This window comes from Achromobacter sp. 1011791174, assembly GCF_059760925.1.
Genome location: NZ_JCBANH010000037.1, coordinates 1 through 54534, shown reverse-complemented (window position 1 = coordinate 54534; position 54534 = coordinate 1). Strand labels below are relative to the sequence as shown.

The window sequence follows — 54534 nt, the reverse complement described above, 5'->3', positions numbered from 1 at the left end:
ATTTGCTATCGATCGCGGCGCTGGCGGGCTTGCTGTCCTTGTGCGTGCTGGGATCGCTGGCGCGCAGCGGCATGGCCGGCATCGGCGAGAGCATCCGGGCCAACCTGCTGACGCTGGCGGCTTTCGGCGGATATGCGTTGCAGGTTACGGCCGCGCCCTTGTGGTTGTCCGTGCTGCTGCCCAATGCGCTGGTCGCATTGGCGCTGTGCTGCTATTTCACGGGCGTGCGGCGCATGATGGGGCGCACGGTGCCGCGGCGCCTGATGGCGCTGTCGGCGATCGCGGCCTTGCTGGCGGTCGCGGCGTACACCTATGTCGAGCCGCGCGTGGCGCTGCGCATCTCCGCCATGTCGCTGCTGCAGGCGGGTTTCATGCTGGCCACGGCCGCGACGGTGCGCGGCGGCATGCCGCAAAATCGTTCGCGCTACGCCTATTGGTTCGTCTGGACGGTGGCCGCCGCGTCGGCCGCCGTTTGCGGGCTGCGCGCGGTGCTGTACATGACGGGCGTGGCGCATACCTGGGCGCTGCTTGAAGCCACCACCTGGAATGTCGTCTTCCTGACGCTGGGGCTGTTGACGCTGCCCTGCCTGATGCTGGGCACCATCATGATCATCCACGACCGCATGCTGGCCGAGCGCGAACAGGAAGCGAACACGGACTTCCTGACCGGTCTCCTGTCGCGCAAGGCCTGGTGGCTGCAGGCCGAGCGCTACTGCGCCCAGGCCCTGCGCACGCGTCGGCCGCTGACCCTGCTGCTGTTGGACATCGATCATTTCAAGCGCATCAACGACCTGCACGGCCATGCCGTGGGCGACGCCGTGCTGCGGCACTTCGGCCTGCTGGCGATCGCCACGCTGCGTTCCAGCGACCATGCCGGCCGCGTCGGGGGCGAGGAGTTCGCGGTGATGTTTCCCGACTCGCGCGGCGAGGCTGTGATGGAGGTGGCGGGGCGCTTGCTGGAATCGGTGCGGCGCACGCCTTGCGGCCATGGCGGCGGTGCGATCTCGTACACGTTCAGCGCGGGCGTGGCCGAGTGGATCCCGGGCGAGAACCTGCAATCGCTGTTCGAGCGCGCCGACCGCAAGCTGTACGCGTCGAAGGCCGCCGGGCGCAACCGCATCAGCGGGCCGGGCGTCGAAGCCGAGCCGGCCGAGCGCGCGGCGATAACGGCCTGAGCGGGACCGGGCCTGGGGCCGGCAAGCGCTGCTAGTGTGCTGTCCCGCAGATACGCCCGCACGAAATCCACCCCTAGCCGCCATGGCGTCGTTGCAAATCCTCGCGATACCTACGGGTATCACTGCGGTTTGCGCCTAGCCCTGACGTCTATGGATGAATTTCGTCATGCGGACGTACCTACGGGACAGCACACTAGTTGTCCTTGCGGCGCGTGTCGTGCTTCATCAAGCGCTCTTTCTCGCGCTGCCAATCCTTCTCGCGCGAGGTGTCGCGCTTGTCGTAGAGCTTCTTGCCGCGGCCGAGCGCGAAATCCAGCTTGATGCGGCCGTTCTTGTAGTGCAGGTTCAGCGGCACCAGCGTGTAGCCGCGCTGCTCGACCTTGCCGATCAGCTTGCTGATTTCCTCGGCCTTGAGCAGCAGCTTGCGCGTGCGCATGGCATCGGGATGGATGTGGGTCGAGGCCGTGGGCAGGGGGCTGACGTGCATCCCCAGCAGGAACAGCTCGCCGTCGCGCACGATGACATAGCTTTCCTTGAGCTGCACGCGACCGTCACGGATCGCCTTGACTTCCCAGCCCTGCAGGACCAGGCCGGCCTCGTAGCGGTCCTCGATGAAATAGTCGTGCGTGGCCTTGCGGTTGTCGATAATGCTCATAAAGCCTGTTCTGTTCTTCCCCCTGGCAAGCAGGAGTGGGTCTTTGCTCTGGGATTTTTCACCGGGGTTCGCGCCAGCGGGGCTGCAACGGCGTTTGCGTCGACGTCCGCACCGGAGTTTGCGTCAGTGCCCGCGCCACAATTTCGTCCCGGGTTGGGATCGACGAGCGGGACCGGTAAAATCTTGTCATTCTAGCCATTTGCGATAGTCGATGCACAAAGTACAACGATCCGTCCTGGTGCCCTACAGCGCCGCCCAGATGTTCGATCTGGTCGCGGACGTGGAAAAGTACCCGGAATTCATGCCCTGGTGTGGCGGCGCCGAGGTCCAGACCCGCGACGAGCATGGCATGCAGGCCTCCATCCTGATCAGCTTCGCGGGCATGAAGCAGCGCTTCACCACGCGCAACACGCACGTCTATCCCGACCGCATCGACCTGCGGTTGGTGGACGGCCCGTTCTCCAGCCTGGTCGGCCACTGGGAATTCCAGCCGCTGGCGGAAGACGCCTGCAAGGTGCTGTTCACCATGGAATACGCGTTCTCGAACCGGGCGCTGGAAATGGTGGTGGGGCCGGTATTCAACCGCATCGCCACCAGCTTCATCGATTCCTTCACCAAGCGCGCGCAGGCCAAGTATGGCGAATGAGGACATAGGCGTCAGCGTCTGTCACGCATTGCCGGACCAGGTCTGGACGCGGGTGCTGCGCCTGCCGGCCGGCGCGACGGCGGCCGAGGCCATTGCGGCCAGCGGGTTCGCCGCCGATTTTCCCCGCAACGACCCCTGGCAGGCCGGCGTGGGCGTGTTCGGGCGCGCGGTCAGGCCGGATACGGCCCTGAACGACGGCGACCGCCTGGAAATCTACCGTGGCCTGACCTTCGACCCGAAGGAATCGCGCCGCCGCCGGGCCGAGCACCGGCGCGCGCTGACGGCCAGGAACGGACGCGAACGGCCCGCAGGGCTGCTCTAGCGCCTGGGCGCCGCCCGGCGCCTCTGGCGACATTGTCGCTGCCGAGACAAATCCCGCCCGCGCTTCGGGCGTAACATGAACCCCGGTTGGGCGCCTCGCAGCGCCGTCAGGCGTGTTTGCCCTTACGTTTACGTCAACGTCATGTCAAAATCGGCGGGCTGACGTTCACGAGACGGCAGCGATGCCGACAGACAATACTCATACCACCGGGAGACTAGGCTGTGGACTTGGAACTGACCGACGAGCAGCGCGCGTTCGCGCAGGCGGCGCGTGACTACGCGCAAGGCGAGCTGGCGCCCCACGCGGCGCACTGGGACGCCGAGGGCATATTCCCGCGCGAAGCGTTCGCGCGGGCGGGCGAGATGGGCTTTTGCGGCATCTACGCCAGTGAAGAGATCGGCGGCCTGGGCCTGCCGCGCCTGGACGCCACGCTGGTGTTCGAGGAAATGGCGGCGGTGGATCCGTCGACCACGGCCTTCCTGACCATTCACAACATGGCCACCTGGATGGTGGGCCATTGGGGCCAGCCCGCGCTGCGCGAGGAATGGGGCCCGCAACTGGCCAGCGGCGAGAAGCTGGCTTCGTACTGCCTGACCGAACCGGGCGCCGGCTCCGACGCGGCCTCGCTGTCGACCCGCGCGCAGCGCCAGGGTGGCGACTACATCGTCAACGGCGCCAAGGCCTTCATCTCGGGCGGCGGCGATACCAATCTGTTGATCGTGATGGCGCGCACCGGCGGCGAGGGCGCGGCCGGCATCAGCGCCTTTGCCATTCCCGCCGACAGCGCCGGCATCAGCTATGGCCGCAAGGAAGAAAAGATGGGCTGGAACAGCCAGTCCACCCGGCCCATCGTGTTCGAGAACGTGCGCGTGCCGGCCGCCAATCTGCTGGGCAACGAGGGCGACGGCTTCAAGATCGCCATGAAGGGCCTGGACGGCGGTCGCATCAACATCGGCACCTGCTCGGTCGGCGCGGCCCAGGGCGCGCTGGACGCGGCCCGGCGCTACATGGACGAGCGCCGCCAGTTCAACCGCCGCCTGGCGGAATTCCAGGCGCTGCAATTCAAGCTGGCCGACATGGCCACCCATCTCGTGGCCGCGCGCCAGATGGTGCGCCTGGCGGCGTGCAAGCTGGACGGTGGCGCGCCCGACGCGGCCACCTACTGCGCCATGGCCAAGCGCTTCGCGACCGACATGGGCTTCCAGATCTGCCTGGATGCGCAACAGATACACGGCGGCTACGGCTACCTGCGGGACTATCCCTTGGAGCGTCTGGTGCGCGATACTCGCGTACATCAGATTCTGGAGGGGACGAATGAGATCATGCGCGTGATCATCGCCCGCCAGTTGTTGGAAAAAGGAGCCGACATACGATGACTGCACCGGTGCTGTTTGAAGAAAGGGCCGCTGCCAATGGCATGCGTTTCGGGATCGCGACGTTGAATTCGCCGCAGACCCTGAACGGCCTGTCGCTGGAAATGGTGGAACTGCTGGCCGCGCGCCTGGATGCCTGGGCGCGCGATCCCGGCGTGGCCCTGGTGGTGCTGCAAGGCGCGGGCGAGAAGGCGTTCTGCGCCGGCGGCGACCTGCACGGGCTGTACCGCAGCATGACCGAGAACGCCGGCAAGGGGCCCTGGGCCAACGCCTATGCGCGGCGCTTCTTCGAGCTGGAATACCGGCTGGACTACCGCATCCACACCTATCCCAAGCCCGTGCTGTGCTGGGGTCATGGCATCGTCATGGGCGGCGGCATCGGGCTCATGATGGGCGCCAGCCACCGCGTGGTGAGCGAGGCCTCGCGCCTGGCCATGCCCGAGGTGAGCATCGGCCTGTTCCCGGACGTCGGCGGCAGCTGGCTGCTCAACCGCATGCCCGGCCGCATCGGCATGTTCCTGGCGCTGACCGGCGCGCAGCTGAACACGGCGGACGCCTTCTTCGCCGGCCTGGCCGATTTCCGCCTGGACCATGCCGACTGGCCCAAGCTGCTGGAATCGCTGCAAGACCAGCCCTGGGCCGGGCAGGCGCAGGCCGCGCCGGACAGCGATGCGATCCCCCCGCGTTCCATCAATGACGGCCTGCTGCGGCGCGCGTTGACGGCGCTGGAGCCGCAGACGCCGTTGGACCCCGGCCATCTGCGCCAGCATTCCTTCCTGATCAACAATCTGTGCAGCGGCAACCGCCTCGACGAGATCTACGAGGAACTGGCGGCGCTGAAGGACCACGACGATCCCTGGCTGGCGCGCGCCGCGTCCACCATGCTGGCCGGCTCGCCCGGTTCTGTCCGCCTGTCGTTCGCGCTGCAGCAGCGCATGCGGCTGCGCTCGCTCGACGACGTGTTCCGCGCCGAGTACATCGCCGCGCTGGCTTGTGCCGCGCATGGCGATTTCGCCGAGGGCATCCGCGCGCTGCTGATCGACAAGGACAAGCGGCCGCGCTGGAACCCGGCGGTGCTGGACGTGGCCACGGACGCCTGGGTGCAGAAGTTCTTCGACGAACCCTGGCCCGAGGGCCAGCCGCATCCGCTGGACGACCTGGGCAAGGAAGGGCGCTAGGGCCGGCGAGCGGCCGCGTCCCCGGGACGCGGCCAGGCCGGCGGCAAGGCACGAGGCATTGAACGATTTCCCCCTACAAGCATCAGCAATAGCAATAGCAAAAGCAACAGGAGACAGGACATCATGAGCAGCATCGCGTTTATCGGCCTGGGCAATATGGGCGCGCCCATGGCGCTGAATCTGGTCAAGGCCGGCCACAGCCTGACGGTCTACGATCTGGCGCCCGCCGCCGTCAAGACGCTGACCGACGCCGTGCAGGGCGCCGACGTCGTCATCTCGATGCTGCCCGCCAGCAAGCACGTGGAAGGGCTGTACCTGGGCGAGGACCTGCTGGGCAAGATTCCGGCCAGCGCGCTGGTCATCGAGTGCAGCACCATCGCGCCGGATTCGGCCCGCAAGGTGGCGCAGGCCGCCGAGGCGCGCGGCATCGCCATGATCGACGCGCCCGTGTCGGGCGGCACCGGCGGCGCGGCCGCCGGCACGCTGACCTTCATCGTCGGCGGCCTGCCCGCCGCGCTGGAGCGCGCCCGTCCGGTGCTGGAAAAAATGGGCAAGAACATCTTCCACGCCGGCGCGGCGGGCGCGGGCCAGGTCGCCAAGATCTGCAACAACATGCTGCTCGGCATCCTGATGGCCGGCACCTCCGAGGCGCTGGCGCTGGGCGTGGCCAATGGCCTGGACCCCAAGGTGCTGTCGGACATCATCGCCAAGAGCTCGGGCCGCAACTGGGCCACCGAACTCTACAACCCCTGGCCCGGCGTGATGGAACACGCGCCCGCGTCCAAGGGCTACGCCGGCGGCTTCGGCGTGGACCTGATGCTCAAGGACCTGGGCCTGGCGGCCGAGGCCGCGCTGGCGGCGCGCGCCTCGATCCCGCTGGGCGAGCTGGCGCGCAACCTGTATTCGCTGCACAGCGCCGGCGGCTCGGGCAAGCTGGATTTTTCCAGCATCGTCAATCTGCTCAAGCGCGAGGACTGAGGTGAGCGCCGGCATGCATCTGGCGGACCCGCTTGAGCGGGCCCGCGCCAGCTTCGAGCAGCAGGGCATCATGCGCCTGCTGGGCGCCGAGCTAGGCTTGGTCGAGCCGGGCAGGGTGGAGATCACGCTGCCGTATCGCGCCGACCTGTGCCAGCAGAACGGCTATCTGCATGCGGGCATTTCCACCACCATCGCCGACACGGCCGGCGGCTATGCCGCCTTCAGCCTGTTCGAGCCGGGCCAGGATGTGCTGACTTCCGAGTTCAAGATGAACTTCCTGGCCCCGGCCAGGGGCGAGCGCTACACGGCCACAGGCCGCGTGGTCAAGCCGGGCCGGCGCCTGTCGATCTGCCAGGTCGAAGTCCATGCGCACGCGCAAGGCCAGGCCACGCTCTGCGTGATAGGCTTGCTGACCGCTGTGAGAGTAGAGCGGTAGACCCGCTTCGGTGTGTCGGCAGCGCTTCCCTGGAAAGGGGGCGCTGCGGGCCGCCGTCAGGCGCGCCTCTGGCGCGCCATGGGTCTTGTCACGGATCTATGAGCAAACCATGCCTGCAAAAGAGCATCACCGGATTTTCCGCAGCAACTGGCTGCGCGCGGCGGTATTGGGCGCGAACGACGGCATCGTGTCCACCGCCAGCCTGATCACCGGGGTGGCGGCGGCGCAGGCCGCGCATGGCGCCATCCTGACCTCGGGGCTGGCCGGCCTGGTGGCGGGTGCCCTGTCGATGGCTGCCGGTGAATACGTGTCAGTGCGTTCGCAGGCCGATACCGAGGCGGCCGACCTGCGGCTTGAACAGCGCTCGCTCAAGCGCAATTCCGGCGAGGAACTGGCCGAACTGACCGAGATCTATGTGCAGCGCGGGCTGTCGCCGGACCTGGCGGCGCAGGTCGCCAGCCAGCTGACGCATCATGACGCGCTGGACGCGCATGCGCGCGATGAGCTGGGCATCCTGCTGCACAACCGCGCCCGTCCGGTGCAGGCGGCCGTGGCGTCGGCGGCCTGTTTCGCGGGCGGCGCGGCCTTGCCCCTGGCGGTGGCGGCGCTTACGCCGACCGGACCGTTGATCTGGACCGTGACGGGCGCGTCCATCGCCTGTCTGGCCGCGCTGGGGGCGCTGGCCGCTGGCGCCGGCGGCGCGCCGAAGGGGCCGGCCGCCTTGCGCGTCACGATCCTGGGCGCGCTGGCCATGGCGGTCACGGCCGGCGTGGGCGCCTTGTTCGGCGTGGCCGTGTAGCGTTTTCCACGGATCGGGACGCAGGCGCGCGCCAGCAGGCACGCCTGCGCGACGCGCGTCCGGCAAACGCCCGCTTGGAACGCGTGTTTACTCAGGCTGGATGGAGTAGGGCAGCGGCGCGACCGCGATGCGCGGGCCGTCGGCCGCGCCCAGGCGCAGGTCGCCGGGCAGCGCGGCCAGCGCGATCTCGAACAAGGCGCTGACCGAGCCGGCATGGCGCGCCGCGTCGATCACGCGGCCCACGGGTTCGTCCGGCTGCGCGGCGTCATACACATCGACGTTCGCCAGCGCGCCTTCCTGGGCGCCCGCCTCGACGCGGCCGTAGGCCATGCGGCGCTTGACCGTGCCGCGGTAGTGGCTGCGCGCCACCACTTCCTGGCCGGGATAGCAGCCCTTGGTGAAGCTCACGCCCTGGATCAGTTCCAGGTTGACGGTCTGCGGAATGAACAGATCCTGGGTGGCGGCGCCGATCCAGGGGATGCCGGCGGCCAGGTCGGCCGCGCTCCAGGCGTCGGCGTCCGTCCGCGTCAGCGCGCCGGCCAGGGCGGAGGCGCCGGCCAGCTGCGCGTCCGAGGCGATCCACCACCAGCGCCGTTCGCCGGCCGCCGAGGGCGCGGCGATCCAGGTGCCCGACGGCAGCTCGGCGCGTTCCCAGGTCTGGCGCGGCAGCGGGCCGGCGGCGGCTTCGAGCGCGGCCAGCTGGGCGTCGTTGGCGGCGCGCACGCCGCAGGCGTGCAGCGCGGTCGCGGCCAGCTTGGCCTTGGCGCGCAGCACGAACATGGACAGGCGCTTGAGCAAGGCTTGCGACAGATCCTGGCGCAGCAGCGCGTACAGCTGCGGCGCCTCATCGCCGGCGCCCGGGGCGGCGCGCCACATCAGCAGCGTGGCCAGCAGCCGGCCCTTGGCGGTGCAGTAGCCGGCCAGGCGGGCGGCGTCGGCCGGTAGGCCGGTGACGTCCTGGGTCAGCTGGCCGTGCAGGAAAGTCAGCGCATCGGCGCCCGAGGCGGAAATGACCAGGAAATCGTCCAGCGGGGCGCAGGCGGCGCAACCTTCGGCGTTGGACGGAATCGAAGCTAGGAAATCGTGCATGGCGGCGTGTCTTGTGGCGGCCCGCGCAGGATGGGGCCGCATCGCATCTTCAAAGATCCGATGATAGCCGTCTTCGGTGCGGTTCTAGGCCAATTCCTCGCGCCGTCCAGGGGCGTGTCGCCTGCGTGGCGTACCATTCTGTCCCGATTTCCAGCGTCGGACCCGCGCGCGATCCATTAAACTTCCGGAACTTATGAAGAAGCGACTCCGTTCTTATTTCCTGTGGTCCCTGCTGCTCCTGGTGCTGGCCGCCGCGGCGGCCGTTGGCGGCGCCTGGCATTGGATGCATCGGCCCATGCAGCTCAAGGCCGACAGGATCGATTTCGTGGTGGATCCGGGCAGCAGCCCGCGCACGGTCGCACGCGCGCTGAACGCGGCCGGCGTGCCGGTCTGGGAGCCGGGTTTCGTCTGGATGGCGCGCCTGTCCGAGCAGGACAAGCTGATCAAGGCGGGCGGCTACCAGGCCATCAACGGCGATTCGCCGTGGCAGCTGCTGGAACGCATGGCGCGCGGCGATATGACCCAGCGCCAGATCACCTTCCTGGAAGGCTGGACCTTCCGCCAGATCCGTCAGGCGCTGCGCGAGCATCCGGACGTCAAGCAGACCCTGGGCGACATCAGCGACGAGGAACTGATGGCGCGGCTCGGCTCGGACATCAAGCATCCCGAAGGCCTGTTCTTCCCCGATACCTATATCTTCACGCCCGGCAGCACCGACTACGACCTGCTGCGCCGCGCCTACCAGGAAGGCCAGCGCATCCTGGACGACACCTGGGCCAAGCGCCAGGCCGACCTGCCCATGGCCACGCCCTACGAGGCGCTGGTGATGGCGTCCATCATCGAAAAGGAAACCGGCCACGGACCCGACCGCCGGCGCGTCTCGGGCGTGTTCGCCAACCGCCTGAAGATCGGCATGCTGCTGCAGACCGATCCCACCGTGATCTACGGCATGGGCGACGCCTACCAGGGCCGCATCCGCAAGCGCGACCTGCAGACCGACACGCCCTGGAACACCTATACCCGGCCCGGCCTGCCGCCCACGCCGATCGCGGCGGCCGGCCGCGCGGCGCTGCTGGCCGCGGTGCAGCCGGAACAGCACAAGTACCTGTTCTTCGTGTCCAAGGGCAACGGCACCAGCGAATTCTCGGTCAACCTGAACGAGCACAACCGCAACGTGTCGCGCTACATCCTGGGCCAGGGGCAGCAGGCGCAGCCCTCGCGGCCGGCGCAGCCCGCGCGGCCCGCCCAGCCGACGGAGCCGGCGCAGCCGCAGTCGCCGCAACAGGCGGCGCAGCCGCAATCAGCGCCACAGTCGCCGGCCCAACAGCCGGCGCAACCGGAACAACAAGGACAAGACGAATGACCTCGCGCGGACGTTTCATCACGCTGGAAGGCGTCGACGGGGCAGGCAAGAGCACCCACACCGGCTGGATCGCCGATTTCCTGCGCGGGCAGGGCCTGGAAGTGGTTGCCACGCGTGAGCCCGGCGGCACGCCGCTGGGCGAGAAGCTGCGCGCCCTGGTGCTGAACGACCCGATGGGCCTGGATACCGAGACGTTGCTGATGTTCGCCGCGCGCTGCGAACACGCGCGCCAGGTGATCGAGCCGGCGCTGGCGCGCGGCGCCTGGGTGGTCTGCGACCGCTATACCGACGCCAGCTATGCCTACCAGGGCGGCGGTCGCGGCCTGGGCGCCGAGCGCGTGGCCGCGCTGGAAGCCTGGATGCAGGCGGGCCAGCCCGACCGCACCTGGCTGTTCGACGTGCCGCTGGAAGTGGCGCGTCAGCGCCTGGCCGACGCGCGCGAACCAGACCGTTTCGAGCGCGAGGGCGCGGCCTTCTTCGAGCGCACCCGCGCGGCCTACCATGATCGCGCCAAGGCGGATCCGGACCGTATGCGCGTGATCGATTCCACCCGTTCCATCCCCGAGATCCGGGCCGAGCTGGAAGCCGGCCTGCTGGCCTTGATCGAAGGACGCGCATGATGCGCCTCGTCCATCCGCAGGTGCCCGCATGAGAACTGGCATCGGTTCCGTGAACAGGAGGCCAGCCCAGTGAGCGCGCCGCAATTCCTGCCCTGGCAGCTCGAGACCGCCCGCAACTGGCTGGGCAACCGCGAGCGCTTCGCCCACGCGTGGCTGGTGCACGGCCTGGCCGGCATCGGCAAGCTGGACTTCGCCGTGGCCGCCGCCGCCAGCCTGCTTTGCGAGACGCCACAAGACGGCCTGGCCTGCGGCCATTGCGCGGCCTGCGCCTGGTTCGCCAGTGGCAACCATCCCGACCTGCGACGCATCCGTCCCGAAGCCATCGCGGTGGAAGAGGGCGCCGAGGCCGCCGAACAGGCCGAGGACGCCGAGCCCGTGGCCGGCAGCGCATCCAAGCGCGCGCCGTCCAAGGAAATCCGCATCGACCAGATCCGCGCGTTGGAATCCTGGTTCAACACCGCCACCCACCGGGGCGGCTGGCGCGTGGCGCTGCTGTATCCGGCCCATGCGCTGAACGTGGTCTCGGCCAACGCGCTGCTCAAGGTGCTGGAAGAGCCGCCGCCCCACACGGTGTTCCTGCTGGTGGCGGATGCGCCCGACCGGCTGCTGCCGACCCTGGTGTCGCGCTGCCGCCGCCTGCCCCTGCCGGCGCCCGATGCCGACACCGCGCTGCAATGGCTGCGCGAGCAGAACGTCGAACCCGCCCGCGAATGGCTGGCGGCCGGCGGCGGCGCGCCGCTGGCGGCCCTGCGCTTGGCGCAGAGCGGCGAGGCCGCCTGTCCCCCATGGCTGGGCCAGTTGGTCGCGCCGCTGGCGCAGGGCCAGTCGCCCGATGTGGGCACGCTGGCCGAGGCGCTGGAAAAGGTGCCGGCGACCGACTGGATCGACGCGCTGCAACGCTTCTATACCGACCTGATGCTGGCCGCCGCCGGCGCGCCGGTGCGCTACTTCCCCGCGCTGGGCGCGGGCGTGGGGCAAGTGGCCGCGCGCGCCCGGCCGGCCCGCGTGGCCGAAGCCGCGCGCTGGCTGACGCGCCAGCGCGCGCTGGCCACGCACCCCTTGAATGCCAAGCTTTTCGCCCACTCCGCGCTGCAGCGCGTGGTGCTATCCTGCCTGGCGTAGTCCCGCGCCGCCCGTCGCCCGCGGCCCGCACGAGCGCGGCGCCGGCCAGGGCCAGGGGCGGCGCCCGCAACCCGGATTTCCATGTACGTCGATTCCCACTGCCATCTGAATTTCCCCGAACTGGCCGCCGACCTGCCCGCCATCCTGGAGCGCATGGCCGCCAACCAGGTGACGCACGCGCTGGTGGTCAGCGTCAACATGCCCGAATGGCCCGGCTTGATGGCGCTGGTCGAGCCGCACGCCCATCTGTGGGCGTCGGTGGGCGTGCATCCGGACTACGAAGACACGCCGGACCCTTCGGTGGAAGAACTGGTGCGCCTGTCGGCCCATCCCCGCGTGGTCGCCATCGGCGAGACCGGGCTGGACTACTACCGGCTGTCCGAGCCGTTGGACTGGCAGCGCGAGCGCTTCCGCCGTCATATCCGCGCGGCGCGCGAGACCGGCCTGCCGCTGATCGTGCACACGCGCGCCTCGGCCGAGGACACGGTGCGCGTGCTGCGCGAGGAAAACGCTGGTGAAGTCGGCGGCGTGATGCACTGTTTCACCGAGAACTGGGAGGTCGCGCAGGCGGCGCTGGAGCAGAATTTTTATATCTCGCTGTCCGGCATCGTCACCTTCAAGAATGCCCAGATCGTGCACGAGGTCGCTGCCAAGGTGCCGCTGGACCGGCTGCTGATCGAAACGGATTCGCCGTACCTGGCGCCGGTGCCTTACCGTGGCAAGCTGAACGACCCGTCCAAAGTGATCCATGTGGCCGAGAAGATCGCCGATCTGCGCGGCATCACCGTGGCCGAGGTGGCGCGCGCGTCAACCGATAATTTCTTTAATCTTTTCAATAAGATAAAGAAATAAATTAAGAAAATAGTTCAAGTTGAATCGCGAGGTTCCCATGCAGATCGCCCGCTGTCCGTCGCCCGTCCGAGGCTCGTTCCCGTCCGCCCGCAAGGCGCTGGCAGCCATGGCGATGGCGCTGGCGGCCCACGCGGCGCAGGCCGCCAATCCGAACGACTGGTGGGTCTACCTGGCCAACGACTACGCCGACGACATCAAGGACGTGCTGGCGCAAGGCGCCGATCCCAATGTCCGCTTCCAGAATGGCCAGCCGGCGCTGATGCGCGCGGTGGTGGCCGGCGCCTGGAACGTGTTCGACGCCATCGCCGCCGACCGCCGCACGGACGTGAACGCCGAGAATCCGGCCGGCGAGACCCCGCTGATGTACCTGGCGATCGCGGGCCAGACCGAGCGGGCGCGCGCGCTCATCGCGCGCGGCGCCCAGGTCAACCGCCTGGGCTGGACGCCGCTGCACTATGCCGCGTCCAAGGGCCAGCTGGCGATGGCGCAACTGCTGCTGCAGCACAAGGCCATGGTCAACGCGCCCGGGCCTTCGGGCGAGACGCCGCTGATGATGGCCGCGCTATCGGGCAGCAAGCCCATGGTCGAGCTGCTGCTCAAGGCCGGCGCCGACGTCACCACGCGCGATACCAAGGGGCAGAACGCGGCCGACTGGGCCACCACCGGCAAGTCGACCAAGCTGGCCGCCGAGCTGCGCGAGCTGATCGCGCGCCAGGATCGGGACAAGCAGGCGCGGCGCGCGGCCGCGCCGGCGGAGATCGAACCGGAGGGCGAGGCGCAGCAGGGCATGGCGCCCGGCCAAGGCGCGCAGACCGCGCAGCCGGTTCCCGCGACGGATGCGCCGCCGGCGCTGGCGCCGGCCGGGCAGGCGCAGCAGCCGGTCGCGCCCGGTGGCGCGGGCGCACCGGCGGTGCGTGGCGTATCCGGCGTCCAGTTGAACAGCTACGAGTAAAGGGCGCGTCCCGGCCCTGGCGCCGGGCGTGCCGGCGCCAGGCCGTCAGATGACGTAGTTCTTGTAGCGCTCGATATAGTCGCGCGCGCTGGCGTTCAGCTCGCGCACGCAACGCTCGGCCTCGTCGGCGTCGCCGCGCACCATCGCGTCCAGCAGGGCGCGGTATTGCTTGATTCCCATTTCCGAACGGCCGGGCAGCAGGGCCACGCGCCGCATCGACACGCGGGTGCGGTCATAGATGCGCTCGATCATGTCGCTCAGGATGGGATTGCGCGCCAGTTCCTTGATGTGATTGCGGAACTGCTCAATCGTGGCCACATGCGCCTCGATGTCGCCGTTCTTCAGGCTCTGTTCGAACGGCTCGCCCAGCAGGGCCTGCATGGCTTCCCAATCGGCGGGCTCGGCATTGGCGATGGCCAGCCGCACCGCGAGCCCGTCCAGCGCTTCGCGCACCTGGTAGAGACGGTACGTGGTTTCCATGTCAACCAGCGCCACCACGGCGCCCTTGTTCGGCACGCGTTCCACCAGGGCGCGATCTTCCAGCGTGGCCAGCACCTCGCGCGCCTTGGCGCGGGGGATGTCGTAGGCCTGCGCCAGGTCTTCCTCGGGCACGCGCGTGCCGGGCAGCAGGGCCTGCGAGGCGATGCGCTCGCGCAGATCCAGAATGACGTCGCGGGTGGAAGCCGGCTTGCGTTTTTCTTCGGCGGCAACGGGCGTGGCGCGTTTCTCGGGCATGTGGGCACCTGGTTTCAAGTCGCGGGAAAGCATATCACTATTTTGAACTCAAGATTGTGCACAATTTAGAATGCATAATTGTAATCTAGTATTGACACAATAAATAGCACAAGAATATAGTGGGCTCGATCGTCGCTGCATCCACCCTTCCCAGGAGCCCAGGGCAATGACAGACGCCACGCAGTCCCCGCAACTTCCCGGCAGGCAGTGCCAGGCATTCCAGGCGCGGCGAGAGGCCGCCGTGGCCCTGGGGGTGGCCAACGGCCCGCCCGTGTTCGCCGAACGCGCGGCCGGCGCCACGCTGACCGATCTGGACGGCCATGACTTCATCGACTTCGCAGGCGGCATCGGCACGCTCAATGTCGGGCACGCGCACCCCGAGGTGGTGGCCGCCGTGCGCGCGCAGGCCGAGCGCTATCTGCATACCTGCTTCAACATCGTGATGTATCCCGGCTATATCGAGCTGGCCGAGGCGCTGATCGATCTGGTGCCAGGCGACTGGCCCAAGAAGGTCATGCTGCAGACCACCGGCGCGGAAGCCGTGGAAAACGCCATCAAGGTGGCGCGCCGCGCGACCGGCAGGCAGGCTGTGGTGGCGTTCGAGAATGCGTTCCATGGCCGCACCTACATGGCGCTGTCGCTGACCGCCAAGGCGCCGGCCTACAAGAGCGGTTTCGGTCCCTTCGCGAACGAGGTGTACCGGGCGCCGTTTCCCGTGCGCTATCGCTCCGGCCTGACCGACGAAGCCTGCGCGCGGGCCGCTTTTGAGCAGTTCCGTCGCCTGGTCGAGTCCGAGATCACGCCGGGGCAGGTCGCGGCGGTGATCATCGAACCCATCCAGGGAGAGGGCGGTTTCCATGTGGCGCCGCCGGCCTTCCTGCGGTCGCTGCGCGAATACTGCAGCCGGCACGGCATCGTGCTGATCGCCGATGAGATTCAATCGGGCTTTTGCCGCAGCGGCGAATGGTTCGCCACCCAACACGCCGGGGTGCAGGCCGATCTCTATACCTTGGCCAAGTCCATGGGGGCCGGCCTGCCGATCGCGGCGCTGGTCGGGCGCGCGGATCTGATGGACGCGCCCGCGGTGGGCGGACTGGGCGGAACCTATGGCGGCAATCCGCTGGCCTGCGCCGCGGCGCTGGCCGCGATCCAGGTCATGCGGCGGGACGACTACGCGGCGCGGGCGCGGGATGTCGGCGGGCGCGTGCGCGCGCGCTTCGAGGCCTGGTCGCGGCGCTACGGCATCGTCGGCGACGTGCGCGGGCTGGGCGCCATGGTCGCGTTCGAGGTGGTGCGCGATTCGACGGGCCACGAGCCCGCCGGGGACCTGGCCGCGCATATCGTGCAGGCCGCCTACCAGGGCGGCTTGATCCTGGTGAAAGCAGGCTTTCACGGCAATGTGATCCGGTTCCTGGCGCCGCTGTGCATCGGCGCCGACGAGCTTGGGCGCGGCCTGGACATCCTGGAGCGCGCGGTCGCCCAGGCGCAGGACCTGGCCGACGCCCGCGCGGCGCGGGCCGCTTGAGGAGCCTGACATGCATACGCTGCTGAAACTGAAGAATGCCCGCAAGGTGGTGAGCCAGCTGGGGGCCGCGCGTCCGGGCATGGAAGTGCTGGTGCTGTCGGACTTGCACACCCACCACAACGTGGAGCCGCTGGCCATTGCCGTGGACGAGGCGGGTGCGTCGCTGAACCTGATGCAGATCGCGGGCTCGGCGCGCCATGGACGCCAGTTGTCACCGGTGGTGGCCGAGGCCATGCAGGCCGCCGATCTGGTGATCGCGCTCACCCGGGCCAACGCCGCCCATACCGACGCGCGCCAGCGGGCGACCCGGGCCGGCGTGGGCGTGATCGTGCTGCCGGAATCGCACCAGCCCGATTTCTTCCTGGCCGAGGGGTGGGAAGCGGATTTCGACGCCTTGCGGCCGCAGATCGAAGGCCTGGCCGATGCCTTGACCCGCGCCGACACGGCCCGGGTCACGAGCGCGCTGGGCACCGATGTACGCATGAGCATCGCCGGGCGGCGCGGCCGGGCGTTGCATGGCTTCGCCAACACCACGGATATCTCGGCGGGGTATTGCCTGGAGTCCAGTCTGGCGCCGGTGGAGGGCACGGCCGAAGGCGTCATCGTGGTCAATGCCAGCATTCCGGGCGTGTCGCTGATTCGTGACGAACCCGTGCGCATCCGCCTGGAAAAAGGCATGGCCGTCGCCATCGAGGGCGGCGAGGTGGCGCGCCGGTTCCGCGACCTGCTCGCCAGTTTCAATGACCCGCTCGTGTACAACCTGGGCGAGCTGGGCGTGGGCATGAATCCCCGCTGCCAGCTGGACGGCACCATGCTGTCCGACGAATCCGTCTACGGTTCGATCCAGTTGGCGCTTGGCACCAGCGCCTATATCGGCGGCACCGTCAAGGCGGCGGCGCATTACGACACCATCGTCACCGACGCCACGCTGGAGCTGGATGGGCGCGTGGTGCTGCAAGGCACCGAGCTGCGCCTGGACGGGGAGGCGGCTCGATGAGCATCGACCTGTCCCACGATGGCGATGGGGTCGCCACGGTACTGATGAACCGTCCGCAAAAGCGCAATGCCTTCACGCTGGACATGTATCGCGAATTCGGTCGCGTCATGCGCGAACTCGAGGCCGATGACGCCGTGCGCTGCGTGGTGCTGCGCGGCGCGGGTGGCGCCTTCTGCGCCGGCAGCGACATCGGCGGCTTCGCCGATGAGCGCGACGGCGCGGCGCAGGCGGCCGAATACGCCGCGTTCACGCTGTCCATGACCGGCGCGCTCAAGAATCTGCGTCATCCCACGGTGGCCTGCATCGAAGGCGTTTGCGTGGGGGGAGGGCTGGAGCTGGCGGCCATGTGCGACATCCGCGTCGCCGGGCGCGGCAGCCGCTACGGCATTCCGGTGAACCGCATCGGCCTGACGGTGGATCACCAGGAGCTGGTCGAGCTGATGGACCTGATCGGCGCGGCGCGCACCCTGGAAATCCTGCTGGAAGGTCATATATTCGGCGCCGAGGAGGCCCTGTCCAAGGGCTTGCTGAGCCGGGTCGTCGACGACGAGCGCGTGGTCGAGCACGCCTACGCCACGGCCTTGCGCATCGCCGCCGCGGCGCCGCTGGTCAACCGCTGGCATAAGCGCTTCGTGGCGCAGTTGCGGCAGGGCCGCGCGCTCAGTCCGGCCGAGCGGGCCGAGGCCTATGCCTGTTTCGCCACCGAGGATTACCGGCGCGGACGCGAGGCGTTCGCGCGCAAGCAGGTGCCCGAATTCATCGGCCGCTGATCCGGCTCAAGGCCCAGGAACGAACCCCAGGATCGAACTGTCATGACTCAAGCTGCTTCCCCCCTGGCCGGCATCAAGATTCTGGATCTTTCCCAGATCATGGCCGGTCCCTATTGCACCATGGTGCTGGCCGATCTGGGCGCCGAGGTCATCAAGGTCGAGAAGACCGGCGCCGGCGACGATTCCCGCGAAATGGGCCCCTACGTGAATGGCGAGTCGACCTGCTTCGCCCAGATCAACCGCAACAAGCAGGGCGTGGCGCTGAACCTGAAAGACCCCGAGGCGCGCGCCGTGCTGTACGAACTGGCGCGCTGGGCCGATGTAGTGGTCGAGAACTACCGCGTGGGCGTGACGCGCTCGCTGGGCGTGGACTATGACACCTTGTCGGCCATCAATCCACGCCTGGTGTATTGCTCGATTTCCGGCTACGGGCAGTCCGGGCCTTACGCGGGCAAGGGCGGCTTCGACCTGGTGGCCCAGGGCATGAGCGGCATCATGAGCATGACGGGCGAGCCTGGCGGGCGTCCGCTGAAATCCGGCATCGCCATCTATGACGTGGGCGCCGGGCTGACGGCCGCCTATGCCATCCTGGCCGCCTGCATCCATCAGATGAAGACGGGCGAGGGCCAGCATATCGACATCGCCCTGGCCGAGTGCGGCCTGCCCTGGTTCGTCTGGGAGGCCGCGGCCTATTTCGCGGAGGGCACCGTGCCTCAGGGCACGGGCAGCCGCCACCGGGTGTCCGCGCCGTACCAGGCATTTGGCACGCGCCAGGGCTACATCATGATCGGCGCGGCCAACCAGCGCACCTGGGAGCGCCTGTGCACCGAGGTGCTCGAACGCCCCGAGCTGGTGACGGATCCGCGCTTCGTGACGAATTCCGACCGGCTTGCCCATATCGCCGAGCTGGAGCCTATCCTGGAGGCGGAGTTCGCCCGCGCCGACGCCGCCACCTGGATTGAACGCTGCGAAAGGGCGGCGGTGCCCTGTGGACCCATCAATGACTTCGGCCAGGCCATGCGCGATCCGCACTACCTGGCGCGCGGCATGGTTCAGGAACTGGAGCATCCCGCATTGGGCAGCATGAAAACCATAGGCATTCCGACCAAGTTCTCGCGCACGCCGGGCGCCTTGCGCACGGCCGCGCCGCTGATGGGGCAGCACACCGACGAGGTGTTGCGCCGCTTTGGCGTGCCGGCCGACAGGATCGCGGACATGCGCGCAAGGGGGGCCATCGGCTGACGCGCCGCCGGCGGTCAGCGATCCGACAATCACAATCGGCAGTACTGAAGTCCTATCCAAGCCACAGGGGACGTCGGCGCCATGGGCACCGACGCTTATTCGAAGTTGAACCAAGACGTTCACGCCGCAAGGAACCTTCATGACGCAGCCCATCTCTTTCTCCCGCCGCGATTTCCTCGCCGCGAGCGCGGCGCTCGCCGCCGCCGGCCTGGCTCCCTTTCCCGCGCGCGCCCAGGGCGCGCAGCCCTTCCGCCTGGGCGCCCTGAACTCCATCACGGGCGTGGGCGGTCCCTACGGACCGGGCATGCTGGAAGCCATCAAGATCGGCGTCGACGAGGTCAACGCGGCCGGCGGCGCGGCTGGACGCCAGTTCCAGCTCTACGCCGAAGATGACCAGACCAAGCCCGATGCGGCGGTGCTGGCCGTCAAGAAGCTCATCGAGATCAACAAGGTCGAGGCCGTGATCGGCATCTGGCCATCGTCGGTCGGCCTGGCCGCGATGCCCATCACCAACGCGGCCGGCCTGATCACCATGAACACCTGCGGCGCGCCGGAAATGCTGACCGAGAACAAGCGCGGGCTGGCCTGGATGTTCCAGGCCTCGAACGCGGTGTTCGGCCGCGCCTTCGCCGAGGTGGCGCGCCAGCGCGGCTTCAAGCGGCCGGCGGTGATGGCGTTCAACAACTCCACCTTCGTCGGGCAGGCCAATTACTTCAGGGACGCCTGGAAGCAGGGCGGCGGCGACGTCAGCGCCTTCGTCATCTACGAGCCCAACCAGACCACCTATCGCACCGAGCTGAACAAGGTGCTCGCCACCAAGCCCGACGTGATCTCGCTGAGCGCCTACCGGCCGGACGCCACCATCATCCTCAAGGAATGGTTCCAGACCGGCCAGGATTGCAAGTTCATCATGCCGGGCTGGACCGCCAATGAGGACCTGGTCAAGGCCCTGGGCAAGGAAGCGACGGAAGGCATCATCTCCATTTCCAATGTGGCGGCGCACGAGCATGCGGCCTACAAGCAATTCGCCGCCGAGTTCCGCAAGCGCACCAAGCGTGAACCGGACATCTTCGCATCGCAGTCCTACGACATGGTGATCACCCTGGCGCTGGCCATCGAGGCCGCGGGCGGCACGGCCGACGTGGCCGCCATCAACGGCCGGATCCGCGACGTGACGGGCAGGAGCGGCGCGGAGAAAGTCAGCGGCTTCGCGCAGGGGCAGGCGTTGCTGCGCGCCGGCAAGCCGGTGGACTACGACGGCGCTTCGTCGCGCCTGGAGTTCGGCGCGCACGGTGAAACCGTGCCCGACTTCGGCGTCTTCGACATCCACGACGGCAAGCTGGCGCTCAAGGAAGTCATTGCCGGCAAGGTCTGAGTCAGGCCTCCAGGGGGATACAAGATGGATGCAATCACCGTCATCAACGCCGCGATCAACGGCGTCGTGATCGGGATGCTGCTGGCCTTGCCGGCGCTGGCGATCACGCTGGTGTTCGGCATCGCCCGCTTTCCCAACGCGGCCAGCGGCGACTACATGACGCTGGGGGCTTACACGGCGGTTTTCACGCAGGCGGCGGCCGGCGGCTCGATCCTGGCGGGCGGCCTGGCCGCCATCGCGGCAACCACCGCCGTCAGCCTGTTCTTCTATGCCTGGGTGTTCCGGCCGCTCGAGTCGCGCTCGAACGTGTCGCGCCTGATCGCCTCGATCGGCGTGGCCTTCGCCTTGCGCAGCACGATCACGTTTTTCGCCGGTCAGGACCAGTACACCTTCGACCTGCCATTGACGCGCGCCTGGAACTTCGGCGGCGTGCGCATCCTGCCGACCGATCTGTACATCGTCGGCACCGCGCTGGCGGCGCTGGCCCTGGTGTTCGTCCTGATGCACCTCACGCCCACAGGCAGACGCATGCGGGCGGTGGCGGACAACCCCGAACTCGCGGCCGCCAGCGGCATCCGCGGACGGCGCGTGATGATCACGCTCTGGACTCTCGCCGGGGCGTACTGCGGGCTGGGCGGCGTGCTGCTGGGCATCAAGGCCGTGGTCATTCCGGAACTGGGCTGGGAACTGCTCATGCCGATGTTCGCGGCGGTGATCCTGGGGGGCATTGGCAATCCGGTGGGGGCGATCGTGGGCATCATGGTCTTCAGCATCGCGCAGGAGGTCGCCAGCCTGGTCGTGGGGCCAGCCTACAAGATCGTGTTCGCGTTCGGGGTATTGCTCTGCGTGCTGCTGTTGCGCCCGCAAGGCATCTTTGGCCGTCCGATGGCGGTGAGGTGAGACGATGGAAGCCTATCTGATTGCAATCGCCATCGGCGTGCTGATCTACATGCTGCTGGCGTTCGGCCTGTCGCTGCACTATGGCTTCACGGGGCTGGTGAACTTCGGCCACGTGGGTTTCTTCGCGATCGGCGCGTATGCCTCGGCGCTGCTGTCGCTCAAGGGCGTGCCGGTCCCGCTGGCCATGGTGGCGGCCACGGCCATCGCGGCCTTGTCGGCCTATCCGCTGGGCATGATCGCCCTGCGGCTGGGCAGCGACTATCTGGCCATCGTCACCCTGGGATTCTCGGAATCGCTGCGCATGATGCTGCAGACCGAGGAATGGCTGACGCGCGGCATGCACGGCCTGCCCGGCATTCCGCGCCTGTTCGCCGGCTGGGCTTCGCCGCAGACCGTGGACCTGTGGATCATGCTGGCGCTGTTGGCGGTCAATGCGGGCGCGCTGCTGCTGATACACCTGGTGATCCGCAGTCCGTTCGGCCGCGTCATCGAAGCGGTGCGCGACAACGAGGTGGCGGTGCGGGCCCTGGGCAAGGATCCGGCCCGGTTCAAGACGCGCTCATTGATGCTGGGGGCGGGCCTGGCGGGGCTGGCCGGCGCCTTCCAGGCGCACTACCTGACCTTCATCAGTCCGGAACAGTTCGTGCCGCTGATCACGTTCTACATCTGGATCGCCATCATCCTGGGCGGAGTAGGGCGGCTGGCGGGGGTGGTCGCCGGCACCGCGCTGCTGGTCGGCTTCCTGGAGGGCTCCCGTTTCGTGCGCGACTTCGTGGGCGGCATTTCCGAGGTGCAGATGGCCAGCGTGCGCATCGGCGTCATCGGGCTGGCGTTGATCTGCGTCGTGCTCTACCGGCCGCAGGGCCTGTTCGGCAACCGTTCCACGCGCAGGAGATAAGGCATGGCCTTGCTATCAATCAGCCGGCTCAGCGCCGGTTTCGCCGGATTCAAGGCGCTGGATGACGTGTCGCTGGAAGTGCGCGAAGGCGAGCTGGTCGGGCTGATCGGCACCAACGGCGCGGGCAAGAGCACCTTGTTCTCGGTCGTCAGCGGGTATATCCCGCCCAGCGCGGGCACGGTGAGCTTCGGCGGCGAGGACATCACGGGCATGGCCGTGCACCGGCGCGTCAGGCGAGGGCTGGCGCGCACCTTCCAGGTGCCGCGCGAGTTCAGCCAGTTGACCGTGTTCGACAACATGATGGCCGCCGCGCCGGACCAGCGCGGCGAGAAACTGTCGGCGCTGCTGTTCGCGCGCCGCGAGGTGGCCCGCGAAGAGGCGCGCCTAGCCGAGCGCGTGCGCGGGTTGCTGGATTTCCTGAACCTGTCCAGGGTGGCGGACGAACCCGCCGGCAAGCTGTCGGGCGGGCAGAAGAAACTGCTGGAACTGGGGCGGCTGCTGATGCTGGAGCCGCGCTGCATCCTGCTGGACGAACCTTTCGCCGGCGTCAACCCGGTGCTGATCGAGGAACTGTCGGACCGCATCGTCGAATTGAACCAGCGCGGGCTGACCGTCGCCATCATCGAGCACAACCTGGAAGAGCTGGCGCGCATCGCGCCGCGCATGTACGTGATGGACCGGGGGCGGGTGATCGCCGAGGGGGCGCCGGACAGCGTCCTGGCCAATGAACAGGTGCGCGAGGCGTACATGGGGGGAGTGATATGAGCCTGCTCGTCGTGCAAGGCTTTGCCGGCGGCTACGGCGAAGTCGATATCGTCAGCGGAATCGACATGCGCGTGGCCGCGCGCGAGATTGTCACCATCGCCGGCACCAACGGCGCGGGCAAGTCCACCCTGGTCAAGGCCGTGATGGGCCTCTTGCCGCGCATGGCCGGCGTGCTGGCTTTCGATGGCCGCGACCTGCTGGCCCTGCCGGTCGAGGAGCGCGTGCGCATCGGCATCTCGTATGTGCCGCAGGTGCGCAATGTGTTCGGCGCCCTGACCGTGCTGGAGAACCTGCGCGTGGTCGAGCACGTGCGCGGACGCGAACAGCGCATCCGCGACATGTTCGACCTGTTTCCCGCGTTGGCGGGCCGGCGCGGGACGCGCGCCGAGAACCTGTCCGGCGGCGAGCGCCAGCAACTGGCCTTCGCGCGCGCGCTGATGTCCTCGCCGCGCCTGATGGTGCTGGACGAGCCTTCCGCTGCCCTGTCGCCGGCCCTGACCGAACAGGTCTTCGCCGAAGTGCGCCGCCTGCCGCAGATCGGGGTGGGCGTGCTGATGGTGGAACAGCGCGCGCGCCAGGCGCTGGCCTTCAGCGATCGGGGCTACATCCTGGACTCGGGCCGCATCGTGTTGACCGATACCGGACAGGCGCTGCTGGCCAATGAGCACATGAGCGACCTGTATATCGGGCGGGGCGGCCAGGCTCGGGGCGCCGACGTGCGCTTGAATGGCGGCGGATCCGACGCGGACCCCGTCTCATCCCCTTCCTTCTCTTAGCCAGGAGCCATGCCTTGTCTACTTCCGATATGACTGATACCCCGGCCGTGCGCCGACCGCCGCCGGGCGATGTCGCCACGCTGACCGCCATGGAAGGCCTGGCGGCGCTGGAGCGTGGCGCGCTGAGTTGCGAGGCCTGGACCCGCGCCTGCCTGGAGCGCATAGAGCAGCGCAATGGACAGGTCCAGGCCTGGGTGCAGGTGGACGCGCATGGGGCGCTGGCGCGCGCCCGCGCCTGGGACCGTCACGGACGCCAGCGCTTGCTGGACGGCGTGCCGCTGGGCATCAAGGACACGATAGATACCGCCGACCTGCGGACGGAGCTGGGCGATCCCGAGATTTTTCCCGGACGCCAGCCGGATGCGGACGCGCCCGTGGTCAGCCAGGCGCGCGCGCTGGGTTTCAATGTGCTGGGCAAGAATACGGTATCGCGTCACGCAATCATGCTGCCCGGACCGGCGCGCAATCCGCATGACCTGACGCGCACGCCGGCGGCCTCGTCGGCGGGATCCGCCGCCGCCGTGGCCGATTTCATGGCGCCGCTATCTGTTGGCACGCAGACGGCCGGATCCATCCTGCGCCCATCCGCGTTCTGCGGCGCGGTCGGCTTCAAGCCCACGCTGGACGCCATTCCCTACGTCGGCATACGGCGCTATTCGCGCCCGCTGGACGTGATCGGCCCGATCGCGCGTTCCGTGGCGGATGCCGCGCTATTCATGCGTGCTTTCACCGGGGATCCCCGTTACGACCCGCAATCGGCGCTGCGCGACGATCTCCGCGTCGGCGTGTGGCGCTCCAAGCACTGGGCCGACACGGAGCCCGGCATGCGCGAGGCCTTCGACGGTCATCTCAAGTCGCTGTCGCGCGCGGGCGTGCAGGTGACGGAGCTGTCCATGCCGTCCGGGTTCGAGGCGATGGGCGAAGCGCAGGACGTGATCATGGCCTACGACCTGGCCCGCGAGTACGCGATGCTCAAGCGCGACCATGCCGCGCTGTGCGATCCGGGATTGATCGAGTATCTGACGATGGGCGAGGGCATCTCGGCATCCGAGTACGCCGCCGCGCTGGACGCGGCGGACGCCTGCCGTCGCGCGTTCCATGATGTCGCGCGCGACGTGGACGCGCTGGCCATGCCATCCACGCTGGGCGAGGCGCCGCCTGCCAGCAGCACCGGCAGTTCTGCTTTCATCCGCATCTGGTCCCTGCTGCACAACCCGTCGATCACCTTGCCGGCGGCACGGGGACCCAACGGCCTGCCGTTGGGCTTTCAGCTGGTGGGTTTCGTCAAGGAAGATCCGCGCCTGCTGTACTGGGCGCGTTGCGTGGAGCGCATCCTGGGGTCCACCGCGCACCGGGCCTGAGCCGGATTCCTGCTTTGCCTGGCGCGCATGCCGGTGCGCGCCGGGCATTTCGGCGCCTGCGGGCGCTTTTTTTGCGCCCGGCTCGCAACGGCCTCGTTGATACTTTTCTCATATTTGCTGGGGTTTTCCCTTGTAATTCTCAATTTTTGGGAATAATTTGCAGGATCAAAGCCATAAATTGATAATCTCCGCTCCAGTTCGTTTGGAGATGAATCTTGACACCCGACCCCTCTGTCGGCGCCGGCGCGGATCGCGTCCTGTATGTGCTGGCCACGCTGGCCCGGCATGACGGGCCGCTCAGCATCGCGGCGCTGGCCGAACAGACCGGCCTGGCGCAAAGCACGCTGTACCGGCAGGTGGCGCTGCTCAAGCGCTGGGGCTTCGTCGCCGAACACGATGGCGAATACGGACCGGGGCCGCTCAGCGTGCAGCTGGCCTGGGGCTTCGACCAGTCTTCCTTCCTGATCCATGAGGCGCAGCCGGACATGGCGGCGCTGGCGGTCGCGTCCGGCGAGACCATCGGCCTGCTGGTCGCGGTCAAGGACCAGGCCGTCTGCCTGGACATGGTGGAAAGCCAGCATCCGCTGCGCTGCTCGTTCACCAAGGGTCGCGGCCTGCCGCTGGCCCGGGGTGCGTCGGCCAAGTCGCTGCTGGCCTTCATGCCGGCCGCGCGCCTGCAGGCGGCGCTGGGCTATCTGGCCGGCGAGGCGGGCATGGATCCGGCGCGCCTGTCCGGGGAGCTGGAAACCATACGCGGGCAGGGCTACGCCGTCACCGACAGCGAAGTCGACGCCGGCGTCTGGGGCGTGAGCGTGCCGATCTTCCAGCGCGCCCACCAGGCCGTCGCCTCGATCACGCTGATGGCGCCGTCGACCCGCGCGGCGCAGCGCCCGCAGGCCCTGATCGACATGACGGTCGGCGCCGCCCGGCGCATTTCACTGAAGCTGCAGGCGCGCTGAGCGCCAGGCCCGATACCGTTACGTTCCGAATACCGTCCCGACCGACCTTGATTTTCCATTCCATGCTGTCCCGGCGCTCCACCGCGTTCCCTGTTCCGCCTGCCGCCTCGCGGCTCGCCTTTCCGATATCCCTTTCCTAGGATTGATCATGACCACTCGTCGCACTCTGCTGACCGCCGCCCTGAGCCTGGGCCTGGCCGCCTGGACCGCCGGTTCCGCCCACGCGCAGGAAACCATCCGCGCCGTCACCGACGCCACCTTCCCGCCGATGGAATTCGTCAAGGACGGCAAGCGCACCGGCTTCGACATCGAGCTGGTGGAAGCCCTGGCCGGCGCCATGGGCAAGAAGGTCGAATGGATCGACATCGACTTCAAGGGCCTGATTCCCGCCCTGCAGGCCGGCCGCGCCGACATCGCCGTGTCCGCCATCTACATCACGCCCGAGCGCAGCCGCGTGGTCGACTTCACCGACCCGTACTACGCCGGCGGCCTGGTCGTGCTGACCAAGAAGGACGGCCCGATCAAGACGCTCAAGGACATGGATGGCCGCAAGGTCTCGGTGCAGGTCGGCACCAAGTCGGTCAACTACCTGAAGGAACACTTCCCGTCGGTGCAGCGCGTCGAAGTGGAAAAGAACCAGGAAATGTTCAGCCTGGTGCAGATCGGCCGCGCCGAAGCCGCCGTGACGGGCAAGCCCGCCGCCAAGCTGTTCGCGCAAAGCACGCCGGACCTGACCGTGCTGACCGAGCAGGTCACCACCGAGGAATATGGCATCGCCGTGCCCAAGAACAAGCCCGAGCTGACCCGCGACCTGAACGCCGCGCTGGCCAAGCTCAAGGCTGACGGCAGCTACCAGGCCATCGTCAACAAGTGGTTCGAGGCCCCCGCGAAATGAACCAGCCTTTGGATTTTTCCGCCGTCTTTGCCGACTTCGACGCGCTGCTGCGCGGCGCGCTGGTCAGCATCGAGGTGACCGCCGGCGCCTTGCTGGTGGGCTGCGTCGTCGGCCTGCTGGTCGGCGTGGGCCGGCTCAACCCGCAGCGCCGCGTGATCTACAACCTGTGCAGCGTCTACCTGCTGCTGTTCCGCGGCACGCCCCTGCTGGTGCAGCTGTTCATCTGGTTCTTCGGCCTGCCCCGGTTCGGCATCACGCTGCCGGCCTTCGTCTGCGGCGTGGTGGGCCTGGGCATGTACTCCGGCGCCTATGTGTCGGAAATCGTGCGCGGCGCCATCCAGTCGGTGGATCGCGGCCAGACCGAGGCGGCGCGCTCGCTCGGCATGTCCTCGGGTCAGGCCATGCGCATCATCATCCTGCCGCAGGCGGTGGTGCGCATGATCCCGCCGCTGGGCAACGAGTTCATCGCGCTGATCAAGAACTCGGCGCTGGTGTCGCTGCTGACCATCCATGACCTGATGCACGAAGGCCAGAAGATCATCAGCGTGTCTTACCTGGCGCTGGAAACCTATCTGGTGGTGGCGCTGGTTTATCTGGTCCTGACCACGGTGGCCATGGTGATTCTGCGCAAGATCGAGCAACATCTGCGCGCCGGGGGGATGGTGCAATGAACACCGCAACCATGAATGAAATGATCCGCATCCGCGGCCTGCAGAAATCCTACGGCGACCACGCCGTGCTGCGCGGCATCGACTTCGATGTGCTGCCGTCGCAGGTGGTGGTGGTGATCGGGCCCAGCGGCTCGGGCAAGAGCACGCTGCTGCGCTGCTGCAACGGGCTGGAAGTGGCGCAGGGCGGCACCGTCCGCATCTGCGGCCAGACCCTGCAGGACAACGGCAAGATGCTGCCCGAGGCGCAGCTGAACCAGCTGCGCATGCAGGTGGGCATGGTGTTCCAGGGCTTCAACCTGTTCCCGCACCTGTCGGTGCTGGACAACGTCACGGTCGGTCCGCGCAAGCTGCGCGGCATGGGTCGCGACGAGGCTCACGCGCTGGCCGAGGACCTGCTGACCAAGGTCGGCCTGAGCCAGAAGATGAACGCCATGCCGGCCAGCCTGTCCGGCGGCCAGAAGCAGCGCGTGGCCATCGCCCGCGCGCTGGCCATGCAGCCCAAGGTCATGCTGTTCGACGAGCCGACCTCGGCGCTGGACCCGGAACTGGTGGGCGAAGTGCTGCAGGTCATGAAGCTGCTGGCCCGCGAGGGCATGACCATGATGGTGGTCACGCACGAAATGGGCTTCGCGCGCGACGTGGCCGACGTGGTGGCGGTGATGGACGGCGGCGTGATCCTGGAATCCGGCTCGCCCGACGTGATCTTCACCCAGCCGCGCGAAGCGCGCACCCGCGCCTTCCTGCAGGCCGTGCTGAACAACGGCCAGGGAGAGCAGGCATGAGCACGCCGCAACTGGACGCCAGCGTCTGGGTGGCGCGCGACGACAGCGCCGAGCGCGGCGACACGCGCCGCCTGGCGCACATCGTGCGCGCCTACGACGGCCAGGCCGAGGCGGGCGAGGGCGTATTGCTGGGCTTCGCCTGCGACGCCGGCGTGGCCCGCAACCAGGGCCGCGTGGGCGCGGCGGCCGGCCCGGCCGGCATCCGCAAGTTCCTGGCCGGCCTGCCGGCCCATGGACTGACGCGGCTGCTGGACGCCGGCGACGTGGCCTGCGAGGGCGACGCGCTGGAAGCGGCGCAGGACGCGCTGGGCCAGCGCGTGGCCGCGCTGCTGGGGCAGGGCGCCCGCCCGCTGGTGCTGGGCGGCGGCCATGAGATCGCCTGGGGCAGCTTCCAGGGCCTGGCGCGCTGGCTGGAGTCGCGCGGCGACGACGGCGCCGTGCTGGTGCTGAACCTGGACGCGCACTTCGACCTGCGCACCGGCCGGCCCGGCAGCTCGGGCACGCCGTTCGACCAGATCGCCAGCTACTGCCAGGAACGCGGCCGCAAGCTGCAATATGCCTGCCTGGGCGTGTCGCGGCTGGCCAATACGCCGGCGCTGTTCGCGCGCGCCGACGAAGTGGGCGCGGTCTGGGTCGAGGACCGCGACATGGGCGAACGTCACCTGCCGGAGCGCCTGGCGCAGCTGGACGGCCTGCTGGCGGCGGCCAGCCATGTGTACCTGACCATCGACCTGGACGTGCTGCCCGCGGCGGTCATGCCCGGCGTGTCGGCGCCCGCGCCTTACGGCGTGCCGATGGCGGTGGTCGAGGAAATCGCGTTGCGCGTGAAGGCCAGCGGCAAGCTCCGGCTGGCCGATATGGCCGAGTACAACCCGCGTTTCGACGTGGACGGCCACGGCGCCCGCGCGGCGGCGCGGCTGGCCTGGCAGCTGCTGTCGGCCTGAGCGTTAGCGGGACCGCCTGAAAAGGCAAGGGCGGCCGCTGCGCGAGCAGGCCGCCCTTTTTCTTGTGCGCGGCGCGCGGAGCCGGCAGGTTGCGCGCGCCGTTCCCGTCTCAGCCCGTCAGACCGGCGGCGTCAGCGGAATCGACATCTGGTGATGGAACAGATTGTCGGGATCCACCGAGCGCTTGGTCGCGATCAGCTGGTTGACCTTGTTGCCGTAGTACAGGTGCAGCCAGCCCGGATCGATCTGCGCGTGGGTCTGGTTGGTGTACTTCATGTCCACGTCCGGGTAGTTGATGTAGCACCCTTCGAACGGGGAGCCGGGCTGATAGACGGGCTTGCCGCCATACTGCCCGAAGTACTCGTCGTACAGGTCCGAGATCCACTTCAGATAGAACGCGTCGTCGGCCGGATCGGTCCAGTAGACCTGGAACTGCGACTTCAGCAGCGAGGAACGTTGCGGGACGCTGGTGGGGTTGAGCGTTTCGTCGTTGCGGTTGATGCGTCCGCCATACGAATCGATCTGCACCAGGGCCTGGTTCAGGCGCGGGTCGGCCGTGCCGTTCAGGTACTCCCACATGGCGGTGATTTCCACGTCGGTGAAGTTGGCGCGGTGGTACGCGGACTTGTACTTGCCGCGCTGGTTGCTGCCCGAGCCGTTGATGTTCTGCGTCAGCCACAGCCAGTCCATCAGCCGCGCGTCCTGCACCGGGTGGGACAGGTCCAGCGGCGCTTCGGTCAGGCGCCGCGTCGGTCCGAGCCAGTTGGCCTCGATGTTGATGCTGGGCACCGTGGCGGCGGCCGCGTTCATCGCGTTGACGAAGTTGATGAAGGGCTGGTCGCGCGCGCCGCCGACCTTGCCGTCCGTGCCGGTGTACTGGATGTTGAGCACGATGTCGCCGGTGGAGCGGTGCTGCACCTTCAGCAGCGTGAACAGTCCGCCGTTGGCCTTGGCCGGGTCGGAGCTGTTCCAGTCGGCGTCATTGTCCGCGAACCACTGGTAGTAGGCCTTCATGAAGCGGCCGAAGGCGGCCTTGCCGGTGGCGCCCGTGCCGAACGAGGCCCAGGGATACGACAGCGACAGCCAGTAGGCCTGTTGCGGCGCGACGGGCAGTTCCGCGAAGTAGTAATTCAGGATGATGCCGTAGTTGCCGCCACCGCCGCCACGGCACGCGATGAACAGGTCGCGGTCGGTGCCGACGCTGGCCAGGTTGACGTGCTTGGCGACCAGGGCGTTCTGGCCCGGGCCCTTGGGCACCAGGATGTCCACGCCCGACAGCCAATCGACCGTCAGGCCCTGCAGGCGCGACAGCAGGCCATAGCCGCCGCCGACGATGTGGCCGCCAGCGCCCACCGAATAGCACGAGCCGCCGGGCAGGGTCCGGTTGGCCGACTTGTACAGGTTCACATAGCCGTCCCAGTTCTGGTTGCCGGCGGCGGCCGAGAACTTGTAGCGCGCCGACGCATTCCAGGGCGAGGACACGTCGCCGGCCTCGCTGTAGCGCAGGCCCGTCACCAGGCCGATGTCGATGATGGCAAGGGACTTGCCGTGGTCCTCGGGCAGCTTGTTCGCCACGAAGCCTTCGTAGCAGTGGCCGCCGCTGCGCACCGTGATGCGGCAGCCCTTGGCCAGCGCGTCGTTGGCGGCAGCCAGGACCGACTGCGCGTCGTGGCAGACATAGATCGCGTCCGCACCCTCGCCGGTGGTGGGGAAACGCAGGTTGAAACCCTTTTGCAGGGTTCGGTAGCGCTGGTCATCGTTATTGACAAAGACAAAATCCGACATGAGATCCTCTATGTTTTAAGGGTTCATAAGGGTCTTCAGACGCTAGGTCTTCACATGCAAGGTCTTCACATGCGACCGGACTCCCGCCTGGCGGCGGAATGACTCGCACACGCTATCCCCAGCCGGTCGCCGGGGACCTGCGCATTGTGCGGGATCAGGGTGACGGATTCAACGCTGTGCGACATGCCTGCGGAGGATGGACGCTGGCGCCGCCGCGCACTAGGATAGGCAGGGCGGGAAGCCGCCTGAGGGCAGGCGCGGGACGGACGCGGGTCCGCCTTTCGGAAGGCTCCGATTTATATATGTCCCCATTTAAAATATTTTCATTAAAAATGGGGACGATATAGGTTTCGTGGATAAAATGGCGCAACTTTGTCAGGAGAGCCAGCTCATGTCTCAAACTCCCACCCACGCATTGCCGTCTTATCTGAACGCCGACGATCTCGGCCCCTGGGGCAACTACCTGCAGCAGGTCGACCGGGTCACCCCGTACCTCGGTTCGCTGGCGCGCTGGGTCGAGACCCTGAAGCGTCCGAAGCGCTCGCTGATCGTCGACGTGCCCATCGAGCTGGACAACGGCAAGATCGCCCACTTCGAGGGCTATCGCGTGCAGCACAACACCTCGCGCGGCCCGGGCAAGGGCGGCGTGCGCTTCCACCAGGACGTGACGCTCTCCGAAGTCATGGCGCTGTCGGCCTGGATGTCGATCAAGAACGCCGCGGTGAACCTGCCCTACGGCGGCGCCAAGGGCGGCATCCGCGTCGACCCGCGCACGCTGTCCATGTCCGAGCTCGAGCGCGTGACGCGTCGCTACACCTCGGAAATCGGCGTGATCATCGGACCGTCCAAGGACATCCCCGCGCCCGACGTGAACACCAACGCCCAGACCATGGCCTGGATGATGGACACGTACTCCATGAACGAAGGCTCGACCGCCACCGGCGTCGTGACCGGCAAGCCGATCGCGCTGGGCGGCAGCCTGGGCCGCGTCGAGGCCACCGGCCGCGGCGTGTTCGTGGTGGGCTGCGAAGCCGCGCGCGACCTGAACATCAACGTCGCCGGCGCGCGCGTGGTGGTGCAGGGCTTCGGCAACGTCGGCGGCACCGCCGCCCGCCTGTTCCATGAGGCCGGCGCCAAGGTCATCGCCGCCCAGGACCACACCGGCACCGTGCACAACGCGGCCGGCCTGGACGTGCACAAGCTGCTGTCGCACGTGTCGCAGCATGGCGGCGTGGGCGGCTTCACCGGCGGCCAGGCGATGGACAAGAACGAGTTCTGGACCCTGGAAACCGAATTCCTGATCCCGGCCGCCCTGGAAAGCCAGATCACCGCCGCGAACGCCGCCAAGGTGCGCGCCAAGATCGTGGTGGAAGGCGCCAACGGCCCGACCACCCCGGAAGCCGACGACATCCTGTTCGAGCACGGCGTGTACGTGGTGCCGGACGTGCTGGCCAACGCCGGCGGCGTGACGGTGTCGTACTTCGAGTGGGTGCAGGACTTCTCCAGCTTCTTCTGGAGCGAGGACGAGATCAATCAGCGCCTGGAGCGCATCATGCGCGAAGCCTACGCCGGCATCTCGCAAGTGGCGCGCGAGCACAAGGTTACGCTGCGCACCGCCGCCTTCATCGTGGCGTGCACGCGGATCCTGCAAGCCCGTCAGGTGCGCGGCCTGTATCCGTGATACCCGAACTGGCGGGACGCCGTCAGGCGCCCCGCCGGGGAGCAGGAGGAAGACAATAAGGAAATCGCCCCGCAATGAACTGACCCCGGAAGTTGGACGAACTCCAACCTTCGGGGGTCAGTTCAGCAAGGGGCGATTTCCATTGGGGCGGCCGGCGCGCTTGCGTCGGCCCGTCCGCCGGCGCCGCCTCTGGGGCTCAGGCCGACGCGATCAGGACGCCGGCAGCAGCTCGGGCTTGAGGATGCCGCGCAGTTCCGAGTATGGAATGCTGATCTCCGGTTCGCCCTGCGCGTAAGGCGCGATCGAATAGGCCGGATACTTGATGACCATGCCGTCGCGGGTCAGCGCGTAGTTGTCGTTCTCCTGGAACGGCCACATCTTGTCGTAGGCCGCCGGGTCGCGGCGGGCCTCGGCGTTGCCCTGCAGCCATTTGGCGTGGGCCCGGCGCAGCGCGGCCACGTATTCGGCGCGGCGGCCGGGAATCAGCGCCTCGTCCAGCGCCATCACGCGGCCTCGCCCCAGCTCCCAGTTCAGGAACTGGGTGGCGGGAATGCCGTGGGCCGAACCCGTCAGGAACTGCTCGGTGTGCAGCTCGATGGCGACGACGCCGCCGACCGTGTCGCGCACGCGCGCCTTGAAGTAGGTGGCATCGCGCGGACGCGCGGTCTGCCAGAAATACTGCGTGTATTCCGACAGCGTTTCATAGGGGCCGCGGCGCTGGGCGTCGGTGCCGGTCATGTAGGCCAGCACGTGGTCGACCAGCGCCGTCAGCTTGGGTATGCCGGGGAAGGCCACGCTGTCGATCTCGATGCGCGGGCAGTCGCCCTTGCAGTCGGGCTTGTTGGACGCCCACTTGATGCGCTCGGTGGCCAGGTCGCCCACTTTCTCCGGGGTTGAAGACGTAGCGGCGGGCGCGGCCAGCGTGATGTTGGCGGGCGGCGAACTGCCGCAGCCCGCCAGCCCCAGCGCGGCGGCCAGGGACAGGACGCCAGCCGCGCCTCGGTGCGTGAACGTGCGACGCATAGACAGGAACCTCCAGGTAAAACGGGGCAATACCAAGGCGACCGCGCTCAGGGCACGACCGCCGTCCACTCGGCCGTCGAGAACTTCTCGTCGGCCTGGGCCTGCGCGCGCGCCAGCGTCGCCTCGCCGATCTGGCCGGGGCTCAGGCGGTGCAGGCCGGCGAAGGTGTCCACCATGCGCTGGATCACGTCGGCGCGCGCCAGGCCCGTCTGCGTGCGCAGCGGGTCGACGCGCTTCTTCGCGCTGGTGGTGCCTTTGTCCGACAGCTTCTCGCGGCCGATGCGCAGGACCTCCACCATTTTATCGGCGTCGATGTCATAGGCCATGGTGACGTGGTGCAGCACCGCGCCGGAACGCCGCGCCTGCGCCGCGCCGCCGATCTTGCCCAGGTCCGAGGCGATGTCGTTCAGCGGCTGGTACCAGGCCTTGATGCCCAGGCTCTTCAACGCTTCCAGCACCCAGGCATCCAGGAAGGCATAGGACTCCTGGAAGCTCATGCCCTGCACCAGCGCCTGCGGCACGCTCAGGGAATAGGTGATGGAATTGCCCGGCTCCATGAACATGGCGCCGCCGCCGCTGACCCGCCGCACCACGGTGATGCCGTGGCGCTGCGCGCCGTCGGGGTCGACCTCGTTCTTGAGCGACTGGAAGCGGCCGATGACGACGGCCGGCTCGGCCCATTCCCAGATGCGCAGCGTGGGCGGGCGCAGCCCGGCGCCGACTTCGTCGGTGATGGCCGCGTCCAGCGCCATGTGCAGCGCCGGCGGCTGCGGGCCTTCATGGATCAGCTGCCAGTCGTAGTCGTTCCAGTCGGTGCGGTTCGCGCTCATGCCAGGGCCCGCCGCAAGGTCACGGCCACGGCCTCGGCCGAGAAGCCGAACATCTCGGCGTCGGAGGGCAGGGCCGACTGCACCGCCAGCGCCAGCTCCAGCTCGCCGGCGTCGGCGGGCATGCCGGTCAGGCCGCGATTGATCGCTTCCAGCGCCTCGGGCGGCTCCAGGAAAAAGTCTCCGCTGATGCGCACGTCGGCCAGCCGGCCATCGCGCACCTCCACGTCCGCCACGACCAGCTTGCCGCCGGGGACCTTGTATTCGCCATGCATGGGCGCTCCTTTCTAATGCTCTAGATTCAGTTTCATGCCGTCGTGGCTGGCCGCGAAGCCCAGGCTCTCGTAGAACCGGCGCGCGTCCGGCCGCGCGCGGTCGGTGGTCAGCTGCACCAGGCCGCAGCCGCGCTCGCGGCACTGCGCGATTGCCCATTCGAACATGGCGCGGCCCAGGCCGGCTCCACGCAGTCCGGCGGCGATGCGCACGCTTTCGATCTGCCCGCGCCACAACCCCAGGCGCGACAGGCCGGGGATGAACGATAACTGCAAACAGCCGGCAATGCTTGAATCCAGCTCAACCACGGCCAGGAACTGGTTGGGATCGCGGTCGATGGCGGCGAACGCGTCCTGGTAGCGGGCGTTGACGGGCAGCGAGGGATCCTCGCGCGTGGCGCCCAGCGCGTCGTCGGCCAGCAGGGCGACGATGGCGGGCAGGTCATCGGCGCGCGCGCGGCGGAACTGCGGGGTTGGAATGGACATCGCGAACCTCTCAGCGCGCTACGTTCTGCGCGGTCTGGCCGAACAGGATGCGGCGCGATTCCTCGTCGCCGACCGAGGGCGCGGTATTGATCTGGTCGGCCAGCGCATAGGCGCGCCGGGTCGCCGGACGCGCGGCGATGGCGTCGAACCAGCGCTTCAGGTGCGGGAAGTCGTTCAGGTCCTGGCCCTGCTTGGCGTGCGGCACGATCCAGGGATAGGCGGCCATGTCGGCGATCGAATAGTCGCCGGCCACGAATTCGCGGTCGGCCAGGCGCTTGTTCAGCACGCCGTACAGGCGGTTGGTTTCCTTGACGTAGCGTTCGATGGCATAGGGAATGCGCTCGGGCGCATAGCCCGAGAAATGGTGGTTCTGCCCGGCCATGGGCCCCAGCCCGCCCATCTGCCAGAACAGCCATTGCGACACTTCCTGGCGGCCGCGCAGGTCGGCGGGCAGGAAGCGGCCGGTCTTCTCGGCCAGGTACAGCAGAATGGCGCCGGATTCGAACAGCGACAGCGGACCGCCGCCGTCGGCCGGCGCCTGGTCCACGATGGCGGGGATGCGGTTGTTCGGCGCGATGGCCAGGAACTCGGGCTTGAACTGGTCGCCCTTGCTGATGTTCACCGGATGGATGCGGTACGGCAGGCCGGTTTCCTCGAGGAACAGCGTGATCTTGTGGCCGTTGGGGGTGGTCCAGTAATAGAGATCGATCATGGCGGGTGTCCTTTGCGGTCAGGGCGCGGTGCGCCCGGGGCCCCCCCCGGGGGCCGGCGCGGCCGCGCGGCAGGCGCCAGCTCCAGTTCAGGCTGACGCCGGCGGCGGCCAGGAAGATCAGCGCCACGCCGGCGATCTGCGCCATGTCCATGCGATGGCCGTACACCAGCAGGTCCAGCAGGATGGCCACGGCCGGATAGATGAAGCTGAGCGCGGCGGTGGACGTGGTCGGCAGCTTCTGGATGGCGGAATACATCAGGATGTACATCAGGCAGGTATGGACCAGCCCCAGCGCGACCAGGTAGCTCCATTGCAGCGGCGAGGCGGGCAGGGCGCTGAAATCGGCCATGGGCAGCAGCATGACGGCGCCCAGCGTCACCTGCGTCAGCGCCAGCACCTGCGGCGGTATCGCCTTCAGGCGCTTGACGATGACGGCGGTGACGCCATACAGCGCGGCCGCGCCCAGGCCCAGCGCCAGGCCGGCCAGGTAGTCGCCGCCGTCGGCGCGCGCGTCCCACAGTCGCAGCACCAGCAGCAGGCCGGCGAAGGCCACCAGCGACCAGGCCAGCTTGCCGGCGCTGGGCCGCTCGCCCAGGAACAGCACGCCCAGCCCGATCAGGAAGAAGGGCTGCACGTTGTAGACCGCCGTGGCCAGCGAGATCGAGGCCAGCCGGTAGGCCGAGAACAACAGCACCCAGTTCAGCACCAGCGCGGCGCCGGCCGCCAGCGCCAGGGCCAGCGTGCGGCGCGTGTACAGTCCGGGCCGCAGCAGGCCGCGCGCCCAGCAATACGCCAGCAGCGACAGCGCGCCGAACAGGCAACGGAAGAACACCACGTTCCAGGCGCTCTGCCCGGACTCCAGCACGAACACGCCCAAGGTGCCCGACAGGGTCATGGCCGCGGCCATCTGCGCCAGGCCCACGCGTTCGGAATTCGGGTTCATGATGATCTCTCCAGCCGGACAGGGTGCCGGCGCTGATGTTTGATGGAGAAATTATCCCAGGCAGATAAAGCTGGTTATATGATGAGGTTTCGGCATTTTTATTTTCCAACCTTCTTTTAGGTGGAATATATGCAAAACGACCTAAAGAATGAAAACCCGGTCCTGGACGGTATCGACCGCCGCCTGGTGGAGATGCTGTCGGCCAATGCCCGCACCACCACCGCCGACCTCGCGCGCCAGGTCGGCATGTCGGCGCCCAGCGTGGCGGACCGGCTGCGGCGCCTGGAAGATTCCGGCGTGATCCGCGCCTATACCGTCGACGTGGACCCGGTCGCGCTGGGCTACACGCTGGAAGCCATCGTCCGCATCCGCCCCTTGCCGGGCCAGCTGCGGCACGTGGAAGGGCTGATCCAGGAGATCCCGGATTTCATCGAATGCGACAAGGTCACGGGCGACGACTGCTTCATCGCCCGGCTGGTGCTGCGCTCGATCTCGCACCTGGACGGGATCCTGGAGCGGGTGACGGAATACGCCGAGACCAACACGTCCATCGTCAAGGCGCGCACGGTGCGGCGCAGGTTGCCGCCGTTGCGGTGAGGGCGGCTGGCTCGCAGGCTGCTTGGCGGGAGGGAAATGTCATTACATTGTCTGCACAATGCAATGACATTAAAATTGGCTTCAGAGAACCTCATGCCGGAGTCCTTAGCGTGAAAGAATCCACCGTCACTTTCCGGGTCGAGACCGAGTTGCGCGACGACTTCCATCGCGCCGTTGAAACCGAGCACCGGCCTGCCGCGCAGGTCTTGCGCGAGCTCATGCGCGAGTACATCGTCCGCACCCTGCCGCCAAAGCCATTGATCACTGCCGCTGAGCGCCAGCGGCGGCAAGCTGCGGTCGAGTTTTCGCGTGCCAACGTCGGCCTGGAAGGTTTCGTGCTGACTCCGGCAGACGAAGTCCATGCGCAACGCTTCATAGACGGTGAAATCGATTTGGCCGAATTCGTCGCAGCTCAGTTGCATGACCAACCGCGAAGCTCCTGATTTGACGCCGCAGGCGCGCCACGCGCTGGAGCGCCGGCATGTTTTCCAGCGCAGCGTCGAGCTTCTGCTTACGCCTGTGGCTGGCGATTTCGACGCCGCGCATTTACGGGAGATAAACCGACGGCTTTTCCAGGATCTGCCCGCATTGGGATTCGATGATGTCACGCCCGGGCAGTATCGGCCCGCCGTGCCGGATGGGCTGGATTGGATCAAGAACCGTCGACTTGAAACTGTCGACGCACCGTCTTGCGTCGCGTATTCGCGCATGGATGATATCGCCCTGGCTCGCATGGACCACATGCTTGCCGAAGCCAGGCCTGCCACGTTGTCCAGGCTACCTTTGGCCAAGTTCGTGCGGGCGCTCGGAAATCTTTATGCGGAGCTGGATTATGCTCATCCGTTTCGCGACGGCAATAGCCGAAGCCTGCGCATTTTCACCCGCCAACTCGCGCAGGCCTGCGGCTATTCGCTAGACTGGGAACGTTTCAACCGATCTCCAGGTGCTCGCGACCTGCTCTATATTGCCCGTGACCGCAGCGTCAACGCCCTGGCCTTGCCAGACATCCGGCACGCCGGCACACGGCGCGATGTCGTGCTGACCATGGATCGCTTCGAAGGCAACCCCGATCTTCCCGAACTGCTCCGCGACGCCGTATCGGCAGCCAGCTAGCGCAGCCTATTCCTGCAACGGCCTGGCCGTCGGCGTCTGCAGTTCGTTCAGCGATTTCATGGCTGAGCCGATCCGCCGATCCCTGGCGCCAGGGAGCGAGCCATTTCGGATGCAAAGTCCGACAAATCCTGCCAGTGAATTCAGAAACATCCCATGGCCTGTCCGTCGCGGTGGGCCTAGCGTAATGCCGACCACTGCCTCTGCCCGCAAACCGAATCGTCGGCGAGCCCGGTCAGAGCGCTTCCTGGCCAGGACATTGCCCAACATGGATGCACCACACAGCGCGAGCCTCGCCGGCCCGGAATTGGGGCGCGGGATAGAAAGCCGATCGATCGACTACATCCCCGGGCACGAGCGGCGCGCAAAGCTGCGCAGCCAGGGGCCGTTCTGGTTTCTGGGAAATCTCCACTTCTTCACGATCTCGATCGGCTTCGTCGGGCCGGGCATGGGGCTGTCGGCGGCGTGGACCGCGCTTGCCGGCGCGCTGGGCGTCATGTTCGGCACGGTCTTCATGGCATTCCATGGATCGCAGGGGCCGGAGATGGGGCTGCCGCAGATGATCCAGTCGCGCGCGCAGTTCGGCTACCGAGGCGTCGCGCTGGCGCTGGCGGCCACGCTGTTCGTATTCGTCGGCTTCAATGTGGTCAACGTCTCGCTCATCATGGGCGGCCTGAATCTGGTCTTCGGACTGGATCCCGCCGCCGTGGCGATCGCCGTCGTCGTCGCGGGCGGCCTGCTGGCGATCTACGGGCACGACCTGATGCACCGCGCATTCAAGTGGGCGCTGATGGCCACGCTGCCGCTGTATGCGCTGGCGACCGTCGCGCTGGCCCTGGGCGTCGGCCACGGCCCGGCGGCCGCGCCGGCGTATCCCGGATTCAGCTGGGTGGCGTTCCTGACGCAGTTCGCGATCAGCGCCAGCTACAACATCTCGTATGCGCCCTACGTGTCCGACTACTCGCGCTATCTGCCCCGGGATACCCGCCGGGCAAGGCTGATCGCCGCGATCTTCCTGGGGGCGTCGCTGTCCGGCGCCTGGATGATCGGCCTGGGCGCCTGGCTCGCGCAACGGCTGCAAGCGTCGGATGCCCTGGTGGCGTTGAATGATGTGGGCTCGGCCCTGTATCCCGGCCTGGGCCGGGTTTTCGTCATCGTGTCGGTGGCGGGCTTCCTGCCGGTGATCGCGCTGAACACATACAGCGCGATGCTGACGCTGTTGACCGCCGTGGATTCGTTCCGCAGGATCCGGCCGACCCGAGGCGCGCGCGTTGCGGCGGTACTGGCCATCAGCGGCGTCCTGCTTGCCTGCGCGCTGCTGGCCCGGGGCAATGGCATCGCGCTGCTGAGCACGTTCCTCGTGCTGCTGCTTTATTTCCTGGTGCCCTGGACGGCGGTGAACCTGGTCGACTATTTCCTGGTCCGCAAGGGACGCTATGCGATCCCGCATTTCTTCACGCCGAAGGGCATCTATGGCGCCTGGCAGGCGCGCGGCATCGCCGCCTATCTGATCGGCTTCGCCAGCATGGTGCCGTTCTTCCATATCGTCGATGCCGCGTCGGGGCAGGCCATTTTCGTGGGGTATTTCGCGCAACGGATGCACGGCGTGGATATCGCCTGGCTGGTCGGCCTGCTCGTCGCCGGATCGGTCTACCTCGCGCTGGGTCGTTCCATCGACCTGCGCGCGGAAGAGCGCGTCATCGCGGGCATCCGCGACAGCGACCTGGCGTCGATGGCCCAACACATCGCGGAGATCGAGCAATGAACGGGCCTCGCATCCGTCTGATCCAGTCGACCCTGGGCGATGGCGACGTCGCCGCCAATCTGAATCAGGCGCTCGCCCTCATCGCGCAGTGCGCCGGTCAGGTGGATCTGGTGGTCTTCTCCGAAACATACATCCCGGGCTTTCCCACGCCGCAGAACGTGGCCCGGCTGGCGGAGCCGCTGGATGGGCCATCCCTTTCCGCGCTGCGGGACGCCGCCCGGCAGGCCGGCGTCAGCGTGGCGATCGGGCTGGCCGAACGCGACGGCGAGCGTTTCTACAATACCGCCGTGCTGATCGATCACGAGGGCGGGCTGCTTCTCAGCTACCGCAAGACGCACCTTTATGAGTCCGACCTTGGGGTGTTCAAGCCTGGCGCCGAGTTTCCCGTATGCCGCTGGAACGGCATCCGCGTGGGCCTGCTGATCTGCTTCGACATCGAATTCCCCGAGACCGCGCGCATGCTGGCGAACAAGGGCGCTGAAATCATCCTCGTGCTGGACGGCATGATGAAGCCCCATGGGCATGTGCACCGTCGCGTCGTTCCGGTCCGGGCCCTGGAAAACCAGGTGTATGTGCTCATGGCCAATCGGGTGGGCGCGGGCGACCGGTACACGTTCAGCGGCGAAAGCCAGGTGGCCGATCCGTTCGGGCGCGTGCTCGCGATCGCCAGCACGGAGCAGCCGCAGGCCCTGACCGTCACGCTGGACATGGACGCGGTCGACCGGGCCCGGTCCGAGTTCCGGTATGTGGACCTTGCCGCCATCGCGCTCGATCCCGCCAGACGCGGCTGACGCCGGCTCTGGCCGGCTTGCGTCGAGGATCTGGCGATCTCAGCCCGCCGGCGCAGCCAGGGCCCGCAGGATGTCCTTCTCGATCCCGGTCGGCGTGTCCGTGGGCGCGTAGCGCCGGATCACCTGGCCATCGCGGCCCACCAGGAACTTGGTGAAGTTCCACTTGATGCCCTCGGTGCCGAAGACGCCGGGCTTCTCGCCCTTGAGCCAGCGGTACAGCGGGTGCGCGTTGGCGCCGTTGACCTCGATCTTGGCGTGCAGCGGGAAGCTGACGTCGTACTTGGTGGAGCAGAAGGCGCGGATCTCTTCCTCGGAGCCCGGCTCCTGGTGGCCGAACTGGTCGCAGGGAAAGCCCAGCACCGTCAGGCCGGCGTCGCGGTGCGCCTGGTACAGCGTTTCCAGGCCGGCGTACTGCGGCGTGAAACCGCACTTGGACGCCACGTTCACGACCAGCAGCACGCGGCCTCGATACTGGTCCAACGCTTGCTCGGTGCCGTCGATGCCGCGGGCGGAGAAATCGTAGATCGTGCTCATGGGGACTCCTGGTCAGGCGTTCGAGCGCAGCGGCAGGGCTTCGCCGCCGGCTTGTCCGGCCAGTGTAGCCGCGCGGCGGCCGTGGCGGCGGGTGCCCCACAGCGTCAGCAGCAGCGCCGCCGCCGCGATGGCGGCGGACATCCAGGGCAGGCCGGTCAGCGGCAGGCCGCTGCCCAGCGCCATGCTGCCCAGCCAGGCGCCGCCGGCGTTGCCCAGGTTGAACGCGCCCTGGTTCAGCGTGGACGCCAGGTTGGGCGCTTCGGCCGCCTGGTCCACGATCAGCGTCTGCAGCAGCGGCACCAGCGCGAAGCCCAGCGTGCCCCAGACGAATACCAGCGCCAGCATGGGCGCCAGCGCGTGCACCGCCTGCGACAGCGCCAGGAACACCAGCACCAGCCCCGCGAACATGCGCGTCAGCCAGAATTCCAGGTTGCGGTCGCCTAGCCGGCCGCCCAGCGTGCTGCCCACGGTCAGCGCCACGCCGAACAGCAGCAGCACGCCAGTGACGCCGCGCTCGGACACGCCGGTCACGTCGCGCAGCAGCGGCGCGATATAGGTCAGCACACAAAACAGCGCGGCCGAGGCCAGCGCGCTGGCGGCCAGCGGCCACAGCACGCGCGGATCACGCAGCACCTTGAATTCGCGCAGGATGTTGCCGGCCTGCATGGGGATGCGGGCCGGCAGCCAGGCCGCCAGCGCCGCCACCGCGATCAGGCCGATGCCGCTGACCACCCAGAAGGTCGAGCGCCAGCCGGCGGCCTGGCCCAGCGCCGTGCCCAGCGGCACGCCCAGCACATTGGCCAGCGTCAGGCCGGTGAACATCAGCGCGATGGCGCTGGAGCGCTGGTTGCGCGGCACCAGGTCGGCGGCCACCACCGCGCCGATGCCGAAGAAGGCGCCGTGGCAGAAGGCCGTGAACACGCGCGCCGCCATCAACGTGGCGTAGCCGGGCGCCAGCGCGCACAGCAGGTTGCCGATCACGAAGGTGCTGGCCAGCCCGATCAGCGTGGTCTTGCGCGGCAGCCGGGCGGTGATGATGGCCATGATGGGCGCGCCGATCACCACGCCCATGGCGTAGCCGGTGATCAAGAGGCCGGCGATGTCGATCGACACGCCCAGGTCGGCGGCCACGTCGGGCAGCAGGCCCATGATGACGAATTCGCTGGTGCCGATGCCGAAAGCGGCGGCGGCCAGCGCGATGAGGTGCAAGGGCATGGAAAGAGCCGGGAAGGGCGCGGCCCTGGGAAAGGGGCCTGGCGGCATGGGAAACCCACGAATTCTAGAACAAGGCGTCGCCGCGTCGCGAGCAATGCCCTGTCGGCATCGTGGAAATCAGCCTTTGTCCCGGCCGGGCTGGCGGGCTTGCGGCCGCGTTCAGACCAGTTTCAGGTCCAGCGGCCGCACGCCCGGAAACACCTGCGCCAGCCGCGCCGCGTCCAGTCCGTACAGGCGCGCGAACAGGCCGGCGAAGACGGCGCGGTACTCGTTCAGCACCGGGTAGTCGCGGTCCTGGAACAGCGTGTCGCGGCGCACCTCGACCTGGCGGCCGGCGATGCGCCCGCCGCGCACCGCGCCGCCCATCACCCAGTACACGGTGCCGTGGCCATGGTCGGTGCCCTTGTTGCCGTTCTCGCGGAAGGTGCGGCCGAATTCGCTGATGACCACCACCGTGGTCCGCTTCCAGGCATCGCCCATGGCGTCGGCGTAGGCCGCCAGCGCGCGTCCCAGCTGGCCCAGCCGCGTGGCCAGCGCGCCGCTGGCGCCGCCCTGGCCCACGTGGGTGTCCCAGCCGCCCACGTCGACGAAGCCCAGGTTGTATTGGTCGCGCATGAAGCGGGCGATGCGTCGCGCCTCCTGTTCGAGCCGGTCGGCCGACACGGCGTTGCCGTTGGCGGCCTGCATCTCCGCGTCCATTTCCTGGCGCGCCGCGCTCATGATGCGCTGGCCCTCGGCCACGGTCGCGTTCAGCTCGGTGCGCCGGTACATGGACGCGATGGCCTGGTTGTCCTTGTCGTTCAGCCGCGACTGGCGGCTGGCGCCGCCCAGGTCCACGTTGGGCACGTGGGCCGCGCCCCGGCAGATCTGCGGCACGTCCTCGGTGAAGGCGGCGGCCTGTCCGCGCTCATCGCCCAGCACGCCCGCCAGCCGGTTCAGAAAGCCCGAGCCGTAGCCTGCGCCGCCCTTGTCCAACCCCTGGCCCAGCTCGATGCGGTTCTGCGTCTCGAAATGGCTGCGGCTGGTGTCCTCGGTGCCGGCGAAGGGCAGGAAGGCCAGCTCGCGGCGCTGGTAGAACGGCATCAGGCTGGCGGCCAGCGCGGGATGCAGCGCCCAGCCGTCGGCCAGCGGCAGCGCGGCGTCGGCGCCGCTGCCGGGGCGGGGGATGGCGATGGTGGGCCGCGACTCGTAATAGAAGTCGCTGGCGGCCGGCACCAGCAGGCTGGCGGCGTCGTAGGCGCCGCGCATGAATACGACCAGCAGCCGGTTGTCCCGCGCGGCCGGCGCGGCGTAGAGGCGGCCGGCGCCCAGCGCGAAGGGGGCGGCGGCCATGAGTTGGAGCAGGCGGCGACGGTGCATGAGGATCTCCGGGGCGGACGGGGCCGTGTTGTGCGGGCGGGGACTAGCGCCGCATGAATTCCGGCGAGGCCAGCAGGTAGGTATTGACGTCGCGCGGATTGGCGGCCTGCGCCAGCGCCTGGCGCGTGTCGGGCGACAGCCGGTCGAACAGCCCGGTGCCGGCATAGGCCTTGAGCAGGTCGGGCAGGCGCGGCGAGGGCGGCTGCGGCGTCTGCTGCTGCTGCTGCTGCTGCTGCTGCTGCGGGTTCTCGGCGGGATCGCGGTAGAAGTTCGGCGGCGCCGCGGCGATCGCGCGCGCCGTCTCGAAGCGCGCCGTCATCTGGCCGGGGCCGGCCCAGTCCGATTGCGCCAGCGGGTAGCCGTCGGGCGTGAGGCGCTGGTTCAGCGGCTGGCCGAGCTGGCGCAGCAGGTTCAGCGCGGGCCGGGGATTGACGATGGTCGGCATGCCGGCATAGGCCAGCCGCAGCGACGAATACACATAGTGCACCGGGTCCTTGAACACGCCGGCGTCCAGCGAGCGCGCGAATTCGGGCGAGGCGTACAGCGTCTGCAGCACGGCGGCGATGTCGCCGTCGCTGGCCAGGAAGGTGCGGGCCATCCTGTCGACCAGCGCGGGCGGCGGCGCGTCGCCCAGGAAATAGGCCACCAGCTTGGCGCTGATGAAATGGGCGGTGGCCGGATGGCGCGCCAGCAGATCCACGGCCTGGTCGACTTCTGCCAGGCCGGCGCCGGCGATGCGGTGGCCCAGGAACTGCTTGTCGCCGTAGTCGTGGCGCGCCGGATTGAACAGGAACAGCCCGTCCTGCACCACCTGCGCGCGCAGCTCGGGCCGCAGCTTGGGCGGCTCGTCGGGCCGGCCGATGCCCAGGCCGGTGAGGATGCGCGCCAGCTCCTGCACGTCCGTCTGCGTATAGCCGCCTTTCACGCCCAGCGTGTGCAGCTCCATCAGCTCGCGCGCATAGTTCTCGTTGATCTTGCCGGCCGCGTTCTGCGCATTGTCCAGGTACAGCAGCATGGCCGGCGAGCGGATGGTCGCGGCCAGCAGGTCGCGGAACTTGCCGAGCGCGTGCGCCCGGATGGCGCGGTCTTCATAGCTGCCGATGAAGGCGCCCACGTCGCCCTTGGGGGCGTAGACGTTGAAGTGGTTCATCCAGAACCAGGTCATCTGCTCCTGCAGCTGGTTGGGCGAGTACAACGCGCGCCAGACCGCGCGGTCGGCCGTGGCGTCGGCGCGGTCGCGGGCGATCACGCGCGCGTCCCGCTGCGCCTGGACCCGGGCGTCGGACGTCTGGTCCTTGGCGTCCTGGCGCAGCCGGCGCTGTTCGGCCTGCGCATCCTCGTCCGACTGCCGCGAGATCGGCAGGGCGTCGATGCGCCGCTGGACCTCGGGCGGCAGGGCGGCGCCGGGGGCGGGGTGCAGTTGGGCCTGGAGATAGCGCTCCGGCCCCAGTTCGCGGATGCGGGCCAGCTCGGCCGGCGTGGCGCCCCAGGTGATGCGGTTGACCAGCGCGGCCTCGCGCGCCGGGTCCGCCGCCGGCGGCTGGGCCAGCGCGGCGGCCGCCAGCGGCAGCAGCAGGAGGGGGGCAAGACACGGCAGAATGCGGCGGTGCAAGATGGGCATGGACGGACACCAGGAAAAGGGCGCGCGATCAAGCATATGACGCGATCATCGCCCGGACATTCCCGTTTCGCCGCGACTTGAAACGCACGGAAACGGATGGTTGTCGCCGGGCCGGCAGGGCGCGGGCAGGGCTGTCCGGCCGACGCGCTATCCCTGTATCAAGCGGGGCCATTGCCGATTTATCCGCGCCGCCCGCCTATGATGTCGCTGACGCCACCGCCGCACGCACAAGGAGCCCGACCATGCAAGGAATGACCGAACGCCTGGAGGCCATGCTGGCCAAGGGTACGGACAACATGCTGCTGCGCTTCTCGCTGGGCAAGGCCTACGCCGAGCAGGACTGCTACGGCGACGCCGAAAGGCATCTGCGCGTGGCGCTGGAATTCGATCCCGACTATTCGGTGGCCTGGAAGTGGCTGGGCAAGGCCTGCCTGGGGCAGGGCGACAAGGCCGGCGCGCGCGCGGCCTGGGAGTCCGGCCTGGAAGCGGCGCGGGCGCGCGGCGACCAGCAGGTGGTGAAGGAACTGCAGGTCTTCATGAAGCGGCTGGACAAGCAAGCCTAGACCGGGCCGCCGAACGCGTCGTCGAGCGTCGCGCCCGCGCGCGCCAGCTGCCGCGTCTGGTTGAGATAGCGTGAATAGCCCTGCGGATCCTTCGCGATGGTGTCGACGGCATCCATGCCCAGGTTCAGCGTCAGCATGGCGAACGGGCTGCCCTTGGTCAGCACGTGCGCGCCCAGTTTCACGCTGCTCAGCGCGACCTGCTTCAGGTCGTTCTGTTGCACGCCCTTGCCGATATCCACGATCATTTCCACCGAGTCGGCGATCAGGCCGAACTTGATGCCCGGCGGCTTCTTGGGCGTGGACACATCCAGCGTCTCTTTCATTGCGTCCGTCAGCGGACCCTTGACGATTCCGCTGGCCAGGGTGGAGCCAGAGGAGATCACGGCGCCCGCGTCTCCTTCCTGGCAGCCCTTGACGAAGCCGAGCGTGGCGCTGCCGATGCCGAGCTGGCGCTGCACGAGGCCGAAGAGATGTTTCGGCGTGTCCTTCTGCACGAACGCTTCGCCGACCGCATTCATTGCGCTGGCCGAATCGCTGAGCGTCTTTTGCGCGTCGCCCGCGCCGCGCTGCGATTCGGTCGCGCTGGCGTGGGTATTGAACACAGGGATAAGGCTGGCGCCTATATTGTTGAACGGCGTGCTCATATCGCGTTTCCCCGATCAAATGAACTGCTGGACTTCGTCAGACAAGGCCGGCTCAGGCAGATCTTCCGCCTGCGCGAGCAGGCTCTCGATCTGGCGGCTGGCAATGGCGCCGGCCAGCGCATCGACCTGCATGCCAAAGGCCGCAAGCAGCTCAAGAAAGGCCTCGCCCCGCCAATCGTCCTGCGCCGGTGCCCACAGCAGGCGCAGTATCAGGGTCTGTTCCGCAGGATGCAGCCCGATGCTGCTGGGATAGGCCATGCCGGGCACCACGTTGGCCGCGAGCAAGGCCCGGAACAGGTTGGCGGACATGGTCTCGTCGGTTTCCGACAAGGCGCCCGTCAGCACCAATGCCGGCTGCCCGCGCACCGGCTCGATCAAGATGGCGCGGTCGCCGCGCGTATACAGGCTGAACGCCCCTTCGTCGGTGGCGCTGATGATGACTCCCAGCGCGGATTCGATCTGCTCGATCCAGTCCCTCAGCTCGGTGGCGGCGTTGGCTTGCATGTCACGCTTCGGGGTAAAGAGCGTGGGTAACGGGCGGCGGGCGAAGGTTCCCGCCTGTTTTCAGGGCAGCTGCCGTTCCAGCAGCGGAATCTGCCTGCGCGGCGAGGGCAGGGGCTCGGCCTGCGCAATGGGACGCCTGGGCATGGCGCCCTGGGCGCCGGCAACCCTGAACACCTCGATGGCATGGCGCAAGTGCGCGCCGCGCGTGCGCAGATTGTCCACCGCCAGGCTGGCCTGTTCCACCCGCGCCGCGTTGCGCTGCGCCGCGGTGTCGGTCTCGGAAATGGTGCGGCTGACGTTGTCGATGCCGGTGTGCTGCTCGGACGAGATGGCGGCGATCTCGTTGACGATCTGCGTCACCTGCTTCACGGATGTCTCGATGTCCAGCATGGCGTCGCCGGCGCGCTCCACGTGGCGCACGCCTTCGGCCACCCGCTGGTTGGATGTCTCGATCAGTTCCTTGATCTCGCGCGCCGCCGTGCCGCTTTTCTGCGCCAGGCTGCGCACCTCGGCCGCCACCACCGCGAAACCCTTGCCGGCGCCGCCGGCCCGGGCGGCCTCCACGGCGGCATTGAGCGCCAGGATGTTGGTCTGGAAGGCGATGCCGTCGATGATGCCGACGATCTCCGAAATCCGCGACGTGCTCTGCACGATGCCCTGCATGGCCTGGACCGCGTCGCCCACCACCTCGCCGCCGCGCCGCGCCACGTCGGTGGCCTGGCCGGCCTTCTGGTCGGCCTCGAAGGCGCTGGACGCGTTCTGCTTCACGGTGGACGCCAGCTGCGCCATGCTGGCGGCGGCTTCTTCCAGCGAGGCCGCCTGGCGCTGCGTGTGCGCCGACAGGTCGGCGTTGCCGTCGGCGATCTCGGTGGCCGAATGCAGCGCGCTCTCGATGCCCTGGTGCACGTCGCGGGTGATGCTGACCAGGCTCTTGCGCATCACTTCCAGCGAGAACTTCAGCGCGCCGATCTCGTCGCGCAGGCTGGCCGGCGGCAGCGGCGTGCTGAGATTGCCCGCCGCGATCTGCCGGGTGAAATCGGTGGCCGTGACCAGCAGGCCGGTGATGGAGCGCGCGAAGCCCCACCCCGAGGCGAAGATCAGCGCCACGCCGGCGGCCAGCAGCGCGCCGGCGGCGGCCAGCTCGCGCGTGTCCATGCTGTCATACAGCGCGGCGATGGCCACGCCGGACGCGCCCAGGAACAGCGCGCAGGCCAGGCAGGCCCAGGCCAGCATGCGCGAGCGCACGCCCGTCAGGCGCCACAGCATCAGCCGCGCCAGCAGGCCGCGCAGCCCGGTGGGCTTGGGCTGGCCCGCGCTCAGGCGAACGCCGCGCGCGCCGCTGCGCAGCCGCGCATAGACCGCCTCGGCGGCCTCGACCTGCTCGCGCGTGGGCTTGACGCGCACCGAGGCGTAGCAGATGGTCTCGCCGCGCTCCATGATGGGCGTGACGTTGGCCAGCACCCAGTAATAGCCGCCGTCCTTGCGCCGGTTCTTGACCACGCCGGTCCACGAATCGCCGCGCTGGATGGTGCGCCAGAGGTCGGCGAAGGCCTCTTCCGGCATGTCGGGATGGCGCACGATGTTGTGGGCCGAGCCCACCAGCTCTTCGCGCGAGAAACCGCTGACCTCAACGAACGCCGGGTTGGCGTAGATGATGCGGCCGCGCGCATCCGTGCGGGAAATCAGATACTGCTCATCGTGCAGCGTGTATTCCTGGTCGTACACCGGCTGGTTGTTGCGCATGCGTCTGTCGTCCTGTGATGGGCGTTGGCGAGTTGCAGCCGGATCATCGGGGACGGACGCCAGGGCGATCTTGATTTAGGTCAAGATATTTGAAAATTATGCAAAACGTAAATGCGCGGAGCGAGGCGCGGCGTGATGTGATGGTCGGCTTTGGGTGCGCGGCAAGGGGCGCGTCCCGGCGGCGCGGTATTGGCGCGCCTCGGACCCTGGAACCGGCGCGCGATGCCCGCCGGTTCAGGCGCGCGGCAGATTGCCGAACGCTTCCAGCGCGCGCAGCCGGCTGCCGGCCAGGTCCACGATGGGCGCCGGGTAGCCGGCGGCCGCGCGCTCCATCGGGCTGGGGTCGTGGATGGCGTCGCCGGGCAGGTGCGCCAACTCGGGCAGCCATTCGCGCAGGAACACGCCGTCCGGATCGAACTTGCGCGATTGCGACAGCGGATTGAACACGCGGAAGTAGGGCACCGCGTCGGCGCCAGTGGACGCGCTCCATTGCCAGCCGCCGTTGTTGGCGGCCAGGTCGCCGTCCACCAGATGCGCCATGAACCAGGCTTCGCCCAGGCGCCAGTCGATCAGCAGGTTTTTTGACAGGAACATCGCCGTCACCATGCGCAGCCGGTTGTGCATCCAGCCCAGCGCCAGCAGCTGGCGCATGGCGGCGTCGACGATGGGGATGCCGGTCCTGCCTTCCTGCCAGGCGAGCAGGTCCTCGGGCGCGTCGCGCCACGGCACGTGGGCGGTTTCCGGCTTCATGGGCCGGTGCATCGACAGCTCGGGATAGGCGGCCAGCAGGTGCTGGTAGAACTCGCGCCACAGCAGTTCATTGATCCAGGTGGCGATGCCGGCCTTGCCGCTGTCCAGCTCGCCCAGGTTCGCCGCCTGCGCCGCGCGCAGCGCCTGGCCGGCCGACAGCACGCCGGCGGCCAGATAGGGCGACAGGCAACTCGTGCCGGGTCGCGACGGGAAGTCGCGGTCGCCCTGGTAGGACTCGATGGCCTCGTCGACAAAGCCGGCCAGCCGCTCGCCGGCGGCATCCTCGCCGGCGGGCCAGAGCGCGCGCACCGCGTCCGAAGGCGGGTCGAAGCCGTCGAAGCGGTTCGGCAGCGCGTCCGCGCTCCAGGCCGGCGGCGTCTGCGGACGGGGCGCGGCGACTGCCGCCAGCGGCGCGCTGCGCAGCTTCTCGCGGCAGGCGCGCGCATAGGGCGTGTAGACGCGGTAGCACTCGCCCTTGCCGGCCAGCACCGAGCCCGGCGGCAGCAGCGTGCCGCCCTGGTGCAGGGTCCATTCCACGTCGGCTTCGCCCAGCGCGGTGGCCACGGCCTCGTCGCGGCGGCGCTCGTTCAGGCCCCACTCCGCGTTGGCGTGGACCCGCGCGATGCCGTGGTCCGCGCAGAAGCGCGCGATGGCATCCGGCGCCTCGCGCCAGTCGTTCACCGTCAACAGCTTCAGGGGGATGCCCAGGGCCTGCAGGTCGCGCGACAGCGCATGCAGGTTGCGCAGCCAGAAGTCGACCTTGGCCGGCGCGTCGCCATGCAGTTTCCATTGTCCGGGCGCTGCGAGGAACAGCGCTGTGACCGTGCCGTCACGCGCGGCGGCGGCCAGGGCGGGATTGTCGTGCGCGCGCAGATCGGTGCGCAGCCAGAACAGCGTATGCATGGGACGTTCCAGGGCGTAGGGGCGTGGGTTCATGCCGGTCCGCGGCAAGGCTGGCATTCTATCCCGCGCGCGCTTCGGTTCGCCGCCAGCGCGGCTGCCTGGCAGCCGATGTAAAAACTACGAGCAGATGTGACCGGCCGATCGGGCGCGATGCACGCGGGCGGCGGTATCTGGTCAAACCATGAAACACGCTCGCGCCGTTCGCGTATTGACGGACCGGACCTTGGGCAATGTAATCGGAACGACGACCACCGCAAGATGACTGACGCCATGGGAAATCTGATGGACCTCCGCCCGTCCTTCCTGAAGGGACGCTCCTCCTCCGGCTGCACATCGCGCAATGTCCTGCAGGCGCTCTGGCAAGCGGCCGGCATGCCCGATGAAGCGCTGGCGCAGGTGTCGCTGACCGGCGCCGATCCCGTCCTGCCTTCGTCCTTCGCCGTCGGACAGGCGGCGCAAACCAGCATGGCTGCCGCCGCGCTGGCCGCCGCCGAGATCTGGCATCTGCGCGGCGGCGCGCGTCAGCAGGTCAGCGTCGACATGCTGCACGCGGCCCAGGAATGCCGCAGCTACTTTCGCATCAACGGCGTCACGCTCGATCCGTTCGATCCGATCACGGGCGCCTATCGCTGCGGCGACGGCGGCTGGGTCCGCATCCACGCCAACTTCCCCCACCACCGCGACGGCGCGCTTGCCCTGCTGGGCTGCCCGCCGGGCGAAGGCACGACCCGCGCGGCCGTCGAGCGGGCGCTGGCGCGCTGGACCGCCGTCGACTTCGAACAGGCCGCCGCCGACGCCGGCATGGTGGTCGCCGCCATGCGCAGCTTCGATGAATGGGATCATCATCCGCAAGGGCAGGCCGTTGCCGCGCAGCCGCTGTTCACGCTGGAACGCATCGGCGAGGCCGATCCGCGTCCCTTGCCCAAGTATGGTCAGGATCCGCGCCCGCTCACGGACATCCGCGTGCTCGACCTGACCCGCATCATCGCCGGCCCGGTCTGCGGCCGCGCGCTGGCCGCCTATGGCGCCGACGTGATGCTGGTGAATTCCCCGAATCTGCCGAACATCGACAACATCATCGACACCAGCCGGGGCAAGCTGTCCGTGTTCGCCGACCTGGACACGGCCGACGGCCGCATCGCGCTGGGCAACCTGCTGCGCAGCGCGCACGTGTTCGTGCAGGGCTACCGGCCCGGCGCCATGGCGGCGCAGGGCTTCGGCCCGCAGGACGCGGCGCGCATCCGGCCGGGCATCGTCTATGTGTCGCTGTCGGCCTACGGCGAGCATGGCCCCTGGGCCAGGCGCAGGGGCTTCGACTCATTGGTGCAGACCGCGTCCGGCTTCAATCATGCCGAAGCCCAGGCCGCCGGGCAGCCGACGCCCAAGCCGCTGCCCATGCAGATCCTGGACCACGCTTCCGGCTATCTGATGGCCTTCGCCGCGCAGGCCGCGCTGGCGCGTCAGGCCACCGAGGGCGGCAGCTGGCATGTGCGCGTGTCGCTGGCGCAGACCGCGCACTGGCTGCGCGGCCTGGGTCGCATCGAGGGCGGGCTGGCCACGCCCATGCCGGCCATCGATGCCTACCTGCAAACGGAAGCGTCGGGCTTCGGCGAACTGGTCGCCTTGCGCCACGCCGCGCAGTTCTCGCGGACGCCGGCGCGTTGGACCCGGCCGTCCTGTCCGCCGGGCACGCATCCCACGGTCTGGCCCTGGGCCTAGCCTGACCGCACGCCGCCGCTTGCCTTGCGGCGGCCAGATGCGCTCAGAGCTTGCCGGCCTTCCACTCACGCAACGCGCGCAGCGTGTTGGCGACATGGTGTTCGGGACTCATGTCGGTGTACGAATACAGCACCTTGCCGGCCGGCGAAATCACATAGGACACGCGCTGGGCCATCTCGGGCCGGCGGTCGTGCACCGCGTCGTAGGATTTCATGATCTTGCCGTCGCCATCGGCGGCCACCGCGAACTTGCCCCGGCATTCGCTGACCGAGAACTTGTTCAGCGTGTCGATGTTGTCGGTGGACACGCCGATCACCGTCGCGCCCAGCGCCTTGTATTCATCGGTCGCCTCGGCGAAGTTGTGCGCCTCGATCGTGCAGCCCTGCGTGAAAGCGGCGGGGAAGAAATACAGCACCACCGGCCCCTGCTTGAGCGCTTCGTTCAGCTTGAAGGCATAGACCTGTCCGCCTAGCGAGGCCTGCGTGCTGAAGTCCGGCGCGGGCGCGCCGGCGGGCAGCGCGGCGTGGACGGCGGGGCTGGCGAGTAAGCCGCAAAGCAGCAGGCGGGCGACGAGGCGATTCATGGCGAACTCCGGAAGCAGGATGTAAGGAAGGGGCGCGTCGAGCACGGCGAGCCGGAGTCACTGTAGCGTCGCGCGCGGCCAGGGTCCAGCGCCTGGCCGCGAAGCCGGACGGGGCTTACTCCCTGCCGCGCCGTTCGCCGCCGCCGCGTTCCTCGCCGTGCCGTTGTTCCGGCGGCCTGGATGGATGCGGCGCGCTGGCCGCCGGCTGCGGACGGGGCGCTTCCATGCGCGCGGGCGGCGGACGGGGGGCTTCGACGCGCGCCGGCTGCGGGCGATCGTGGCGCACGGGTTGCGCCAGATTGTCGGGGCCGTGCTCGGGCCGCTGCATGCGCGGCGATGCCCCGGGCGCGCCCTGGGCTTGCGGGGCGGCCGCCGGCGCCTGGAACTGCGGCCGGGGATTGGGCGAGGCCGTCGGTCCCTGCGCGGGGCGATCGTTGTTGTGCTGGCCTGGCTGGCCGTTGCCGCCTGGGCGCTGCGCAGGGGCGGCGGGCCCCTGGTTGAAGCCGGCGGCGTTCAGGCCGGCCGGATTGGGCCGGCCGGCTTGCGGCGCGCCGGGGTTCGGTCCGCCTCGATTCGGTCCGCCCGCATTCGGCCCTCCAGCATTTGGCCCGCCCATGGGGCGCTGTCCCGGGCCGGCATTCGGCGCGCCGCCGGGACGCGGTCCCGCGCCCGGCGCCGGGCCATGGTCCACGAAGGCCTGCGGCGGGCGGCCCTGGTTGTGCTGGAAGAACTGCCCTCGGTCGGCGCCCGCCGAGCGCGCGAAGTTGCGCTGCGCGGCGGTGGGCGGAATGTGGGCTTCGTTGCGCGCGGCGGCCTCGCGCGGGTCGGCCATGCGCCGGATGCCGTTCGGACCGCCGTTGTAGCTGATGCGGCGGTTGTCGATGTTGTTGACCACCACATTGTGCGTATACACATTGGTGATGTGGGTGACGTTCACATTGGTCACGGCGCGGTTGTAGAAGTAGCGGTCGTGATCCCAGTAGCCGCCCACGAAACCGATGCCGATATAACCGAAGCCGTAGTTGATGCCGCCGTAGAAGCCGATGTGCGGCCCCCAGTAGCCGGCGTGCCACAGATAGATGCCGTCCACGAAACCCCAGTAGCCCGGCGTCCACAGCGCGCCGGTGTATGGCGCCAGCACCCAGGCGCCCGGCACCCAGAAATAGCCGTTGCGGTTCAGGCTCCAGTAGCCGGGCACCCAGATATAGCCGTCGGCGGGCGGCGGCGGCTGGGTGTAGACGGGCAGGGG

55 protein-coding genes and 1 pseudogene (1 of these 56 only partly in view) are annotated in these 54534 nt (G+C 68.4%); 36 read left to right on the top strand and 20 right to left on the bottom strand.

Annotated features, from left to right (window positions below; genetic code table 11):
- On the top strand, nt 1–1175 hold the 3' portion of the coding sequence (locus tag AC6LJ5_RS15005; protein ID WP_498140884.1) for a GGDEF domain-containing protein. It extends 16 nt beyond the left edge of the window; the window shows 1175 of its 1191 coding nt (coding positions 17–1191); its start codon lies off the left edge, out of view; it ends in the stop codon at nt 1173–1175.
- A gap of 193 nt (nt 1176–1368) precedes the next feature.
- Here the strand turns inward: AC6LJ5_RS15005 and smpB are convergent, their stop codons facing one another.
- The gene (smpB, locus tag AC6LJ5_RS15000; RefSeq protein WP_283093843.1) at nt 1369–1863 is read right to left on the bottom strand and encodes an SsrA-binding protein SmpB; all 495 of its coding nucleotides are present in this window, start codon (nt 1861–1863) and stop codon (nt 1369–1371) included.
- A gap of 178 nt (nt 1864–2041) precedes the next feature.
- On the opposite strand from smpB, the gene AC6LJ5_RS14995 reads away from it, so the two are divergent.
- The 7 genes from AC6LJ5_RS14995 to AC6LJ5_RS14965 all read left to right on the top strand — a co-directional run bounded on the left by AC6LJ5_RS14995 (nt 2042) and on the right by AC6LJ5_RS14965 (nt 7562).
- Nucleotides 2042–2476 (top strand): type II toxin-antitoxin system RatA family toxin, encoded by a 435-nt coding sequence (locus AC6LJ5_RS14995; protein WP_103274097.1) that lies wholly within the window; start codon nt 2042–2044, stop codon nt 2474–2476.
- Complete coding sequence (locus AC6LJ5_RS14990) at nt 2466–2798, top strand: RnfH family protein (protein WP_103274098.1); 333 nt, start codon at nt 2466–2468, stop codon at nt 2796–2798. Before AC6LJ5_RS14995 ends, AC6LJ5_RS14990 begins: the two co-directional genes overlap by 11 nt.
- A gap of 221 nt (nt 2799–3019) precedes the next feature.
- Nucleotides 3020–4174, top strand: a complete 1155-nt coding sequence (locus tag AC6LJ5_RS14985; protein WP_392412879.1) for an acyl-CoA dehydrogenase family protein — start codon at nt 3020–3022, stop codon at nt 4172–4174.
- On the top strand, nt 4171–5349 hold the full coding sequence (locus tag AC6LJ5_RS14980; RefSeq protein WP_498140883.1) for an enoyl-CoA hydratase/isomerase family protein: 1179 nt from the start codon (nt 4171–4173) through the stop codon (nt 5347–5349). The genes AC6LJ5_RS14985 and AC6LJ5_RS14980 overlap by 4 nt, the downstream gene beginning before the upstream one ends.
- 123 nt (nt 5350–5472) lie before the next feature.
- Nucleotides 5473–6327 (top strand): 3-hydroxyisobutyrate dehydrogenase, encoded by an 855-nt coding sequence (gene mmsB / locus AC6LJ5_RS14975; RefSeq protein WP_498140882.1) that lies wholly within the window; start codon nt 5473–5475, stop codon nt 6325–6327.
- 13 nt (nt 6328–6340) lie between these two features.
- Entirely contained in the window at nt 6341–6763 is a 423-nt protein-coding gene (locus tag AC6LJ5_RS14970; RefSeq protein ID WP_498140881.1) for a PaaI family thioesterase, read from the top strand.
- Nucleotides 6764–6872: 109 nt separating this feature from the next.
- A complete protein-coding gene (locus AC6LJ5_RS14965) occupies nt 6873–7562 on the top strand; it encodes a VIT1/CCC1 transporter family protein (protein ID WP_498140880.1) in 690 nt (229 codons plus the stop codon).
- A gap of 87 nt (nt 7563–7649) precedes the next feature.
- Here the strand turns inward: AC6LJ5_RS14965 and ygfZ are convergent, their stop codons facing one another.
- Nucleotides 7650–8651 carry a CAF17-like 4Fe-4S cluster assembly/insertion protein YgfZ gene (ygfZ, locus tag AC6LJ5_RS14960; RefSeq protein WP_498140879.1) on the bottom strand — a complete coding sequence of 334 codons (1002 nt, stop codon included), beginning with the start codon at nt 8649–8651 and terminating at the stop codon, nt 7650–7652.
- Nucleotides 8652–8844: 193 nt separating this feature from the next.
- Here ygfZ and mltG point away from each other — a divergent pair, with 193 nt between their 5' ends.
- From mltG to AC6LJ5_RS14935, 5 genes are all read left to right on the top strand, one after another.
- Nucleotides 8845–10014, top strand: a complete 1170-nt coding sequence (mltG, locus tag AC6LJ5_RS14955; RefSeq protein ID WP_103274104.1) for an endolytic transglycosylase MltG — start codon at nt 8845–8847, stop codon at nt 10012–10014.
- The gene (gene tmk / locus AC6LJ5_RS14950) at nt 10011–10634 is read left to right on the top strand and encodes a dTMP kinase (RefSeq protein WP_498140878.1); all 624 of its coding nucleotides are present in this window, start codon (nt 10011–10013) and stop codon (nt 10632–10634) included. The genes mltG and tmk overlap by 4 nt, the downstream gene beginning before the upstream one ends.
- A 69-nt stretch (nt 10635–10703) precedes the next feature.
- Nucleotides 10704–11756 carry a DNA polymerase III subunit delta' gene (gene holB / locus AC6LJ5_RS14945; protein WP_498140877.1) on the top strand — a complete coding sequence of 351 codons (1053 nt, stop codon included), beginning with the start codon at nt 10704–10706 and terminating at the stop codon, nt 11754–11756.
- Nucleotides 11757–11837: 81 nt separating this feature from the next.
- Nucleotides 11838–12608 (top strand): TatD family hydrolase, encoded by a 771-nt coding sequence (locus AC6LJ5_RS14940; RefSeq protein WP_103274107.1) that lies wholly within the window; start codon nt 11838–11840, stop codon nt 12606–12608.
- A 37-nt stretch (nt 12609–12645) separates the two neighbouring features.
- Entirely contained in the window at nt 12646–13560 is a 915-nt protein-coding gene (locus AC6LJ5_RS14935) for an ankyrin repeat domain-containing protein (RefSeq protein WP_498140876.1), read from the top strand.
- Nucleotides 13561–13605: 45 nt separating this feature from the next.
- On the opposite strand, the gene AC6LJ5_RS14930 is transcribed toward AC6LJ5_RS14935, so the two are convergent.
- Nucleotides 13606–14295, bottom strand: a complete 690-nt coding sequence (locus tag AC6LJ5_RS14930; protein ID WP_498140875.1) for a GntR family transcriptional regulator — start codon at nt 14293–14295, stop codon at nt 13606–13608.
- Between the two features lie 166 nt (nt 14296–14461).
- Here AC6LJ5_RS14930 and gabT point away from each other — a divergent pair, with 166 nt between their 5' ends.
- The 15 genes from gabT (at nt 14462) to hutG (ending at nt 29155) form a co-directional block, all read left to right on the top strand.
- Nucleotides 14462–15820: a 4-aminobutyrate--2-oxoglutarate transaminase gene (gene gabT / locus AC6LJ5_RS14925; RefSeq protein WP_498140874.1), complete on the top strand. Its 1359-nt coding sequence runs from the start codon at nt 14462–14464 to the stop codon at nt 15818–15820.
- Nucleotides 15821–15830: 10 nt separating this feature from the next.
- Nucleotides 15831–16817, top strand: a complete 987-nt coding sequence (locus AC6LJ5_RS14920; protein WP_498140873.1) for an aminopeptidase — start codon at nt 15831–15833, stop codon at nt 16815–16817.
- Nucleotides 16814–17587, top strand: coding sequence for an enoyl-CoA hydratase/isomerase family protein (locus AC6LJ5_RS14915; RefSeq protein ID WP_498140872.1), 774 nt, complete (start codon nt 16814–16816; stop codon nt 17585–17587). Before AC6LJ5_RS14920 ends, AC6LJ5_RS14915 begins: the two co-directional genes overlap by 4 nt.
- 42 nt (nt 17588–17629) lie before the next feature.
- On the top strand, nt 17630–18829 hold the full coding sequence (locus AC6LJ5_RS14910) for a CaiB/BaiF CoA transferase family protein (protein WP_498140871.1): 1200 nt from the start codon (nt 17630–17632) through the stop codon (nt 18827–18829).
- A 139-nt stretch (nt 18830–18968) separates the two neighbouring features.
- The gene (locus AC6LJ5_RS14905) at nt 18969–20204 is read left to right on the top strand and encodes an ABC transporter substrate-binding protein (RefSeq protein WP_498140870.1); all 1236 of its coding nucleotides are present in this window, start codon (nt 18969–18971) and stop codon (nt 20202–20204) included.
- Nucleotides 20205–20228: 24 nt separating this feature from the next.
- Nucleotides 20229–21104 (top strand): branched-chain amino acid ABC transporter permease, encoded by an 876-nt coding sequence (locus AC6LJ5_RS14900; protein ID WP_498140869.1) that lies wholly within the window; start codon nt 20229–20231, stop codon nt 21102–21104.
- A gap of 4 nt (nt 21105–21108) precedes the next feature.
- The gene (locus tag AC6LJ5_RS14895) at nt 21109–22002 is read left to right on the top strand and encodes a branched-chain amino acid ABC transporter permease (RefSeq protein WP_498140868.1); all 894 of its coding nucleotides are present in this window, start codon (nt 21109–21111) and stop codon (nt 22000–22002) included.
- 3 nt (nt 22003–22005) lie between these two features.
- Entirely contained in the window at nt 22006–22767 is a 762-nt protein-coding gene (locus tag AC6LJ5_RS14890; protein ID WP_498140867.1) for an ABC transporter ATP-binding protein, read from the top strand.
- Nucleotides 22764–23543, top strand: a complete 780-nt coding sequence (locus AC6LJ5_RS14885; protein WP_498140866.1) for an ABC transporter ATP-binding protein — start codon at nt 22764–22766, stop codon at nt 23541–23543. The genes AC6LJ5_RS14890 and AC6LJ5_RS14885 overlap by 4 nt, the downstream gene beginning before the upstream one ends.
- A 14-nt stretch (nt 23544–23557) precedes the next feature.
- Nucleotides 23558–24904 carry an amidase gene (locus AC6LJ5_RS14880; RefSeq protein WP_498140865.1) on the top strand — a complete coding sequence of 449 codons (1347 nt, stop codon included), beginning with the start codon at nt 23558–23560 and terminating at the stop codon, nt 24902–24904.
- A gap of 212 nt (nt 24905–25116) precedes the next feature.
- A complete protein-coding gene (locus AC6LJ5_RS14875) occupies nt 25117–25863 on the top strand; it encodes an IclR family transcriptional regulator (RefSeq protein ID WP_103274109.1) in 747 nt (248 codons plus the stop codon).
- Between the two features lie 148 nt (nt 25864–26011).
- Nucleotides 26012–26758, top strand: coding sequence for a transporter substrate-binding domain-containing protein (locus AC6LJ5_RS14870; RefSeq protein ID WP_103274110.1), 747 nt, complete (start codon nt 26012–26014; stop codon nt 26756–26758).
- Entirely contained in the window at nt 26755–27429 is a 675-nt protein-coding gene (locus AC6LJ5_RS14865; protein ID WP_103274111.1) for an amino acid ABC transporter permease, read from the top strand. Before AC6LJ5_RS14870 ends, AC6LJ5_RS14865 begins: the two co-directional genes overlap by 4 nt.
- Nucleotides 27426–28211: an amino acid ABC transporter ATP-binding protein gene (locus AC6LJ5_RS14860; protein ID WP_304558823.1), complete on the top strand. Its 786-nt coding sequence runs from the start codon at nt 27426–27428 to the stop codon at nt 28209–28211. Before AC6LJ5_RS14865 ends, AC6LJ5_RS14860 begins: the two co-directional genes overlap by 4 nt.
- A complete protein-coding gene (gene hutG, locus AC6LJ5_RS14855) occupies nt 28208–29155 on the top strand; it encodes a formimidoylglutamase (RefSeq protein WP_498140864.1) in 948 nt (315 codons plus the stop codon). The genes AC6LJ5_RS14860 and hutG overlap by 4 nt, the downstream gene beginning before the upstream one ends.
- A 117-nt stretch (nt 29156–29272) precedes the next feature.
- Here hutG and AC6LJ5_RS14850 read toward each other — a convergent pair whose 3' ends face one another.
- The gene (locus AC6LJ5_RS14850) at nt 29273–30940 is read right to left on the bottom strand and encodes a BBE domain-containing protein (protein ID WP_103274114.1); all 1668 of its coding nucleotides are present in this window, start codon (nt 30938–30940) and stop codon (nt 29273–29275) included.
- Nucleotides 30941–31331: 391 nt separating this feature from the next.
- On the opposite strand from AC6LJ5_RS14850, the gene AC6LJ5_RS14845 reads away from it, so the two are divergent.
- A complete protein-coding gene (locus AC6LJ5_RS14845) occupies nt 31332–32621 on the top strand; it encodes a Glu/Leu/Phe/Val family dehydrogenase (protein WP_103274115.1) in 1290 nt (429 codons plus the stop codon).
- 210 nt (nt 32622–32831) lie between these two features.
- Here AC6LJ5_RS14845 and AC6LJ5_RS14840 read toward each other — a convergent pair whose 3' ends face one another.
- The 6 genes and pseudogenes from AC6LJ5_RS14840 to AC6LJ5_RS14815 form a co-directional block, all read right to left on the bottom strand.
- On the bottom strand, nt 32832–33644 hold the full coding sequence (locus AC6LJ5_RS14840) for an RsiV family protein (protein WP_103274116.1): 813 nt from the start codon (nt 33642–33644) through the stop codon (nt 32832–32834).
- Nucleotides 33645–33691: 47 nt separating this feature from the next.
- Entirely contained in the window at nt 33692–34474 is a 783-nt protein-coding gene (locus AC6LJ5_RS14835) for a lipoate--protein ligase family protein (protein ID WP_498140863.1), read from the bottom strand.
- Nucleotides 34471–34746 (bottom strand): lipoate-protein ligase small subunit, encoded by a 276-nt coding sequence (lplB, locus tag AC6LJ5_RS14830; protein ID WP_103274118.1) that lies wholly within the window; start codon nt 34744–34746, stop codon nt 34471–34473. The genes AC6LJ5_RS14835 and lplB overlap by 4 nt, the downstream gene beginning before the upstream one ends.
- Nucleotides 34747–34758: 12 nt before the next feature.
- Nucleotides 34759–35229, bottom strand: a complete 471-nt coding sequence (locus AC6LJ5_RS14825) for a GNAT family N-acetyltransferase (RefSeq protein WP_103274119.1) — start codon at nt 35227–35229, stop codon at nt 34759–34761.
- 10 nt (nt 35230–35239) lie between these two features.
- On the bottom strand, nt 35240–35941 hold the full coding sequence (locus AC6LJ5_RS14820) for a glutathione binding-like protein (RefSeq protein WP_103274120.1): 702 nt from the start codon (nt 35939–35941) through the stop codon (nt 35240–35242).
- Nucleotides 35942–35993: 52 nt separating this feature from the next.
- Nucleotides 35994–36884 (bottom strand): annotated as a pseudogene (locus AC6LJ5_RS14815) (DMT family transporter); the annotation flags it as partial.
- A 129-nt stretch (nt 36885–37013) separates the two neighbouring features.
- Between AC6LJ5_RS14815 and AC6LJ5_RS14810 the strand changes: the two are divergent.
- From AC6LJ5_RS14810 to AC6LJ5_RS14790, 5 genes are all read left to right on the top strand, one after another.
- On the top strand, nt 37014–37481 hold the full coding sequence (locus tag AC6LJ5_RS14810) for an Lrp/AsnC family transcriptional regulator (protein WP_103274122.1): 468 nt from the start codon (nt 37014–37016) through the stop codon (nt 37479–37481).
- 110 nt (nt 37482–37591) lie between these two features.
- Nucleotides 37592–37924: an antitoxin VbhA family protein gene (locus AC6LJ5_RS14805; RefSeq protein ID WP_498140862.1), complete on the top strand. Its 333-nt coding sequence runs from the start codon at nt 37592–37594 to the stop codon at nt 37922–37924.
- A complete protein-coding gene (locus tag AC6LJ5_RS14800; RefSeq protein WP_498140861.1) occupies nt 37902–38594 on the top strand; it encodes a Fic family protein in 693 nt (230 codons plus the stop codon). The genes AC6LJ5_RS14805 and AC6LJ5_RS14800 overlap by 23 nt, the downstream gene beginning before the upstream one ends.
- Nucleotides 38595–38859: 265 nt before the next feature.
- Nucleotides 38860–40356 carry a purine-cytosine permease family protein gene (locus tag AC6LJ5_RS14795; RefSeq protein WP_498140860.1) on the top strand — a complete coding sequence of 499 codons (1497 nt, stop codon included), beginning with the start codon at nt 38860–38862 and terminating at the stop codon, nt 40354–40356.
- A complete protein-coding gene (locus AC6LJ5_RS14790) occupies nt 40353–41147 on the top strand; it encodes a carbon-nitrogen hydrolase family protein (RefSeq protein WP_392409955.1) in 795 nt (264 codons plus the stop codon). The genes AC6LJ5_RS14795 and AC6LJ5_RS14790 overlap by 4 nt, the downstream gene beginning before the upstream one ends.
- Nucleotides 41148–41186: 39 nt before the next feature.
- On the opposite strand, the gene AC6LJ5_RS14785 is transcribed toward AC6LJ5_RS14790, so the two are convergent.
- The 4 genes from AC6LJ5_RS14785 to AC6LJ5_RS14770 all read right to left on the bottom strand — a co-directional run bounded on the left by AC6LJ5_RS14785 (nt 41187) and on the right by AC6LJ5_RS14770 (nt 45876).
- Nucleotides 41187–41681 carry a glutathione peroxidase gene (locus AC6LJ5_RS14785; protein ID WP_498140859.1) on the bottom strand — a complete coding sequence of 165 codons (495 nt, stop codon included), beginning with the start codon at nt 41679–41681 and terminating at the stop codon, nt 41187–41189.
- Nucleotides 41682–41693: 12 nt separating this feature from the next.
- Entirely contained in the window at nt 41694–42896 is a 1203-nt protein-coding gene (locus AC6LJ5_RS14780; RefSeq protein ID WP_498140858.1) for an MFS transporter, read from the bottom strand.
- Between the two features lie 159 nt (nt 42897–43055).
- Nucleotides 43056–44255 (bottom strand): DUF1501 domain-containing protein, encoded by a 1200-nt coding sequence (locus AC6LJ5_RS14775; RefSeq protein ID WP_498140857.1) that lies wholly within the window; start codon nt 44253–44255, stop codon nt 43056–43058.
- 43 nt (nt 44256–44298) lie between these two features.
- Nucleotides 44299–45876 carry a DUF1800 domain-containing protein gene (locus AC6LJ5_RS14770; protein WP_498140856.1) on the bottom strand — a complete coding sequence of 526 codons (1578 nt, stop codon included), beginning with the start codon at nt 45874–45876 and terminating at the stop codon, nt 44299–44301.
- Between the two features lie 242 nt (nt 45877–46118).
- Here AC6LJ5_RS14770 and AC6LJ5_RS14765 point away from each other — a divergent pair, with 242 nt between their 5' ends.
- Nucleotides 46119–46439 (top strand): hypothetical protein, encoded by a 321-nt coding sequence (locus tag AC6LJ5_RS14765; RefSeq protein WP_103274129.1) that lies wholly within the window; start codon nt 46119–46121, stop codon nt 46437–46439.
- On the opposite strand, the gene AC6LJ5_RS14760 is transcribed toward AC6LJ5_RS14765, so the two are convergent.
- The 4 genes from AC6LJ5_RS14760 to phrB all read right to left on the bottom strand — a co-directional run bounded on the left by AC6LJ5_RS14760 (nt 46436) and on the right by phrB (nt 51016).
- A complete protein-coding gene (locus AC6LJ5_RS14760) occupies nt 46436–47083 on the bottom strand; it encodes a hypothetical protein (protein ID WP_498140855.1) in 648 nt (215 codons plus the stop codon). The genes AC6LJ5_RS14765 and AC6LJ5_RS14760 overlap by 4 nt on opposite strands.
- A gap of 15 nt (nt 47084–47098) precedes the next feature.
- Nucleotides 47099–47587: a type III secretion system chaperone gene (locus tag AC6LJ5_RS14755; protein ID WP_498140854.1), complete on the bottom strand. Its 489-nt coding sequence runs from the start codon at nt 47585–47587 to the stop codon at nt 47099–47101.
- Between the two features lie 60 nt (nt 47588–47647).
- Entirely contained in the window at nt 47648–49330 is a 1683-nt protein-coding gene (locus AC6LJ5_RS14750) for a methyl-accepting chemotaxis protein (RefSeq protein ID WP_498140853.1), read from the bottom strand.
- Nucleotides 49331–49564: 234 nt separating this feature from the next.
- Nucleotides 49565–51016 carry a deoxyribodipyrimidine photo-lyase gene (phrB, locus tag AC6LJ5_RS14745; protein ID WP_498140852.1) on the bottom strand — a complete coding sequence of 484 codons (1452 nt, stop codon included), beginning with the start codon at nt 51014–51016 and terminating at the stop codon, nt 49565–49567.
- Nucleotides 51017–51253: 237 nt separating this feature from the next.
- Between phrB and AC6LJ5_RS14740 the strand changes: the two genes are divergently transcribed.
- Nucleotides 51254–52702, top strand: coding sequence for a CoA transferase (locus AC6LJ5_RS14740; RefSeq protein WP_498140851.1), 1449 nt, complete (start codon nt 51254–51256; stop codon nt 52700–52702).
- Between the two features lie 43 nt (nt 52703–52745).
- On the opposite strand, the gene AC6LJ5_RS14735 is transcribed toward AC6LJ5_RS14740, so the two are convergent.
- Nucleotides 52746–53285: a peroxiredoxin gene (locus tag AC6LJ5_RS14735; RefSeq protein ID WP_103274135.1), complete on the bottom strand. Its 540-nt coding sequence runs from the start codon at nt 53283–53285 to the stop codon at nt 52746–52748.
- 115 nt (nt 53286–53400) lie between these two features.
- On the bottom strand, nt 53401–54534 hold a 1134-nt coding region (locus AC6LJ5_RS14730), incomplete at its 5' end, for a YXWGXW repeat-containing protein (RefSeq protein WP_498140850.1).

Bases quoted from the DNA above. Each gene is read 5' to 3' on its own strand.
- AC6LJ5_RS14995 (WP_103274097.1), top strand. From the start codon at position 2,042: ATGCACAAAGTACAACGATCCGTCCTGGTGCCCTACAGCGCCGCCCAG.
- AC6LJ5_RS14990 (WP_103274098.1), top strand. From the start codon at position 2,466: ATGGCGAATGAGGACATAGGCGTCAGCGTCTGTCACGCATTGCCGGAC.
- AC6LJ5_RS14980 (WP_498140883.1), top strand. From the start codon at position 4,171: ATGACTGCACCGGTGCTGTTTGAAGAAAGGGCCGCTGCCAATGGCATG.
- mmsB (WP_498140882.1), top strand. From the start codon at position 5,473: ATGAGCAGCATCGCGTTTATCGGCCTGGGCAATATGGGCGCGCCCATG.
- AC6LJ5_RS14970 (WP_498140881.1), top strand. From the start codon at position 6,341: ATGCATCTGGCGGACCCGCTTGAGCGGGCCCGCGCCAGCTTCGAGCAG.
- AC6LJ5_RS14965 (WP_498140880.1), top strand. From the start codon at position 6,873: ATGCCTGCAAAAGAGCATCACCGGATTTTCCGCAGCAACTGGCTGCGC.
- ygfZ (WP_498140879.1), bottom strand. From the start codon at position 8,651: ATGCACGATTTCCTAGCTTCGATTCCGTCCAACGCCGAAGGTTGCGCC.
- mltG (WP_103274104.1), top strand. From the start codon at position 8,845: ATGAAGAAGCGACTCCGTTCTTATTTCCTGTGGTCCCTGCTGCTCCTG.
- tmk (WP_498140878.1), top strand. From the start codon at position 10,011: ATGACCTCGCGCGGACGTTTCATCACGCTGGAAGGCGTCGACGGGGCA.
- AC6LJ5_RS14940 (WP_103274107.1), top strand. From the start codon at position 11,838: ATGTACGTCGATTCCCACTGCCATCTGAATTTCCCCGAACTGGCCGCC.
- AC6LJ5_RS14935 (WP_498140876.1), top strand. From the start codon at position 12,646: ATGCAGATCGCCCGCTGTCCGTCGCCCGTCCGAGGCTCGTTCCCGTCC.
- AC6LJ5_RS14930 (WP_498140875.1), bottom strand. From the start codon at position 14,295: ATGCCCGAGAAACGCGCCACGCCCGTTGCCGCCGAAGAAAAACGCAAG.
- gabT (WP_498140874.1), top strand. From the start codon at position 14,462: ATGACAGACGCCACGCAGTCCCCGCAACTTCCCGGCAGGCAGTGCCAG.
- AC6LJ5_RS14920 (WP_498140873.1), top strand. From the start codon at position 15,831: ATGCATACGCTGCTGAAACTGAAGAATGCCCGCAAGGTGGTGAGCCAG.
- AC6LJ5_RS14915 (WP_498140872.1), top strand. From the start codon at position 16,814: ATGAGCATCGACCTGTCCCACGATGGCGATGGGGTCGCCACGGTACTG.
- AC6LJ5_RS14910 (WP_498140871.1), top strand. From the start codon at position 17,630: ATGACTCAAGCTGCTTCCCCCCTGGCCGGCATCAAGATTCTGGATCTT.
- AC6LJ5_RS14905 (WP_498140870.1), top strand. From the start codon at position 18,969: ATGACGCAGCCCATCTCTTTCTCCCGCCGCGATTTCCTCGCCGCGAGC.
- AC6LJ5_RS14900 (WP_498140869.1), top strand. From the start codon at position 20,229: ATGGATGCAATCACCGTCATCAACGCCGCGATCAACGGCGTCGTGATC.
- AC6LJ5_RS14895 (WP_498140868.1), top strand. From the start codon at position 21,109: ATGGAAGCCTATCTGATTGCAATCGCCATCGGCGTGCTGATCTACATG.
- AC6LJ5_RS14890 (WP_498140867.1), top strand. From the start codon at position 22,006: ATGGCCTTGCTATCAATCAGCCGGCTCAGCGCCGGTTTCGCCGGATTC.
- AC6LJ5_RS14885 (WP_498140866.1), top strand. From the start codon at position 22,764: ATGAGCCTGCTCGTCGTGCAAGGCTTTGCCGGCGGCTACGGCGAAGTC.
- AC6LJ5_RS14870 (WP_103274110.1), top strand. From the start codon at position 26,012: ATGACCACTCGTCGCACTCTGCTGACCGCCGCCCTGAGCCTGGGCCTG.
- AC6LJ5_RS14865 (WP_103274111.1), top strand. From the start codon at position 26,755: ATGAACCAGCCTTTGGATTTTTCCGCCGTCTTTGCCGACTTCGACGCG.
- AC6LJ5_RS14860 (WP_304558823.1), top strand. From the start codon at position 27,426: ATGAACACCGCAACCATGAATGAAATGATCCGCATCCGCGGCCTGCAG.
- hutG (WP_498140864.1), top strand. From the start codon at position 28,208: ATGAGCACGCCGCAACTGGACGCCAGCGTCTGGGTGGCGCGCGACGAC.
- AC6LJ5_RS14850 (WP_103274114.1), bottom strand. From the start codon at position 30,940: ATGTCGGATTTTGTCTTTGTCAATAACGATGACCAGCGCTACCGAACC.
- AC6LJ5_RS14845 (WP_103274115.1), top strand. From the start codon at position 31,332: ATGTCTCAAACTCCCACCCACGCATTGCCGTCTTATCTGAACGCCGAC.
- AC6LJ5_RS14840 (WP_103274116.1), bottom strand. From the start codon at position 33,644: ATGCGTCGCACGTTCACGCACCGAGGCGCGGCTGGCGTCCTGTCCCTG.
- AC6LJ5_RS14835 (WP_498140863.1), bottom strand. From the start codon at position 34,474: ATGAGCGCGAACCGCACCGACTGGAACGACTACGACTGGCAGCTGATC.
- lplB (WP_103274118.1), bottom strand. From the start codon at position 34,746: ATGCATGGCGAATACAAGGTCCCCGGCGGCAAGCTGGTCGTGGCGGAC.
- AC6LJ5_RS14825 (WP_103274119.1), bottom strand. From the start codon at position 35,229: ATGTCCATTCCAACCCCGCAGTTCCGCCGCGCGCGCGCCGATGACCTG.
- AC6LJ5_RS14820 (WP_103274120.1), bottom strand. From the start codon at position 35,941: ATGATCGATCTCTATTACTGGACCACCCCCAACGGCCACAAGATCACG.
- AC6LJ5_RS14810 (WP_103274122.1), top strand. From the start codon at position 37,014: ATGCAAAACGACCTAAAGAATGAAAACCCGGTCCTGGACGGTATCGAC.
- AC6LJ5_RS14800 (WP_498140861.1), top strand. From the start codon at position 37,902: ATGACCAACCGCGAAGCTCCTGATTTGACGCCGCAGGCGCGCCACGCG.
- AC6LJ5_RS14795 (WP_498140860.1), top strand. From the start codon at position 38,860: ATGGATGCACCACACAGCGCGAGCCTCGCCGGCCCGGAATTGGGGCGC.
- AC6LJ5_RS14790 (WP_392409955.1), top strand. From the start codon at position 40,353: ATGAACGGGCCTCGCATCCGTCTGATCCAGTCGACCCTGGGCGATGGC.
- AC6LJ5_RS14785 (WP_498140859.1), bottom strand. From the start codon at position 41,681: ATGAGCACGATCTACGATTTCTCCGCCCGCGGCATCGACGGCACCGAG.
- AC6LJ5_RS14780 (WP_498140858.1), bottom strand. From the start codon at position 42,896: ATGCCCTTGCACCTCATCGCGCTGGCCGCCGCCGCTTTCGGCATCGGC.
- AC6LJ5_RS14775 (WP_498140857.1), bottom strand. From the start codon at position 44,255: ATGCACCGTCGCCGCCTGCTCCAACTCATGGCCGCCGCCCCCTTCGCG.
- AC6LJ5_RS14770 (WP_498140856.1), bottom strand. From the start codon at position 45,876: ATGCCCATCTTGCACCGCCGCATTCTGCCGTGTCTTGCCCCCCTCCTG.
- AC6LJ5_RS14765 (WP_103274129.1), top strand. From the start codon at position 46,119: ATGCAAGGAATGACCGAACGCCTGGAGGCCATGCTGGCCAAGGGTACG.
- AC6LJ5_RS14760 (WP_498140855.1), bottom strand. From the start codon at position 47,083: ATGAGCACGCCGTTCAACAATATAGGCGCCAGCCTTATCCCTGTGTTC.
- AC6LJ5_RS14755 (WP_498140854.1), bottom strand. From the start codon at position 47,587: ATGCAAGCCAACGCCGCCACCGAGCTGAGGGACTGGATCGAGCAGATC.
- AC6LJ5_RS14750 (WP_498140853.1), bottom strand. From the start codon at position 49,330: ATGCGCAACAACCAGCCGGTGTACGACCAGGAATACACGCTGCACGAT.
- phrB (WP_498140852.1), bottom strand. From the start codon at position 51,016: ATGAACCCACGCCCCTACGCCCTGGAACGTCCCATGCATACGCTGTTC.
- AC6LJ5_RS14740 (WP_498140851.1), top strand. From the start codon at position 51,254: ATGGGAAATCTGATGGACCTCCGCCCGTCCTTCCTGAAGGGACGCTCC.
- AC6LJ5_RS14735 (WP_103274135.1), bottom strand. From the start codon at position 53,285: ATGAATCGCCTCGTCGCCCGCCTGCTGCTTTGCGGCTTACTCGCCAGC.